Raw genomic sequence first — 56,538 nt, 5'->3', positions numbered from 1 at the left:
TGGTAGTCCCGGGCGATCCGCCGGTCGTAGTCCAGCGGCCGTCCGAACAGCTCGTCGGCGGGCTGCCAGCCGTTCACCTGGCGCACCGCGCCGAGCGCGGCCCGCAGGTCGGCCCGCGGCGGGGCCTCCACCGGATGCCGCTGGAGCGCGGCGACCCGGCCGGCCATCCGCTCGATGACCAGTACGCAGTTCTCGGGGTCGGCGGCGATCAGCCGCGGCACCCGGACCTGCGGGCGGTGCCGGACGAACGTCCGGTACGTCGCTATTTCGTGGCGGTACCGCTCGCGCCACTCGGGCGAGTGATCCAGTAAAACCTTCGCGACGGCCGTCATCCGTCCGGTGGTTCCCACCAGCAGGACCGACCGGCCGCTGCGGCGCAGTACTTGCACCGGCGCGAACTCCGGACAGATGCGCTGCACCGAGGCGAGCGCGGTGCGCAACTGCGCCCCCTGCGGGCCCGAGAGGTCGATTCGCCCGCTGAGCGGCTGAGATCCGGTACCCGGCATCCGCCGTGCTCGTACGGCGCCCTGCGCCGGGGCCGCGGGGCGGCCGGGTTCGAGGTAGGGGCCGCCGCCCGCGGGGAGCGTGCGGTGCGGCCGGACCGGGGCGGACACGGAGGACGTGGCTACGTACATGGCGTTACGGATCCCTTCGTGCGCCGACGAGTTGCGTACGCCGCCCCGCCGGATCCCGTGCATCACCCTGGGGAGTTCCGCCGGTGACCGGGTCGGGGAGGCGCATTCCTACCTGACACCCCGGCGTGGGTGGCGGACCACATTGCGTGCCCTGGCGAACCCTGGCGAATAGTCGCTCGGCATCTGACGGGGGGCTACTGTCAACTCAGCCGAGAACCTGGGGGCTTGACGTGAGCAAAGGTCCAAACACCCGTCTGAACGACCTGTTCGGCCTGGCCGGCTGGTCCAAGGGCGAACTGGCGAGGATGGTCAACCGGCAGGCGGCCTCGATGGGTCACCACCAGCTGGCCACCGACACCTCGCGGGTGCGGCGCTGGATCGACATGGGGGAGACCCCGCGCGAACCGGTGCCCACGGTACTGGCAGCACTGTTCACCGAGCGGCTCGGTCGTGTCGTGACCATCGAGGACCTCGGGTTCGTACGACAACGGCGCACCGCCAAACAGCAGTCGGACGGGGAGCAGGAGAACCCCGACGGAATGCCCTGGGCGCCCGAACGCACAGCCGCGGTCCTCACCGAATTCACGGGAATGGACCTCATGCTCAACCGTCGCGGTCTGATGAGCGCGGGTGCCGTGCTCACCGCCGGCTCCGCCATCGGCAACGCCATGCACGACTGGCTCCACACCGACCCCGCCCGCGCGAAGGAGGTACAGCGACACGGCGACTCCTTCCAGGCCGACTCCGCGGGCTACGACCGCTACGAGGCCGCGCCCATCGGCTCCCAGGAGATCGAGGCGCTGGAGCGCTCGGTGGACGTCTTCCGCGCCTGGGACGCCTCCAGAGGCGGCGGCCTCCAGCGCAAGGCCGTGGTCGGGCAGCTCAACGAGGTGGGCGGGATGCTCGCGTACCACCACCCCGACCACCTCCAGCGCAGGCTGTGGGGGGTCGCCGCCAACCTGGCGGTCCTGGCGGGCTGGATGTCCCACGACGTGGGCCTGGAGCCCACGGCGCAGAAGTACTTCGTCATCGCCGCGCACGCGGCCCGCGAGGGCGGCGACCGGCCGCGCGCGGGCGAGGCGCTCTCCCGCGCGGCCCGCCAGATGGTGCACCTGGGCAAGCCGAACGAGGCCCTCGACCTGATGAAGCTGGCGCAGTCCGGCTCGGGCGAGCAGACCCTGCCCCGGACCCGCGCCATGCTCCACACCATCGAGGCCTGGGCGCAGGCCGCGCTCGGCAAGGGGCAGGCCATGCGCCGCACCCTGGGCGAGGCCGAGGACCTGTTCGTGTCCACCTCGGGGGACGTGCCGCCGCCGTCCTGGATGCAGCACTTCGACGAGGCCGATCTGCACGGCATGCAGGCGCTCGCCTTCCGCACCCTCGCCGACCACGACCCCTCGGCGGCGACCATCGCGCAGCAGCACGCCAAGGAGGCCCTGCGGCTGCGGGCCGACGGCCACCAGCGCTCGAAGATCTTCGACTACATCTCGATGGCCTCCGCCTGCTTCATCGCCGACGACCCGGAACAGGCCGACCGCTACGCCCGGTTGGCGCTGGTCTCGATGAACGAGACCTCCTCGCACCGGACGTGGGACCGGCTGCGCGAGATGTACCGGCTCAGCGGCCACTACTCCGGATTCGCCGGCATCGAGGAGCTCCGCGAGGAGATCAAGCTGGCCCTCCCGAACAGCCCCGTGGCGCGGTCGGTCTGAGTACGGTGGCCGCCCGGGCCGGACGAAGAGAAAGGCCGCGCCTTCCGGCGCGGCCCTGAGTCCCGCGAACCGCCCGCCGCCCGCTAGGAGCCGATCCGGGCCACCAGCACGCAGGCGTCGTCCTCGCGCTCCCCCTCGCCGAACTCCCCGATCACCAGGCGCACACAGTCCTGGGCGGACCGGGCGGCGGAGAAGTGCGGTGCCAGCGCCAGCAGTCGGTCGGTCCCGTCGGCCTTGCTGAACTCGATGCTGCGCGGAGTCAGTCCGTCGGTGTGCAGGACGAGTACGTCGCCCACCTCCAGCCGCTCCTCGGCCTGGCCGTACGTGGCTCCGGAGGTCGCTCCCAGCAGGACGCCCTCGGGCGGAAGCAGGGAACGGCCCTGGCCGCGCCGGAACAGGAGCGGGGCGGGGTGGCCGGCCTGCGCCCAGGACAGCACCCGGCGCGCGGGATCGTAGCGGCAGCACACCGCGGACCCGAGCGCGGGCTGTACGGAGGTCTCCAGGAGCTGGTTCAGCCAGCCCATCAGCGGGCCCGGCTCGATGCCCGCCATGGCCATCCCGCGCAGGGCGCCGAGCATCATCGCCATGCCGGAGGTCGCGGTCACCCCGTGCCCGGTGAGGTCACCCACCGTCAGCATCGAATCCCCGTGCGGGAGTTCGAGCGCGTCGTACCAGTCTCCGCCGATCAGTGCGCTGGTCGCGGAGGGCAGGTAGTGCGCCGCGACGTCCAGCGCCCCGGTGTTGTCGTGCGGGAACCGCAGGGAGCCGCGCCACGGGGGGAGCACGGCCTCCTGCAGCTCGACCGCCAGCCGGCGCTCGGTCTGCGCGATCTCCTGCCGGCGCTGCAGCGAGTCCCTGGACTCGCGCACCGCCCGCTGGCTCCGGCGCAGTTCACTCACGTCGCGCAGCACGGCCCACATGGAGGCCGTGCAACCGTCGGAGTCGAGTACCGGCTCGCCCCTCATGTGCAGCGTCCGGACCCGGCCGTCGGCCCGGACGATGCGGAACTCGCCGTCTATCGGCTTGCCGTCCACCAGGCAGGCCGTCACCATCGCGGTCAGCAGCGGCTGGTCCTCGGAGAACAGGGTGGAGCCCAGTTCGTCGAGGGGCAGCGCGCCGGCCTCGGGGGAGCGGCCGAAGATCTGGAAGAGTTCCTCGGACCAACTGACTTCGTCCGTCAGCAGGTTCCACTCGGCACTGCCGACCCTGGTCTGCTGGGCCTCGGCCCCCGTCTCGGGGGCGGCCTGCGGCAGCGCGGCCGACTCGGGCGCGGTGGGCGGCAGTCCCTCCTTGAGCTGGCCCAAGTGCGCACGGAGGTCGTCGAGGTGGTGGACCGCGAGATCGCACAGCGCGCGCTGCCAGCGGCCCTGCGCATCGTCGTCGTCGACCACGGTGTCACGGCGGACGGCGTCGACTTCTCCTCGCAGCTGTCGGGTCTGCGAGATCAGCGCGTCCACCGACCCTGGCTCGGGGGGTTGCGCGGGGCGATCCGCGTACAGGTGGGACGGCATCTGAACTCCGATACAGGCGCGGCACGGCCAAGTCTGAGGAGGACCGGTTCTGAAGGAAGGGCCGGTAACGACTGTGGCACAGCCCGCGACGGGCTGTAAGGCGTTTGGCAACATCCGGGGCAGACTTGTCTCGGGCATATGCCCGAGGCCTTCCGGTCCCACGGGACCGTGCGAACGAATCCGGTCAGTCCTTGTCGAAGGGCCGGCGGGGACCGCCGCCGGCCCTTGTCGTTCCCGGGGCGTACCGGGGCTGGCCCGAAGGGTGCGGTGCGCCGCAGCCGTGGTCCCCGCCCCTGCCGCCCGCGGCCGGAAACCGGCCCTGCGGACGAGGGGGATCGATCGTACGGCCGAGGTGTACGAGGCCCGTCCGCTGCCGCATCGACCCAGGGCGACGCAGGATCCGGATCAACACGGCAGGGCCGTAGCCCCCCGAACGGAGGACCCCGCGCTCCGTTTGCCGCCGTCCGTCCTGGTCGCAGCCGCGCGTGACGGCTCGTCCGGTGTTCCGCCCGGGATGTGATCCAGACTTCCCCCCGTACCGCCGAATGGCTACTCTACGTGCCGGTAACGAGCCGGGGGAGGCCCGCCGAGGCGGGCCCGCGCGCAGGGTTGGGGACACAACGACATGACCGGGCAGAGCCATGCGCCGACCGACGGGCAGAGCCGTGTGCCGACCGACGGGCCGAGCCATGCGCCGACCCAAGGGCCGAGCCGGCGGTCCTTCCTCACCTACCTGATCGCCGCGCCGACCCTCGCCCTCGTCACGCGCACCGGAGCCGACCTCCTCGCCCCGCAGCCCGCGCACGCCGTGGTCCCGACCCTGCCCGCCCCCGCCGACCTGGTGGACCTCGGCGACCTGTTCATCCTGGCCGGCGCCGCCACCTCGGCCCTGCTGGCGCTCGTCGTGGAGGCCGACGGAAGCATCCGCTTCAGGCTGCCTCGCGAGGAGGTCGGCCAGGGCCTCACCACCGCCGTGGCCATGCTCGTCGCCGAGGAACTGGACGCCCCGCTGGCCGCCGTACGGGTCGAACTGGACGACGCGCGCCCCGAGCTGCTCTTCAACCAGCTCACCGGATCCTCCAACTCCATCCGCTCCCTCTACGGTCCGGTCCGCCAGTGCGCCGCCACCGCCCGGGCCCGGCTGGTCGCGGCCGCCGCCGTGCGCTGGAGCCTCCCGGCCTCGGCCCTGACCACGGCGAACGGCGCCGTCCGGGCCCCCGACGGCCGCACCGCGGGCTACGGCTCCCTCGCCGCGGCCGCCGCCGATCCCGCCCTGATCGTCCTCGGCGCCACCCCCAAGCCGGCGGCGAAGCACGCCCTGGTCGGCAAACCCACGAGCCGGATCGACGCCCGCGCCATGGTCACCGGGGCCCAGCGCTACACCCTCGACCTGGACGTGCCCGGGGCCAAGCCCTGCGTGGTGCGCCGCCCGCCCACGCTCGGCGGCAGCGTCCGCTCCGTCGCCAACCTCGCAGCCGTCCGGGCCATGCCCGGCGTCCTGCACGTGGTCACCGTCGCCACCGGGGTCGCCGTCGTCGCCGAGACCTTCGGGCAGGCCCTCGACGCCAAGGCCGCCCTCCAGGTCACCTGGGGCCCGGGCCCGGCCGACCAGCTCTCGGACGCGGCCGTCCGTACGAAGCTGCGCGCCGCCACCCCGCCACTGCTCGTGCCGCCGCTGCTCACCGCGCACGTGGACGCCGAGTTCGACTTCGCCTTCGTCAGCCACGCCCCGATGGAGACCAACTCGGCCGTCGCCGACGTGCGCGAGGACCGGGCGGAGATCTGGTCCGGGCTCAAGTCGCCGATCGTGGCCCGCGAAACGATCGCCGCCGACCTGGGCCTGCCCCTCGACAAGGTCACCGTCCACGTGGTGCAGGCGGGCGGCTCCTTCGGCCGCCGGCTGTTCTTCGACGCCGCCCTGGAGGCGGCCCGGATCTCCAAGGCCTGCCGCCGCCCGGTCCGGCTGATGTGGACCCGGGTGGACGACACCCGGCACGGCCGGATGCGCCCGGCCACCCACCACAAGATCCGGGCGACGCACCTGCTGGGCGAGGTGCTCAGCTTCGAGCACCGCGTCGCCGCCGCGGAGACCGACTTCCGGCACGGCCTCGGCGAGATCATCACCGCCACCGCCGCGAGCCTCCCGCTGGGCATCGGCAACGCCACCCTCGCCCAGACCCTGTTCCTCACCACGATCAAGTCCCCGTACCACTTCGGGCTGACCACCCAGGCGCTCACCGAGGTCCCGACCGGAGTCCCCACCGGGTCCTGGCGCTCGGTGTACTCGGCCAACACCCGGGGGGCCGAGGAGATCGTGGTGGACGAGCTGGCCGCCGCCACGGGCCGGGACCCGTACCAGTTCCGCCGGACCTTCCTGAAGACGGCCGCCCAGCGCGCCGTGCTCGACAAGGCGGCCACCGAAGGGGGCTGGGGCCGGGCCATGCCCGCCGGGTGCGCCCAGGGCATCGCCTTCCACGAGGAGTACAAGTCCCGGACGGCCTGCCTCGTCGAGATCGACACCAGGGATCCGGAGCACGTACGCGTCACGAAGGCGGTCATCGCCGTCGACGTGGGCCTGCCCGTCAACCCGCGCGGTCTGGAGGCCCAGATGATCGGCGGCCTGACCGACGCGATCTCCACCACGCTGAAGGCGGGCCTGCACCTGGACAAGGGGCTTCCGCTGGAAGGCAGTTACAGCCAGTTCCACTGGGCGCAGCAGCGCGACACCCCGAAGGACGTACGGGTCTTCGTGCTCCCGGCGACCGGAACCGAGCCCGGCGGGGCCGGCGAGCTGGGCCTGCCCGCCGCCGTGGGAGCCATCGCCAACGCCTACGCCCGGGCCACCGGCACCAAGCCGCGCAGCTTCCCCCTCGACTTCGACGTCGACTTCACCCCCTACCCGCGCTAGCCAGCCAGGAGCCGAGCCGTGCCCTCGCACACCTTCACCGTCAACGGGCAGAGCGTCACCGTGGACGCGCCCGACGATCTGCCCCTGCTGTGGGTGCTCCGCGACATGCTGAACGTGCGCGGCCCCAAATACGGCTGCGGAGTGGACGTCTGCAAGGCCTGCACCAGCCACCTCGACGGGGTGGACGTCCGCCCGTGCGTGGTGCCGGTGTCGGCGTGCGCGGGGAAGGCGGTGACGACGATCGAGGGACTGGCCGACGGCGAGGACCTGCACCCGGTGCAGGAGGCCTGGCTCGAACAGGACGTGGCCCAGTGCGGCTTCTGCCAGCCCGGCCAGATCATGGCGGCCGTCGCCCTGCTGAAGCGGACGAGCACGCCCACGGACGAGGACATCGACGCGATCGCCAACATCTGCCGTTGTGGAACGTACTTCCGGATCCGGGAGGCGATCCGCAGCGCGGCGGCGAAGATGTAGGCGGTTCACCCCATGACACAGGGGCTATATCGGGCAAATCCGTAGGTTTCTAGCCGATCATGCCTCAATGAGGCGTATCAATGCGAAACGTGTGCTGGTCGGCGAACCGCTCGACACCGCGCGCCTGGGCGAGACCCTGCTGCCCAAACGGCTCGCGCTCCCGATCTTCTGCAGCGACCCGCTCTCCTCCGTGGCCTACGCCACCGAGGAGATCCTGCTGATCCTCGCCCTCGGCGGGGTCGCGCTGCTCCACCTCGCCTGGTACGCGGCCGCGGCCATCGTGTTCCTGCTCGTGGTCGTCGTCGCCTCCTACCGGCAGACCTGCCACGCCTACCCGGGCGGCGGCGGCGCCTACATCGTCAGTTCCAAGAACCTCGGCGAGACCGCCGCCCTCACCGCCGCGAGCGCCCTGCTCGTCGACTACGTCATGACGGTCGCCGTCTCCGTGGTCTCCGGCGTCTCCGCCATCACCTCGGCGATCCCCTCCCTCTCCGACCACGAAGTCCCCCTGTCGGTGGGCTTCGTCGTGCTGCTGACCCTGATGAACCTGCGCGGGGTGAGGGAGTCGGGCCGCGTCTTCGCCGTCCCCACCTACGGGTTCGTCCTCGTCATCTACCTGATGTTCGCGGTGGCCGCCTACCGGCTCGCCACCGGAGACGTCATCCGGGCCGAGTCCTCGGAGCTGCCGATCACCGCCGAGGGCAGCTACGCCGGTCTCGCGGTGGTGCTCCTCGCCCTGCGGGCCTTCGCCTCCGGCTGTACCGCGCTCACGGGCGTCGAGGCCATCAGCAACGGCGTCCCGGCGTTCCAGAAGCCGAAGAGCAAGAACGCGGCGACCACCCTCGCCTGGATGGGCGCGCTCGCCGTGACCATGTTCGCCGGGATCACCGTCCTCGCCATGAACTACCGGGTCCACGTCGCGGCGGACCCGACCGAACTGGGCCTCGCGCCCGGAACCCCGATGTCCACCGCGCTCGCCCAGATCGGCCGGGCCACCTTCGGCAGCTGGGACATCCTCTTCTACCTGCTCCAGGCCGTCACGGCCGGCGTCCTGGTCCTCGCCGCGAACACCGCCTTCAACGGCTTCCCGATGCTCGCCTCGATCCTCGCCAAGGACCGGTTCGTACCGCGCCAGCTCTTCAACCGCGGCGACCGGCTCGTCTACTCCAACGGCGTCGTCCTGCTGGCCCTGGCCGCCATCGGTCTGATCATCGCCTTCGACGCCCAGCTGACCCGCCTCATCCAGCTCTACATCATCGGCGTCTTCGTCTCCTTCACCCTCTCCCAGGCGGGCATGGTCAAGCACTGGAAGCAGGAACTCGCCTCCCCGGAGACCCGCAAGGAGGAGCGGATCCACATCCACCGCCGGCTCGCCATCAACGCCGTCGGCGCCGTCATGACCTCCGTGGTCCTGGTCATCGTCCTGCTCACCAAGTTCACCCACGGAGCCTGGCTCGTGGTCATCGCGATGCCGCTGCTCTTCATCGGAATGAAGGGCGTGCGCCGCCACTACGACACCGTGGCCCGGGAAGTCGCCGTCGCCCCCGGGGTCAAACCCCGCAAGCCCGCCCGCCACCACGTGGTCGTCCTCGTCGCCTCCGTGCACGCGCCCACGCTCAAGGCCCTCGGCTTCGCCATGGGGCTGCGCCCCGACACCCTGACGGCCGTCTCGGTGGCCGCCGACGAGGAGGACGCGAGCCGGCTGCGCGCGGCCTGGGCGGACCACGACCCCGGCATCCCGCTCAAGGTGCTGCACTCCCCGTACCGCGAGGTGGTCGGGCCCGTCTTGGCCTACGTGCAGGAACAGGCGGCCGCCGAGGGCACGGACATGCTCTCCGTGGTCATTCCGGAGTACGTGGTCGGGCACTGGTGGGAACAGCCCCTGCACAACCAGAACGCGCTGCGCCTCAAGGCCCGCCTGCTGTTCACGCCCGGGGTCGCGGTGATCGACGTGCCGTTCCTGCTGGAGTCCGCGCGGCCGTCGGAGAAGGGGGATCCGGGGGAGCGGCAGGAGGAGGCGGGGACCCGGCCGGGCGCTGGGTGACCGCCGTATGGGCCAGCGCCAGCTCCACGACGTGGGCGGGATCGGCCAGCGAGCGGCCGGTGAGCTGCTCCAGGCGGCGCAGCCGGTTCGAGACGGTGTTGCGGTGGCAGTACAGCCGCTGGGCGGCGTACGTGGTCGAGCCCCGGCAGGCCAGCCAGGTGCCCAGGGTGGTCAGCAGCACCCTGCGGTCCTCCGGAGCCAGCGCCAGCACCGGACCCAGCACCACCTGACGCAGCCGCCCAGCCAGTTCGGGCTGGGCCGCCACCAGCGCCGCCGGGAGCCGTTCGTCCAGCAGCGCGGTGTGGGGTCCCTCGGCTCCCCGCGCCGCGCGCAGCGCGAGGACGGCCAGCCGGCGGGCCCCGGCCAGCTCGCCCGGGGTCTCCACCACCGGGCTCACCCCGGCCCGTAAGCCGAGGGGCGCGAGCAGATCGGTCACCGAGGCGAGCGGCAGCCCGCCCAGCTCCACCAGGCCGGTCTCCCCGTCGGCGCGGATCCGCCACAGCACGCGCGGGCCGCCGGCCGGGGCGGCCACCCGGACGTCCTCCCCGGGATCGAGCACCACCACGGCGAACCGGCCGCGCTCCGCCAGCCCGAGCCGCCGCGCCGACTCGGCGGACCGGCCCGCCGGACCGCCGCCGTCGAACAGGGCGTCGAGCAGGGCGCCCCGCAGCTCCCGCTCGCGGTCCCCGTGCACCGCCTCGGCCCGGCGGTAGGACTCGGCCGCCGCGTCCGCCATCCGGTCGACCACGTCCCACAGTGCGGGCGCTCCGGGCAGCAGCCGGGGCAGCGCCGCCCGGTCGTGGGCGGCGACGGCCTCGGTCAGGACCTGCCACAGCAGCCTGCCCGTGAGCCGGTGGACCCGCAGCAGGGAATCGAGCGGCAGCCCCTGCCGGGCGCGGAGCTCGCCGTCGGCGCGGACCTCGCCGAGCTCGGGCGGCAGTCCGCGGGCCGCCCGGAGCAGGCCGTCGACGGTCTGGCGGAGCAGGTGATGGACCCGCTCGCGCAGGGCGGCCCGGCCGAGCAGGGCGACGTAGACGGCGCAGGCCGGGTCCTCGGCCGGCGACCGGTCGGCCAGCCGCTCGGCGGCCACGGCGATCCGGCGGTCCAGGTCCTCGCGTATCTCCCCGATGATCCGCTCCATGACGGGCAGGGTGGCACGTCCGAGGGGGCGCTGGGGAGGGCCTCGACGAGGCGGTGTCCGCTAGCGTGTCCGAAGCACTGCACGTGCAGTGCATATGCGGCGGTCATACCGGCGGCCGCGCCCACACGGTCAGGGATCCACCCATGCGCCAGAACCCGGAGCGCCGCGCCGCGCTGCTCGACGCCGCCATCGAAGTCCTCGCCCGCGAGGGCTCACGGGGGCTGACCCTGCGCGCAGTGGACGCGGAGGCCGGGGTGCCGACCGGCACCGCCTCCAACTACTTCGCCCACCGCGCCCAGCTCCTCGTCCAGATCCTGCACCGCACCCGGGAACGGCTGACCCCCGATCCGGCGGACCTCACGGGCCCGCTCGACACCAAGGTGCTGCTGCGCCGGCTCCTGGAGCGCATGCGCCGCGAGCGCAGCGTCCACACCGCGATGCTGGAGCTGCGCCTGGAGGCCACCCGGCGGCCCGAACTCCGGGAGGCGCTGGCCGGGTTCCAGGGCGCCGAACTGGAGGCGAACGTCGCCTGGCACCTGGAGGCGGGACTGCCGGGGGACCGGCAGGGCGTGGTCCTGATCTACCTGGCCATGCTCGGGCTGATCGTCGACGACCTGACCGTGCCCGGACTGCTGGAGCCCCGGTCCGCCGACGGGATCGAGGGGCTCATCGACACCATGGTCGAGCGCCTCCTCCCGGAGGGACCCGCCGACTGACTATCGTGCCGGTAGGGCTGGTTCCGGCAGGACCGGCCCGCATCGCGGGGATCGTGGACATCGCGGGAGGCAACCGTGGCAATGGCGGACATCACGGGGCAGGGCGCGGACGAGGGTGCCCGCGACTGGGACGACGGCATCCAGTGGCTGGCGGACTGGAGCGCCTGGTACGTCAGCCTCACCTTCGCCCGGGGCATCGGCCCCGAGGAACTCGCCGCCCGGCTCGGCGCCCTGCCGGACCTGCACCCCGGTCCGCTCGGAGCCATCGACGCGTGGAGCATGGTCACCGAGACGGTGGACGGGGACGGCGTGGCCCGGGTCGGCAGCTGGGGCGGCTGGTCCTTCGCCGTGGAACACGGAGTGCCCGCCGGGGCGCAGCGCCTCGCGGAGGTCTCCCGCTCCGGGGTCGAGGCCGTCCACCTCGACCCGCAGCCCGATCACCCGCCCAAGCAGTTCGCGTACGCCCGGGACGGAGAGCTGGTCTGCTGCTTCGGCATCGGCGAGGAGCACTGGCGCGGCGGCCACCGGCCCGACTTCCTCCTGCCGGAGCTGGTCGAGGCCAAGATCCTCACCCCGGACGGCTGCTACGCCCGCCCCGACGAGGAACCGGACCAGGAGCGCGACCGCCTCACCCTCGCCGTCCTGGAACACCGCTTCGCGCTGTCCCTTCCCCGGCGCCTCGTCGAGGAGACCCCGCTCCCGGCCTTCGTGACCTGCACGCAGTAGGGGCAGGTCCGAGGAAGGCATACGTCCCTTCAGCCGGCGTGGTCCCGGATCACCCGGCGGGCCAGCACGGCGCGGGCCGGAGCCAGCTCGGCCGCGACCGCCTGCTCCCGGGAGCCGTCAAAGACGACCCGGGCGGGCTGCGGGTCGGCCGAGGCCAGGCAGCGGCGCCGCAGGTGGGTCGGCGGATGGGTGTCGTCGACGCTGTGCCCGCGCCGCGCGGAAACCCGGCGCAGCCGCTCGTACTCGTTCTCGGGGACGACGGAGATCCGCGCGGCCAGCCGTTCCCACAGCTCCCGTTCGGCGGCCTCGCGCTCCTCGCGCACCTCGCGTCCCGCGTCGCGTCCCGCGGATCGGTGGCCGGCCCGGGCCGCCGCCATCGACTCGCGGCGCAGGTGGGCCTCGACGCCGTCGCCGACCAGCAGCCGGTCGAGCAGCGTGATGGCCGCCGCGCTGGAACCGGCCCGGGCCGCGCCGGTGTCGGCCAGGTACTCCGCACGCTGCGAGGCCCGCAGGGTCAGGCCGTCGAGCAGGTGGATCAGCCCGTAGACCGTCCAGCGCGGCAGGAACGTCAGGGCGTTCAGGAACCAGTCCACGATGCTGTCGTGGTTCACCGAGCGCAGGACGAAGTGCCATTCGACGAGGGACCGCAGGGCCCCGTGCATCAGGAACGAGGAGCGGACGTCGCCGTTCGCGAAGTGCCCGAGCTCGTGCCCCAGGAGGGCCACGCGCTCCTGCGGCGTGAGGATCTCCCACAGCCCGAGGCCCAGGACCAGCACGCGGCGGCCGCGGTACCCGTAGGTGCTGACCGCGGCGTTGAAGGAGGCGTCCACCACCACCGCGTGCACCCCGGTGGTCCCCACGGCCGCGCCCACCTCGTCGATCAGCCCGAAGAGTCCGGGGGCGTCCGCCCGGTACAGCACCGCGGGACCGCTCGGGCTCCGGCCCGGCCGGGGCAGCAGCACCGCCACGCCCACCAGGAGCAGGACGCCGAGCACCGGCTGGATACCGGTGTGCCACCCGCCGACGATCAGTGCGACCGCGGCCAGGAACAGGCCCGCGGTGACCCCGTGCACCAGCAGGGCGAGACCGAAGGCCAGGACGGTCGAGCCGTCCGGCCCGCCCCGGCCGTCCCCGCTCGCGCCCCGCCCGATCTCCTCCGCCAGCTGCTCCCCGTGCCGCCGGGCCAGCCGCCGCCGGACCTGCGCGAGGCGCCCCCGGTCCGGATCCGGGGCGCCCGGGTCCACGTTCCAGTCACAGGCCGCGCACCAGGTGACGTACCAGGCGTGCGCGCTCACCTCGGTCCCGCACTCCGGGCACGGCCGTACCCCCGGTGCCTCCGGCGCCCCGACACCCTGTCTCACGGTTTCCACGTCCGCTGATCCCCTCCCCGCCGCCGACCAGCCGTGATCCGCGGTCCGCGCAGGATAGAGGGGCCCCGGCCGGCCCCCGCGGCCGCCCGGGGATGGACGGTTTTGGCCGGGGAGGGTGCGTCTTGTGACACTACGAGGGTGAACGCGACCGACTTGTTCCACCAGACGCTGCGCGAGCGGATCGCCCCGGCCCTGCGCGATGCGGGTTTCACCGGCACGGGGCTGGAGTACCGGCTCCGTGACGCCGAACCCGACCACGCGCTGCTCGGCTTCCAGCGGAGCGCCTCGTCGGGGGCCGCCGAGTGCCGGTTCACCGTCAACCTGCGCGTCGTCCCGTACGAGGAACACGAGGCCCTGCGGCGGCTGCGGCCGGCCCTCGGGACCCGGCTCAGCGCCAACCGCGTCGGCCCCGTCGGCTGGCACGCCAGGATCGGCCGCCTCCTCGGCCATCCGCACGACCACTGGTGGAGCATCACCGACGAGCGCAGCGCCGCCCGCGTCGCGGACGAGGTCACGGACGCGGTGCTGCGCCGCGCCGTCCCCGCGCTCTGGGGAGAGGTCACCGACCGGCCCCCGCTGCCGGGGCCCGTGGTGGATCCGGTGGCCGACTGCCTGGACCCGGTGTGCCTGCGCGCGGACGGCGATCCGTTCCCCGTCACGAGCGGGGTGGCCCCGCTGCCCGTGGACCTGGAGGGCACCCTCGTCCTGGAGACCGGGGAGCGCCGCCGGGCCTCGCCCTTCCTCACCGTCCACGACGAGCTGACCGACGCGGAGGCCCGCATCGTCATCGACGCCCCCTGGCGGCTGGAGCAGCCGCTCTTCGGCTCGGTCCGGGTCGGGATCGCCGCCGACGGCGACGTCCGGGTCTCCGCCAGCCCCGGCAGCATGCTCCCCGGCCATCCCCTGGCGCTCCTCGGCGAACTGGCCCTGTGCCGGATCAACACGGCCGAGGTCACCGGCAACGGCTCCCTGCGGCTCACCTTCGAACGGGGCACCCCGCGCGAGGCCTGCCTCACCGTCTCCGGCGCTCCGCACGCGCTGACCGTGGGTGCGCCCTGGCACATCGAGGGCTGGACGGCGGCCCGCATCTGACGGCCTGGCGTGCGAGGGGCTTCAGTTTCCGGGGATCGGGCCTGAGTTGATCTTATGCTCAGGTTTACGCGAGTCCGCTGGTTTTGCGGCCCGTGAGCGACTTTGATGGGTTTGCCAGGCCTCGTACCGGAGCAGGGGGAGCACTCATGGGCACCGAACACAGCCAAAAGGACAGCGCGGACGCCGCGGACGGCGGCAGCGCCACCACCACCGCACCCACTCTCATCGGTTCCGTACAGCGGGCGTTGCGGCTCGTGGAAGCGATGTACGCGGAGGGCGGGGCGACCGCCAAGCGGCTGGCCCGGGTCACCGGAATCCCGCTGCCCACCGTGTACCACCTGCTGCGGACCCTGAGCCACGAGGGCTACGTACAGCGCGAGGGCGGGGCCTTCCGGCTCGCGGACGATCTGCCGCTCGCCTCCTGATCCACAGTAATGATCAAAAGAGGTGGGGTTCCGGCCAAGCTGTCACGTGCCATCGCGCATGTTCCAGCGGAAAATGCCAGAACGCCCTTCCGTACTGTGGAAGTTGAGTAAGTTCCCTTCTGTCGCGCCGTACGACCGTGCACCACGCACGGTCCGGCCGGGAGGGGAGCCCGCGTGCCCGGGATCGACGAATGCCTGCTCGAAGCCATGGCCCTGCCTGGTGCCAGGGGGGCCGCGCTGGTCGACTGGAGCAGCGGACTGGCCCTCGGTACCGCCGGGGAATCACCGGTGGGGGACCACGAGACCACTGCGGCGGAGACCGCCGAACTGGCCCGGGCCGCCGCCGAATACGAGTCCTTCGCCCCGGACGGAAACGAGGAGCAGGACGGCGCGGGGCCGCCCGTGGAGGACCTGATCGTCACCACCCGGACCGGCTACCACGTGCTGCGCTTCGTCGAGACCAGCTTCGACAGCAGCGTGTTCCTGCACCTGTGGCTCGACCGGACCGACGGAAACCTCGCCCTCGCCCGGCACAGACTCCGGGCCCTGGCCGAGGAGCTGGTGCTGAAGTGACCGCCGTCGCCACGGTAGCCGTCTCCCCGCTGCTCACCCGGCTCGCCGCCGAACGGGCGACCGGCGCCCTGTTCCGCGAGCGCGGCACCCTCTTCCTGGAGAACGGCCGCGTGGTCCACGCGGAGAGCCCGGCCACCCCCGGACTCGAGGTCCTGCTCACCACGGGCGGGGGCCTCACCCCCGAGCGCTGGACCGAAGCGGTGAACGAGGCCGGCGCCCGCCGCCAGGTCGCCCGCTTCCTCGTCGACAGCGGCGGGCTCGCGGGCGGCGAACTGGAGATATGCCACCTCGCCGCCATCTTCGACGCCGCCTTCTTCGCACTCTCCCCGGGCAGCGGCCCCTCCCGCTTCCGCCGCGGGGCCACCCACTGGATCGGCTCCGTCCGCTCCGTACCGGCCGCCGCCGTCGAGCGGGAGACCTGCCGCCGCCGCGAACTGCTCGACGCGGTCTGGCCCTACCCGCTGCTGGACACCGCCCCGGTCGTGCCCCGGGCCGCCGCCCCCGGACAGACCGTCACCGCCCGCCAGCGGATCCTGCTCGACCGCGCCGACGGGGTCCGCACACCGGCGGACCTCGCCTGGGTACTGGGCCGGCCGGCCTTCCACACCCTGCTCGACGTACGACGCCTCGCGGCGGCCGGGCTGGTCGAGACCCCGCACGCGCCGGCACCCGCCGCCGCGGCGGAGGCACCGCTGCCCGACTGGATGACGCAGGCCCAGTCCCCGGACGTGGCGTTGCTGCGCCGGTTACGCGACGCACTGGAGGCAAGCCTGTGAGGCTCCCGCTGCGAGCCGCCCAGCGCGGCGACCGTTCCGAGCGGCGGCAGTCCGAAAGGAGAAGGTCCGACATGAGTACGGTGCCCGCCGAAGCCGAGGCCGAGATACTCGCCGAGCTCCGACGGCTGCGGGCCCGCGTCCCGCAGCTGGGCGGGGCCCTCGCCGCGAGCGTCGACGGCCTGGTCCTGGCCCACGACAGCGCCGCCACCGAGGCGGAATCCGTCGCGGCCCTGACCGCCGCGGCCCTGGGCGTGGCCCAGCGGCTGAGCGACTGCACCGGGCAGGGCGGTTTCCGCGAGCTCCTCGTGCGCGGGGAGGACGGCTACGTCGCCACCTACGCGGCGGGCGACGCGGCCGTACTGACCCTGATCGCGGAGCCGCGCGTCAACGTCGGCCGGCTCCACCTGGAGGCCCGCCGTTCCAGCCTGCGCATAGCGGAGCTCATCGACCACAGCCTCGGCCGCCGCGGACCGTCTCCGGGCCCGGTTCCGGGTGCGGGCCCCGGCACCGACCAGGGCTCCTGATCCCCCTCGATCCACTCCCCTCGATCCACGCCCCCCGGCTCACGCCCCTCGACCACGTACATCCGTACCGACCGAACGAACGAAACGCCCAGGACACCGAAGAGAAAGAGGAACCCCCATGGCCAACGTGGAGACATCGCTCAAGGAAGCCACCACCAGCATCGAAGGCGTGCTCGGCGTCGCCCTGGTCGACTGCGGCAGCGGCATGGCCCTCGGCACCATCGGCGGCGGAAAGGACCTCGACCTCACGGTCGCCGCCGCGGGCAACACCGACGTGGTGCGGGCCAAGCTCCGCACGATGGAGATGCTCGGGCTGAAGGACGAGATCGAGGACATCCTCATCACCCTGGGAAGCCAGTACCACCTGATCCGGCTGCTGAAGGGCCGGGGCTCCGCGGGACTCTTCCTCTACCTGGCGCTCGACAAGACGCGGGCCAACCTCGCGATGGCCCGGCACCAGCTGAAGAAGATCGAGGCAGAGCTGGAAGTCTGATCCGATGACGGCGAGGCGGCGGGCGGCTGAACTCATTGCCGCCCGCCCCGGCAGCTTCTCACTTATGTCCGAGACGACCGGATTTTATCATCTCGTTACAGAGTAAGATGCTGTAATCGGCTGATCATCAATAATGTTATTAAGCTGGAGAACTCGCCGCCCATGCCCCCGCGCCTGAGTATCGTCGTCCCCGTCTACAACGTCGAGCTTTACCTCGACGAGTGCCTGGAGTCCATCGCAGCACAGACATTCGACGACTTCGAAGTCGTGCTCGTCGACGACGGATCCACCGACGGCAGCGCGGCACTCGCCCAGGCGTTCGTCGACCGCGACGACCGGTTCCGGCTGGTCCTCCAGAAGAACGCGGGGCTCGGCGCGGCCCGCAACGTGGGCGCCCGCCACATCAGCCCGGGCAGCGAGTACCTGGCCTTCGTCGACAGCGACGACACCATGCCGACCTACGCCTACCAGCGCATGGTCGACGCCCTCGACGAGACCGGCTCCGACTTCGCCGCCGGCAACGTCAAGCGCTTCCGCTCCGTCGGCATGCAGCAGTCCTGGGGCCACCGCGTCGCCTTCGCCGCGACCCGGCTGAAGACCCACATCTCCAAGTTCCCGGCGCTGGTCACCGACCGCACCGCGTGGAACAAGGTCTACCGCCGCAGCTTCTGGGACGAGCACGCCTTCCAGTACCCGGAAGGCATCCTCTACGAGGACGCCCCCGTCTCCATCCCCGCGCACTACTTCGCCAAGAGCGTCGACGTCATCGGCGAGTGCGTCTACCACTGGCGCGTCCGCGAAACCGGCGAGCGCTCCATCACCCAGCGCTCCACCGACCCGGTCTCGGTCATCGACCGCGTGACCTCCGTCCGCCTGGTCCGCGAGGCCCTCAAGGGCAAGCAGGGCGCCGCCTACACCCGCTACCTGCGCGACTACGACCGCAACGTGCTGAGCGAGGAACTCCCGCTCATCTACAAGTACGTCCCCGAAGCGGGCGACGATTTCCGTGCCGCCTTCGCCAAGGAGGCCGGCGGCCTCGTCCGGGAGATCGGCCCCGGGCTGTGGCCCGACCTGACGGTCGCCGACCGGCTCAAGGCCTACCTCGCCGGGGAGGGCCGGATCGAGGAGTTCGTGGCCCTCGTCCAGCACCAGCGGGACTTCACCTACAGCGTCCCGGTCAAGGGACTGGCCCGCCCCCAGGCCGACTACCCGTTCCTCAAGGCACCGGTCCCCGCCAAGGTCCTCACCCTCGGCCCGCGCGAACGCCGCGTCGTCAGCCGCGTGGAGCAGGCCCACTGGGCCGACGGCAAACTGCTGCTGCGCGGCTACGCCCTGCCCGGACACCTGGGCGCCGAGAGCCGCCTCGGCTCCCGCAAGATGCTGGTCTTCCGCGAGAACGGCAAGCGCCGCCGGACCGTCGTCACCACCCGTACGGTCGCCTCCCCGATGGCCACCGTGAACTCCCCGCACCTCGCCCTGCGCCACGCCGACTGGGCCGGCTTCACCGCCGTGATCGACCCCACCGCCTTCCAGACGGGCGGGAAGTGGAACGAAGGCGTGTGGAGCACCTCCGTCGCCGTCACCGGAGCCGGCGGTCTGCACCGCGCCCGGCTCAAGGGCGGCGAGCACGACAGCGGCCAGAACCCGCCCGCGCACTGGGTCGCCCCCGACGTGCGGATCGTCCCGAGCACCGCCACCGGAACCTTCGGCGTCCAGGTGGAGATCGTCCGCGCCCGCGCCCTGGACGTCCGCCCGGCCGGTGACGACGCCGTCGAGGTGACCGGCGAGCTCGCCGCCGAGCTCGGCGCCGACGCCGCCCTGCGCGCGGTGCACGTCTCCACCGGAACCGTGGTCGAGGTGCCGCTCGGCACCGCCCCCGCCGTCACCGGCGGCCGGATCCCCTTCACCGCGCGCGTACCGCTGGCCGCCCTGGCCGCCGTCCCGGACGCCCCGGCCGCGCCCGGCGAGTGGACCCCGGAGCCGTGGCGGCTGTCCGTCACCGCAGCCGGCGGCGCCGAGCACCGCCTCGCGCACGACGAGCGCGCCGGCTTCGCCGGACTGGTCCTCGCGCTGCCCGGGGAGGAGCCCGGCCGGACCCTCTTCGCCAAGCGCGGCACCACCGGACACCTGACCCTCTCGGTCCAGGTCTCCCCGCCGCTGGTCGACACCGTCGAGGCCAAGGACGGCGCCCTCACCCTCCGGGGCCGCTTCCTCGCGCCCGTGGACGAGCCCTACGAGCTGGTCCTGCACGACCCGACCGGCCTGGAGTTCAGCTACCCCGTCACCCGCGACGGCGACACCTTCGAAGCCTCCTTCGAGCCGGTGCTCCCCGAGAGCCGGGCCGGCCGCACCCCGCTGCCGCAGGGCCGCTGGTGGCCCACGCTGCGCCCGGTCTCCCGGGGCGGAGCCACCGCCGGCCTGCTCGGCGTCGACCGCGGCGCCCCGCTGCAGTTCGCCCCGACCGCCCTGCACGAGGGGCCCCACGCCGTCACGGCCCGGGGCCGCCGGATACGGGTCGAAGCCCGCCTCTTCGACCGCGTCGCACTGGTCGCCGACCCGATGATCAGCCCGCACGACCGCTCGCGCCACGCGCAGCGGATCGCGCGCGATGTGACGTACCCGGCCCAGAGCGCCCTCCCGGTCAAGGACATCGTGGTCTACGACGCCTTCCAGGGGCACAGCGCCGGAGACTCCCCGCGCGCCATCCACGAGGAGCTCCTGCGGCGCGACGCGAAGCTGGAACACGTCTGGCTCGTGCGCGACGGCCGGGCCGAGGTCCCGGAGACCGCCCGTGCGGTCCAGTACGACAGCCTCGAATCCTGGGACGTGCTCGCGCGGGCCCGGTACTACGTGGTCAACGACAGCGTGCCGCGCGCCTTCCGCCGCCGTGCCGGTCAGACCGTCGTGCAGACGTGGCACGGTACGCCGCTGAAGCAGATCGGCCATGACTTCATGCACGACTACTACACCAGCCCCGAGGTGCTGGACGCGCTGGAGCACGACAGCGCGCAGTGGTCGCTGCTCGCCTCCCCGGGCTCGTACGCCACCCCGGTCCTCCAGCGGGCGCTCGGCTACGCCGGCGAGGTCATCGAGTCGGGCAGCCCGCGCACGGACGCGCTGGTGCGGCCCGACGCGGAACGGATCGCGGAGGTCCGCCGGCGGCTCGGCCTGCCGGAGGGCAAGAAGGTCGTCCTCTACATGCCCACCTGGCGGGAGAACCGCCTGGGCTGGACGCTCGCCTCCGGCTACAAGCTCGACCTCAAGATCGACCTGGACGCGGCCCGCCGCGAGCTCGGCGAGGACCACGTCCTGCTGATCCGCGGCCACCACAAGGTCACCGAGCAGGTGCGCGAAGGCGTCCGCGACGGGTTCGTCGTCGACGTGTCGCGCTGGCCCGACGCCACCGACCTGTTGCTCGTCGCCGACGTGCTGATCTCGGACTACTCCTCCGCGATCTTCGACTTCGTACACACCGACCGCCCGGTCCTGCTCTTCACCCACGACCTGGAGCACTACCGGGACACGCTGCGCGGGTTCACCTTCGACCTGGAGAAGAAGGCCCCGGGCCCGCTGCTCAGGGACTCGGAGAGCTTGATCGAGGCCGTGCGGAACGCGGACGCGGTGGGCGCGGATTACGCGCAGGCGCGTGCGGCGTTCCGGGAGGAGTTCTGCGACCTGGACGACGGTCAGGCGACCCGGCGGATCGTCGATCGCATGCTCGAAATGTAGCCCGAAGGAGTGCATTCCGGACGGGATGCGGACCGGCCCCGGCCCCACCGATGAGTTTCGGGGCCGGGGCCGGTCTGTATGTGCGGGACGGGATCCTCCCGCCCCCACACACTCCGGAGGCAGTCATGGCGAGCAACCCCTTCACCACGTGTCTGTGGTTCGACGGCGCGGCGGAGGCCGCCGCCGACTACTACGTGTCGGTCTTCAAGGACGGCAAGATCGGCCGCGTGGGCCTCTTCCCCGAGAACGGCGGCGGCGTGACGGGCGAGGTCATGGTCGTCGAGTTCGAGGTCAACGGCCAGAAGTTCGTCGGCCTCAACGGCGGCCCCCAGTTCCCCTTCACCGAGGCCGTCTCCTTCCAGATCAACTGCGCCGACGACGCCGAGGCGGACTACTACTACGAGGCGCTGACCGCCGACGGCGGCGCGGAATCCGCCTGCGGCTGGGTCAAGGACAAGTTCGGGCTGTCCTGGCAGGTCATCCCGGCCGGGACCATCGAGCTGATCTCCGACCCGGACCCGGGGCGGGCCGGCCGGGCGACGGCCGCGATGATGAAGATGCAGAAGCTCGACGTGGCGGAGATGCGGCGGGCGGCCGACGCGGGCTGAGACGGTCCGCCACCGGCGGCCGGGGCCCGGCGTGCGGGCTCCGGCAGGCGGGCCTCGGCCAGGCGGGCCCCGCCGGGTCAGCGGAGTGCGCCGCCGGAGGCGATCCGCGCCAGCAGGGCGGGCAGGGCCGTCCCGATGGGCTCGCGGATCACCTCGTCGGCCAGGGAGTCGTACGGGGTCTCCTCCGCGTTCACGATGATCAGCCGGGCCCCGGCCTCCGCGGCCATCCCGGCCAGCGAGGCCGCGGGCTGCACCTGGAGCGTCGAGCCCACGGCCACGAAGACCTGACACCCCTTGGCGACCGCCACGGCCCGGGCCAGCACCTCGGGATCCAGCCGCTCCCCGAACATCACGGTCGCCGCCTTCAGGATCCCGCCGCACGCGAGGCAGGCCGGATCCGGCTCCCCGGCGGCGACCCGGGCCAGCGCCTCGTCCATACCGGTCCGCGCACGACAGACCGTGCACACCACGGCCCGCGCCGTGCCGTGCAGCTCGAACACCTTCCGCGCGGAGGTCCCGGCGAGCTGGTGCAGCCCGTCCACGTTCTGCGTGATCACCCGCAGCGGAACCCCGGCACGCTCCAGCTCGGCGACGGCGAGGTGAGCAGCGTTCGGCCGCGCCCCCAGGGCCCCGATCTCGGCACGCATCAGCCAGGACCGGCGCCGGATCTCCGGATCGGCCATGTAGGGCGCGTAGGTCACGAGCTCCTCGGCACCGGGCTCCCGCCGCCACAACCCCTGCGGCCCCCGGTAGTCGGGAATCCCCGAATCGGTGGACATCCCGGCCCCACTGAACACTGCGACGAGCGGCTTTCCCATGGGGCCGACTCTAGGCAGCCCGGACGGCGTTCTCCACGGGGTTTCGGCGGGGCGGCCGGCCGGCCCCGGTCCACGTGCTGCGGGTCGGGACCTCCCAGGGGGCCCGGCTCCGCGCGGGGATCCGTAGGGTGGCGGTATGCCGATCACCGTTCTGTACTGCTGCGATCCGCTGAACGGGCGCAGGCCCGACGCCCACTTCGCCGAGGAGGCCCGTGCGGTGCGGTCCGCCGGAGGCGGTGTGGGGCTCGTCGACCACGACGCGCTGCTCGCCGGAGAGGCCGGCCGGGCCGTGGCCGGGGTGGCCGCCGGGGCGGGGCCGCTCTGGTACCGGGGCTGGATGATTCCGGCGGGCCGGTACGCCGACCTCGACGCGGCCCTGCGCGAGCGCGGCGGGGAACTCCGCGTCACCCCGGACGCGTACCGGCGCGCCCACGAACTCCCGGGCTGGTACGAGGCGTTCGCCGGGCTGACCCCGCCCAGCCGCTGGCTGGCGACACCCCCGGGGAAGACCCCGGAGCCGGCCCGGCTCGCGGACGCCGCCGCGGCCCTGCCGTCCCGCGCGGGCATCGTCAAGGACTACGTCAAGTCCCGCAAGCACGAGTGGGCCGAGGCCTGTCACCTCCCCGACCTCGCGGACCGGGCCGCCGTCCACCGCGTGGTGAACCGGTTCGTGGAGCTCCAGGGCGCGGACCTGGCCGGCGGGGTGGTGCTGCGCGCCTTCGAAACGTTCACGGCGGCCGAGGGCGTGGCCACCGAGGTGCGGGTCTGGTGGCGCGACGGCGAACCCCGGCTGGTCACCGCCCACCCCGACAGCCCGTACGCCGAGGCCGCGGCGCCGGACCTCGGACCGGTACGGGCCGCCGTCGCGGAGCTCGGCTGCGCCTTCGTCACCACGGACCTCGCGCTGCGCGCGGACGGGGTCTGGCGGGTCGTGGAGGTGGGCGACGGGCAGGTGAGCGATCTGCACCGGGACGCCGATCGCGCGGCGTTCGTCCGCCTCCTGACGGGTGGTTGAGCCGCCCGGGCGGCCGGGGCGGATCTGGTACAACAGCGGGCATGACGGGACTCACGGGATTCGAGATCAACGGTGCGAGCGCCGCCGACATGGCGCTCCTCCGGGACTGGGCCGACGCGGAGGGGTGGAACCCCGGGGACTCCGACCGGTTCGCGTTCGCCGTCGCCGATCCGGGCGGATTCCTCGTCGGGCGGCTCCGCGGGGAGCCCGTCGCCTGCATCTCGGCCGTCCGGTACGGCGCCGGATTCGGTTTCATCGGCTTCTACATCGCCCGCCCCGACCTCCGCGGCCAGGGGTACGGGTTCCGGCTGTGGAAGGCCGGAATGGAGCGGCTCGACGGGCGGCTCGTCGGGCTGGACGGGGTGGTCGAGCAGCAGCACAACTACCGCAAGTCCGGATTCCGTTCGGCCTGGAACAACGTCCGCCACGAGGGGGTTCCGCAGCCGGCCGGCGAGCTCCCGGAGGAGCCGGCGTCCGGGGTGCGGATCGTGGACGCGGCCACCCTGCCCTTCGGGCAACTCGCCGCGTACGACCGGAGGTTCTTCCCGGCACCCCGTGACGCCTTCCTCGCCGCCTGGATCGGCATGCCCGGCCGTACCGCCCTCGCCGCGCTGCGGGACGGCCGGATCGAGGGGCTCGGAGCCGTCCGGCCGTCGAGCGGCGCCTCCCGCATCGGCCCGCTCTACGCCGCCGACCCGGCCGTCGCCGCCGCCCTCCTGCTCCGGCTCGCGGAACGGACCCCCGACGGGAAGGTCGCCGTGGACGTGCCGGACGCCCATCCGCGAGCCGCCGCCCTGATGGGCGGACTGGGCCTGACCCCGGCGTTCGAGACCGCCCGGATGTACACGGGCCAGGAGCCGGACCTGGACCTGACGGGCATGTACGGGGTCACGAGCCTGGAGCTGGGCTGATCTCAGATGGCGAAGGCCGTGCCGGTGCTGTTCCACAGCGCGCACGGGTTCGCGTAGGTGTAGGAGTAGGTCATCCGGCGGCCCTGCCACACGCCTTCCGCGGTGACGGTCACCGGGCTCCACTCCCGGGTACACGCCGCGTCGGGACGCGGCTCGGCGAGCGCGTCAAGGTCGGGGGCGTGGACGCGTAACTCGGCGCAGGCGGTCGCGGGGTCCGGGTGGGTTCCGCCGGGCCGGGGCGCGCAGACCAGGGTGACCGCGCGCAGCACCGTACCGCTCACCGCGTCCTCGCCGTCGGTGACGCTCAGGACGAGCACGGACGGGGCGTACAGGCTTTCGCCGCCGGCGGGCGCGGCTCCGGCGGCGCCCGAGCCGGCCAGGGCGGTGAGGGCGGTGAGCCCCATGGCGGCGGACGACAGTCCCAGGGTCCTGGTGACGGATCGCATGTCGAACACTCCTCGCGTCGTTGCGTCGGATAACGGACGCGAGTCTTGCCCATGCGGAACCGGAACACCCGTTCGCACCGCTACTTCTCGTCACGCAGCGCGCACGCATGACCGCAGACCGCAGCGGTCCGGGGGTGGCTGACCTGTGGGGGAGCGGTCCGCGGAATCGGCCCGAACCGCCCGGGTCAGCTCGCGGCGAGGCGGGGGGCGTACAGGTCCATCAGGCGGGTCCGGGTCTGGTGCAGCCGCAGCGCGAGCACCCGTCCGACCCAGTGGCCGAGGGCGGACCCGAAGGCCGGATCGGCGTCCATGAGCATCCGTACGGTCGTGGCGTCGAACTCGTACCCCCGCACCGGTGTCATGGCCGAGGCGCCCAGCTGCCACACGTACGGGGGGAACAGCCAGGACCAGCCGACCAGCTCGCCGGGTCCCAGGCTCTCGATGGCGGTGGGCCGGCGGCCCGGAACCGGGATCTCCAGGGTCACCGTGCCGGAGCGCACGATCCAGAAGGAATCCGCCCGGGTGCCCTCGTCGAAGATCCGCGCGCCCTCGTGGAAATTGACCTCACGGGCGTGCGACATCAGCCGTCCGCGATGCTCGGTCGACAGGACGGCAGCGATCCGGATGGGGGAAGGTGTGCTCACGACGGCCTCCGATCGGGACCCCCCGCTTCACCCAGTGTCGCCGACGCCGGGCCGAATCAGAGGTGTCCGACCCCGGCGGATTGTCCGATTTTCGGCGACGCGCGCCCCGAGGGCCGCAAACGCGGGCCCGAAGGGGCCCGGCTCCGCTCTCGGCGCTCCCGTCCGCTGCTTTCGGCTACCGTCCGCTCACTCCTCGGCGCCGGCCTCCAGGCAGGCCAGCTCCATGGCGTCGAGGACGGCCTCGTGGCTGCGCCCGCTCAGTTCGGAGACGTTCTCGATCTGCGCCGTCGCCCAGGCCGCCAGGGTCATCACCAGCACGCGGAGCCCGTCGGTCCCGTACTCCGCGAGGACCTCGTCGGCGGTGATCATCGCCTCCTCGGGCACCTGTTCCGGCGGCTCCAGCCCGGCCAGGCCGCGGAGCAGGGTCAGGGTGCGGCGGGAAATCTCGGGGGTCATCCTCGCCAGCCGCGTGTCTTCTTCGTCGCTCATCCCGCTCCGCCCCTCCGGTCCCGCGCCCGCGTACGTCCCCGGGCGTGCGCTCCTGCCCGTGCCTGTGCCGTCCCCCCAGGGCACCGTAGAGGGGCGCGGGCCCGGGTGGGGCGGCAATCGCCAGAACGGGCCGGGCGTCCCAGGGTGCGGACGGGCGGTACGGGTGCGATTCGGCATCCGATGGGTCAAGTGCGGTGAACGGAGCGGGGATTCCCCCTAGGGTGCCCGAGGCCGGAGGCGTGGACGTCCGTACGATAGTTTCTGGCCATTCCGTTTTTCATACTCCGTCATTCCGCATTCCGCATTCCGTAGAACTGGGGGGTTCATGCGTAGATCCAGAGGGCTGGCCACAGCCCTCACCCTGGCCCTGGCCGGCACCTGCACGGCCATGGGCCTCGGCCTCGTAGAACAGGCCGCGGCCATCACCCCGCCGGTGGCCTTCACCGCCGACGAGCTGCCCACCTGGCAGGCCAACGGCGTCGTCTGGGCCCTTGCCCAGGCGGGTGACCAGGTCTTCGTCGGCGGCACCTTCTCCGCGCTGCGCCCGCCGGACGGCGCCGCCGGAACCGAGCAGGAAGCGGTGAACTTCGCGACGCTCGACGCCGCGACGGGCGCCCCGACCTCCTGCAAGCTGTCCTTCACCGTGGGCTCGGGCTCCGCCACCGTCCGCGCGCTCGTCCTCTCGCCGGACAAGTCGACCCTGTACGCGGGCGGCTACTTCGGGGCCGTCAACGGCACCGCGGTTTCCAGCCTCGCCGCCATCGACGTGGCGACCTGCACCGTCAAGACCGGCTTCCGGCCCGCCTTCGCGGCCACCGTGCGCGCCCTCGCCGTCTCCGGCGACACCGTGTACGCGGGCGGCGACTTCCTCACCGTCGCGGGCCAGCCCCGCGAGCGGTTCGCCGCCGTCGACGCGGCCGACGGCACGCTGAAGCCGTTCACCGCGAACGCCGACGAGCCGGGCCGGGCCGTCGAGCTCACCCCGGACGGCCAGCACGTGATCCTGGGCGGTGACTTCTTCACCGTCGGCGGTACGAACAGCCACGCCCTCGCCGTCGTCGACGCGACGAGCGGCGCCGTCACCAAGGCCTACCCGGGCTTCATCGAGAACAACTCGGTGGTCAAGGACATCGCCACCGACGCGACCGGCTTCTACACCGGCAACGAGGGAACCGGCGGAGGCGTCTTCGACGGCCGGATCGCCCTGAACCTGAGCGACTACGGCCAGCGCTGGCGCGACACCTGCCTCGGGGCGACCCAGGCCGTGCTCCCGTACCAGGACGTGCTCTACAGCGCCTCGCACGCGCACGACTGCTCCAGCGTCGGCGAGTACCCGGACGGCCAGCGACACCACCTGCTGGCCCAGCCGACCACCGCGACCGGAAAGCTGGGCTGGGCTCCCGACACCAACGACGGCATCGGCGAGGGCATCGGCCCGCGCGTGATGACGGTCGGCGCCAAGAGCGGCGTCCAGTACCTGTGGGTCGGCGGCGAGTTCACCACCGTCAACGGTGCGGCGCAGCAGAGCCTGACGCGCTTCGCCTCCACCGGGGACACGGGTGCGCCCAGCGTCCCGGTGGCGAGCGCCGTGAGCTTCAAGCCCGGTGAGGTCCAGGTGCGCTGGCGCACCAGCCTCGACCTGGACGACAGCACGCTCACGTACAAGGTCTACCGGGGCGGTTCGGCCACGCCGATCGCCACGGTCGCCGCGGACTCGCTGTTCTTCCGCCGCCCGCAGGCCTCCTGGACCGACACCACCGTCACCGCGGGGCAGTCCTACACCTACCGGGTGACCGCCACCGACGCGGCCGGCAACGCCAGCGCCCTGTCGGCGACGGCGAGCGTGACGGTGCCGACCTCGGCCGACGGCTACCCGAGCGCGGTCCGCGCGGACGGCGCCCAGCTGTTCTGGCGCTACGACGAGTCGGCCCTGCCCTTCGTCGCCGACTCCTCGGACGGCAACCAGAGCGGGGTGCACCTGAACGCCCCCGCCCTGCGCCAGACCCCGGGCGCGGTCTCGGGCGCGAGCACGGCCATCGGCTTCAACGGCACGGACACCCAGGTGTACGGGGACCGCCGCCAGAACGTCGGCTCCACGTACAGCATCGAGACCTGGTTCAAGACGAACACCACCACGGGCGGCAAGCTCGTCGGGTTCGGCAACAACCAGGCCCGCGGCAGCAGTCAGTACGACAAGCACATCTACATGACCAACGACGGCCGCCTCGTCTACGGCGTCTACAGCGGCGGCACCCACACCGTCACGACCGCAGCCGCGTACAACGACAACCAGTGGCACCACGTCGTCGCCACCCAGGGGCCGGGCGGCATGACCCTGTACGTGGACGGGGTCCAGAAGGGCACGCTGGGCTTCACCGCCCACGAGAACTTCACCGGCTACTGGCACGTCGGCGGCGACAGCCTCGGCGGCTGGCCGGACCGTCCGGTCAGCGAGTACTGGGCGGGTCAGCTCGACGAGACCGCCGTCTACCCGACGGTCCTGAGCGCTGCCCAGGTGCAGAACCACCACGCCCTGGCCACCGCCCCGGCCGACTCGGTCGTCGAGGTCCAGGCCGCGGAGGACACGTACGCCAACGCGGGCGCCCCGGGCACCAACTACGGGACCTCCGGCTCGCTCGCGGTCCGCGGCAGCTCGTTCTACGCGAGCTACCTGCGGTTCAACCTGCCCGCCGCGCCTGCCGGCACGGTGCTCAAGTCGGCCACGCTGAGCGTGAAGACCAGCACCATGAGCGGCGCCGGTACGACGGACACGGTCTCCGTGCTCCCGGTCACCGGCTCCTGGACGGAGGCCGGGACCACGTACGCCAACCGCCCGGCCCTCGGCAGCCCGGCGCTCGGCAGCTTCGCGGGCCTCGCGGAGGGGTCGGCCGTGCAGACGACCGGCCTCGACAAGGCCACGGTCGCCGGTGCGCTCGGCAGCGCCTACAGCCTGGCGCTGAGCAGCGCCGGTACGGACGCGCTGTGGCTGTGGTCCTCGGAGGCCGCGGCCAACGAGGGCTCGCCGAAGCTGACGCTCACCTTCGGCGCCCCGTAGCCGGAGCGGGTCCTGCGTGCGGCGGCCGGTGCGGATACTTCGCCCGGCCGCCGTCGCGGTTTCCCGGGGCGGTTTCCAGGCCCGGCGGACCGAGAGGTTCTTAGGCCCGGCTGCCGTGGTGCACGTGCGCCAGGATCTGCCGGAGCAGGGCGGCGACGTGCGCGTCGTGGAGTTCGTAGATCACGCTGCGCCCGTCGCGGCGGCCGGTCACCAGGTCGAGGTGGCGCATCAGCCGCAGATGGTTCGAGACGGTGGGCTGGCCGAGGTCGAGCGCCTCGGCCAGCTCGCCGACCGAGCAGGGGGCGTGCAGCAGGCGGGCGAGGATGCGGATCCGGGCCGGGGAGGCCAGGCCCTGGAGCACCTCGGCCACGGCGGCGGCGTCCGGTTCGGTGAGCGGTTCCGGTTCCTCGCCCTTGTCCTCTTCGCCCTCCGCGAGGCCCTCGTCGCCGTACGCGGGGGCCGATTCCAGGTCGACTTCCTCATGCTCGGCGCCGCCGCGATCGGACGCTGGGAGGAGGGCGCCGTCCTGCTCGTCCTGTTCAGCCTCGGCCACGCCCTGGAGGGCTACGCCATGGGCCGGGCCCGCCGCTCCATCGAAGCGCTCGGCGAGCTGGCCCCGCGTACCGCCCTGGTGCGCCGGGGCGCGGGGGCGCCGGTGGAGGCCCCGGTCGAGGAGCTGGCCGTCGGCGACACCGTCGTCGTCCGCCCCCACACCCGGGTCCCGGCCGACGGCATTGTCGCCGCAGGCACCAGCAGCGTCGACCAGTCGCCCATCACCGGCGAGAGCGTCCCCGCCGACAAGATCCCCGTAGCCGCGGCCGACCGCGCGGCCGCCCTCGCCGCCCCGGGCGCGGCCGGACCGCAGAGCCGCGTCTACGCGGGCACCGTCAACGGATCCGGCGCCCTCGACATCGCCGTCACCCGCCTCGCCGGGGAGAACACCCTGGCCCGGGTCGTCCAGCTGGTCCGGGACGCCGAGGAGCGCACCTCGCCGACCCAGCGGTTCACCGAGCGGTTCACGAAGTTCTTCGTACCCGGCGTCCTCGTACTCGTCGCCGTGCTGCTCGCCGTCGGCGCGCTCACCGGCGAGCCCTTCGCCGACACCTTCTACCGGGCCATGGCCGTCCTCGTCGCCGCCAGCCCCTGCGCCCTGGCCATCGCCACCCCCGCCGCCGTGCTCAGCGCGGTGGGCCGGGCGGCGCGCGGGGGAGTCCTGGTCAAGGGCGGGGCGCCCCTGGCGGAGTTCGGCCGGCTGCGGACCATCGCCTTCGACAAGACCGGCACCCTGACCGAGGGCCGGCCCCGCCTCACCGAGATCGAGCCCGTCCACGCCGCCGGCCGCGAGGAACTGCTGAGCACCGCCGTCGCCGCGCAGCGCCTCGGCGACCACCCCCTCGCGCAGGCCGTGGTCCGCGACGGCGCCGGACTCCTCCCGCTGACAGCCACTTCCGGGGCCGCGCCCTCCGAGGCCGCGAACCTGCGCGCCCTCGTCGGCCTCGGGATCGTCGCCGAGCTCGACGGGGAGTCCGTCCACATCGGCAGCCTCGCCTACGCCGACACCCTCGCGGGCCCGCCCGTACCGGCCCGGCTCCGCGACCGCACCGAGGAACTCGCCCGCACCGGCCGCACCACCATGCTGGTCCGCCGCGGCGACCGCTGGCTGGGCACGCTCGGCCTGATGGACGCCCCGCGCCCCGAGGCCGCCGCAGCGGTGGCCGCCCTGCGCGGGCTCGGCGTACAGCGCACCGTGATGCTGTCCGGCGACGACCAGCGGGTGGCCGACGCGGTGGGCCGCGCGATCGGCATGGACGAGGTCCGGGGCGGCCTGCTGCCCGAGGGCAAGGTCACCGAGGTGACCCGGCTGCGCCGCACGGCCCGTACGGCGATGATCGGCGACGGGGTGAACGACGCCCCGGCCATGGCGGGCGCCACCGTCGGCGTGGCGATGGGCGCGGCCGGCTCGGCCGTGGCACTGGAGACGGCGGACATCGCCCTGATGTCCGACGACCTGCGCCGGCTCCCCTTCATCACCGGCCTCAGCCGCCGCGCGAGCCGCATCATCCGGCAGAACCTCTGGCTGAGCCTCGGCATCGTCGCCGTGCTCGTCCCGGCCACCGCACTGGGCCTCGGCATCGGCCCGGCGGTCCTGGTCCACGAGGGCTCCACCCTCGTGGTCGTCGCCAACGCGCTGCGGCTGCTGCGCTACGCCGACTGATGGGTGGGCGCGGCGGTGGCCGTGTTCGTGGCCGGGGCCGTGAACGCGTAGTCGAAGGCGTAGTCCACCGAGGTGTCGCCGTAGCGGTGGGCGAAGGAGCCGGAGCCGCCGAGACCGGCCAGACCGCCGGTACCCGAGCCGGGGACCACGGTGAAACGGCAGTCGGTGCCGGTGGCGTCGAAGGTGCCGCGTTCCTCCAGGACGAAGCTGCCCTCGCGGCCGTCGACGGTACCGGTGACCAGCTCCATGCCGCTGAAGGTGCCGGCGGTCTCTCCCGTGTAGGCCACGGTGTAGGCGCAGGTGGTCGCGGGGGCGGTGAGGGCGCCGGTGAAGGCGTTGGTGACCGTGGCGCGGGCCAGGCGGGGGAAGACGCCTTCCGGGGTGACGGGGTGCTCCTCCCAGTCCTTGAAGGTGAAACCGTTGGCGACGGGAGCCGTGGGGGGAGTCGTGGTGGGCGTGGGCACGGGGGCCTCCTGGTGCGGGTTCGGCATGCGCCGTTCGGTGTTCGGCGGCCGTTCGGTGTTCGGCGGGCCGGCGGCCCGTCTGTGCACAGCCTGGTCCGCGTACCTGACATCTCCTGTCAGGTATGCCGGACAATGGCCGCATGCGCGCCGACCGGCTCCTCTCCCTCCTCCTGCTGCTCCAGAACCGCGGCCGGATGACCGCCCCCGAGCTCGCCGCCGAGCTGGAGGTCTCCGTCCGGACCGTGTACCGGGACGTCGAGGCGCTCGGCGCCTCCGGAATCCCGGTGCAAGCCGACCGCGGGCCGGCCGGCGGATTCCGGCTCGTCGACGGCTACCGGACCCGGCTCACCGGTCTCACCGACGTCCAGGCGGGCTCCCTGTTCCTCGCCGGTGCCCCGGGCCCCGCCCGGGACCTCGGCCTCGGATCGGACCTCACCGCCGCCCAGCTGAAACTGGAAGCCGCCCTCCCCGTCGAACTCGCCGACCGGGCCCGCCGGATCCAGCAGCGCTTCCACCTCGACGCGCCCGCCTGGTTCCGGGACGCCGATCCCGTACCGCACCTCGCGCAGATCGCCGAGGCGGTGTGGGAGCAGCGGGTCCTGAAGACCCACTACCGCCGCTGGAGCGGAGCCGTCCACCGGGAGCTGTGGCCGCTCGGGCTCGTCCTCAAGGGCGGCATCTGGTACTTGGTCGCGCGGGCGGCGGAGACGGATGCGGGGGCCGCGTCCCCTTCCGGGCAGGCCGAGGGCGCCGTGCGGACCTACCGGGTGGGGCGCTTCCTCGCCGTGGACACCCCGGGCGAGCGCTTCGAACGCCCCGAGGGCTTCGAACTCGCCGCGTACTGGGAGGAATCCGCCCGCCGCCTGGAGGCGGCCACGCGCCGGCAGACCGCCGTCGTACGGCTCTCCCCGCACGCCCGGCGCCTGCTGCCGATGTGGTTCGGGGCGGCGGGCGTCCGCGCCCTCGCCACCGCCGGGCCGCCGGACGCGGAAGGCCGGGTGGACGTGGAACTCGCCGTCGAGTCCGGCTCCGTGGCCGTGGGCGACCTGCTCCGCCTCGGCGCGGAGGCCGAGGTGCTCGGCCCCCCGGAGCTGCGCCGGGCCCTCGCGGACGCGGTGGCCGAACTGGCCCTGCGCTACCGGTGAGCAGCGCGGGGAAACCGCTTGCGCCCGGCCCGGGGCACGGCGAGGATCCACGGCATGACGATGCGAAAGGGCGTACTGCGCCCGGGGAAGTGACTCCCCGACCGCCGGGTCCCCGGGGCCCGGCCGACCATGTGGACGCCTGGCTGGAAGAGGCCGCGCAGGACCCCGCGGGCCATGCCTACGGGGCGGCCCGCTCCGCGGTCTTCGACGCCGTACGCCGCGACGGCGACGGCCCCGAGGCGAGGCGGCTCGCCGCCCTGGCCGCCGATGCGCGGGGCGACGTACGGCTGCGGGTGATCCGGCTGCTCACGGACCTGGCGTCCGGCGCCGAGGACCGCACGGCCGCGGCCCGTACCGCGCTGCGCCTGCTGGCCGACCCCGCCCCGACCGTGCGCCGGGCGGCCGCCTGGCTGCTCGCCGAGGCGGACCGGGCCCGGGCCGAGGAACTCCTGACGGCCCCCGGGGACGGCCCGGGGGACACCCCCGGCGCGCTCGATCCGGTGGCCCGCCTCGCGTTGGCCGAGGCCTTGCTCGTACGGGGCGGGGAGGGCCTCGCGGAGCGGCTGCGCACCGACACCGATCCGGCGGTCAGGCTGCGTGCCGCCCCGGCCCCCGAGGGCGAAGCCGTGCTCGCGGACCTCGACGCAGCCGGGGCGCGGATCGGCGGCCCCGGCAGCCGGGTGACCTGGCGGATCGGCACCGTGTGGGGGATGAAGGCGAGCCGCACCGCCGATGAGAGCACCTGCTACGCGTGGGTCGCCCGCCTCGCGCTGCGGCCGACGGAGCCGGCCCGGCGCGCGGCCGTGGACCTGGCGGCGGAGGCGATGCACCACTGGCGGGCCGCCCCGGCGGCCCTCGTACCGCACCTGCGGCCGCTGCTGGCGGACCCCCGGACGGGGCCGGCTGCCGTCCGCGTGCTCGGTGCCTCGCTGGAGGCCACCCGGCTGTGCCGCGAGGAACTGGCGGGGCCGGGGCCCGGCCGGCCGGAGGCGGCCACCTTGGCACTCGCCCGGATCGGGGACCTGCGGGCCCTCCCGGAGCTCTGCCGGATCGTCCGCACGGGGGCGTCGGGATGGCAGACCGCGGAGGCCGCCCAGGGGCTGGCCGGAGTGCCCGGCGCGGACCTCGCCCCGCTCGTGGCTGCGGCCGTGACGGCCCTGGACCTGCCCGGGCCGCACGACGCGGGACGGGCCCTGGCCGTCCTGAGCGCCTGCGGAGCGGCCGCGGCCCGCGCGGTGCCGGTACTGGTCCGGCTGCTGGCCGGGCTGTTGCCCGGGCATCCGGGAGGCCCGAGGACGACCCGGTATGCGGGCAGCCTGATCGCCGTGCTCGGAGCCATCGGCCCGGCGGCGGCCGCCGCCCTGCCCCTGCTCGACTCGATCCCCGCGAACGGACCGGGCACCCGGGCCGGGCACACCGCCATGGCCCGGATCCGCATCTCCGGGGACCGCCGCCGCGCGGAAACGGAACTCGGCACACTGGGGGACCGGCCGCGCGACACCGCCCTGGCGGCCCGCATCCTGGAGTGGCTGGCCGACCACGGCGGCCTGGAGCCCCACCACGTGGCCCGGCTCCGCGCCGACGCGGACCGCGCGCACCCGCGACTCCTCGTCACCCTGTGGCTGTACGCCGGTGACGAGCCGACAGGACCGGCGTTCGACGCCTTCCTGGACCACGTGCTCCGCGACGGCTTCGGCCCGTACGTCTGCCGAGTCCTGGCAGCCCTGGGCCCCGCCGCCTCCCCGTCCCTGCCCACCCTGCGGGCAGCGGCGGACCAGCGGCTCCGCATCCCGATGTACCTCGGCGACCCGGACGAGGAGATGCGCGAGGACGAACGCCTGGCCGAAGCGATACGGACCACCCTGCGGCGGATCGAGACCGCCTAGGGCGCGCCGGGTGCTCCCTGCGGCTTCGGGGAGTCGGTCGCGCGGGCCTTGGGAGCTGCCCCGGGGCGGGGTACGCCGTCCACCGCGAGGCAGATGCCGTAGACGCGGTCGTGGCTGGTCCAGCCGTTGATGTGGCCCCGGTTGTTGGAGATCTGGACCCGGCGGCGCGGGGTGTCCACGGCCGTGACCAGGTGCAGGTACATCGTGCCGGACACCCGGGCCAGCACGATGTCTCCGGGCTCCAGCAGGGCGGGGTCGGCGGGGGCGACGCGCACGCGTTGGCGGCTGTGGACGAGCGGGACCATGGACGTGCCGGTGGGCCGGAACTCCACCGTCGCGCCCGCGCGGACACGGTCTGCCTGGACGTCGAGCATTCCCATCGGGCGAGTGTGCCCCGGCAGTGTGCCCGGCGGGTACCGGATTTCGCCGGCGGCCTCAGGCAGGAGGCGGCTCGACCTCCAGGAAGCGGCGGCGGCGGGGGCCGCGGTACAGCAGGCAGACCCAGCCGAGCCGTTCGAGCGCGGCCGCGCAGGCCGTGAGGCGTTCCTGCTCCTCCTCGGCCGCGCCGCTGCCCGGCGGCCCGAGCCAGGTCACCTCGACGCGGCCCTCCCCGGAATCGGCGGGGCCCACCCGGTACCCGGTCCGGGTGCGCGGACCGTCCGGGTCCCGCAGATCCCGCGCCGACGGCGCGATGCCGGCCGCCTCCAGTACGAGGGCCACCGCGCGCGGCATCATCCGGAGCTCCCACGGGGCGGGAACTCCCGCGCCGGCCGGGCCGTTGACGAGCCGGCGGATCTGCAACAGGCCCTCGTAGGCGGTGCGCAGCTCCGCCGCGCGTCCCGCTCCGGAGGGCACGGGGCCGTCGCCGCTCGCCGGTTCGAAGCCCTGCCCGGGTGTGTTCACGTACGGCCGTCCCCTCGTCCGATCCGGTACCTGTGGGTGTGTCCGGTTCCGTCCGGTCCCGGTCGGTCCCGTCCGGTCCGTTTCTGAGTACCTCGCACTCAACGGCCTGAGTATCCGGCCCGATTCCCCGGACGGCCCCCGCTGATCGAATGGGGGCATGACCTCCGAGACCGTCACCGGCACCGTGACCGCCACCGCCACCGCGCCCGCCGCGAGCCGCCCGCGGATGCAGCAGCACGTGACCACCGCCGGCTCGGCCCTGGCCGTGGCCCTGGTTCCGCTCGTGGTCGGGGTCCTGGTGGCCAAGGGGCTCGCCGCGGACCCGCACGCGCCGGTCAACGCCCTGATCACCGGCGGTGGCCAGCGTGCCGGTCTGCCGCGGGCGGAGTGGCGCCGCCGCGGGCACGCCACGATGCGCCGGCTGCGCACGGTCCGGCGCGGTGCCGTGCGCGGTGCCGTCCGGGGCCGTGCCTACGTGACGCCCGGCCGCCCGGCGGGTCGCTGAGCCCGCAGCCAGCCCTCGGCGGCCTTCGGGGAGCGCAGCCGCACCACCCGCAGCGGGGCGAACCGGGCCTCACCGGCCAGCCCGCCGATCTCCGCGCGCCGGGCCCCGTACTGGGACCAGGCCCACCACGCGGGATGGTCGGCGAGCAGCCACTCCCGCCACCGCTCCCGGTTGCCGCCGAACAGCCGCTCCCGCAGCAGGCTCCGGCGCAGCGAGCGCACCAGCACCCGGCGCATGACGGTACGGCGCGGCTGGTCCAGCCACACCACGGTGTCGGCCCGCTGCCACAGCACCTCGCGGGCGGCCTCGGGCCCGTGGGAGTCGAGGATCCACCGGTCGTCCTCCGCGATCCGCGCGAGGTCCGCGACGTAGGACGGGCTGACGGCCCACCCCGGCCCGGAGAAGTGGAGCTCGTCCATCTCGTGGTACGGCAGGGCGAGCTGCCGTCCCAACTCCCGGGCCAGGGTCGACTTGCCGGCTCCGCTGATGCCGACCACGAGTACGCGTTGCATCAGCGGAGCCTAACCGGAGGCTCGGGCGCTCAGGCGCCGAGCGGCTCCTGCAGTTCGGTGACCCACTGGTCGCGGTCCTCCGGGCAGGCCAGCGACACCTCGCGGGCGTAGCCGGAGGAACGCTCCCCGTTCGCGTCGATCCACTGGGCCAGGGCCTGCGCGGTCGGCAGGACGGATTCCATGGAACCCCGGTGCACGACCGTCGCCGCCCGCTCGACTGCGGGCAGCACGACGATGCGCACGTCGCCCCCGAGGTCCTCGGCCCGGACGTCGGCCGCCACCGCGACCCCTGCGTGGACCAGGACGGCACCGGGGCGCGACGCGTCACCGGCGTCCTCGTAGTACGCCACGCCGGGGTTCGTCAGCGTGACGCCGGCGGCCTCGACGCGGCTCAGCAGCTCCTCGTAGAGCGGGTTGATGACCGGGCCGATGTCCTGCCCGTCGTAGCTGGCCGCGACCCCGCTCAACTCGGCGAGGCGGACGGGCGGAAGGCTCTTCACGACGATGTCGATGGAAGACATGATTCCCTCGTTCTCGATGATCCGGAGCCTCGTCTCGACCTGGGTCAGCCGGGCCGCCGCAGCGGCCATGGCCGATTCCAGTTCCGCCTGCCGCAGCCGCAGCATGCCGCGCAGCTCGTCCGCGCTCACCAGCTCGTCGAGGATCGACCCCACCTGTTCCAGGCTGAAGCCGAGCTCCTTGAGCGCGATGACACGGTTGAGGCGGGCGAGCTGCCCGGCCTCGTAGTAGCGGTAGCCGCTGGCGGGGTCGACACGGGCCGGGTGCAGCAGTCCGAGGGCGTCGTAGTGACGCAGCATGCGGACCGACACCCGGCCGTGCTTGGCGAAGTCTCCGATGGTGAACATGACGCCTTCCAGTGCAGGCCCTGACACGGTGTGAGAGTCAAGCCCGCCCAGAGTATGCAGCCGTCTGCGCAGCCATCGGGCCAGGTCAGCGGCCGGCTTGGCGGATGCAGAGATCCACGATGGAGGGCGGCAGCGAGCCTTCCGCGGCCGCGCACAGCTCGTCCGTACGGGGCAGCGGGGGTACGGGGTTCCGTACGGGCCGTTCGGGCCGGGCGGCGGCCGACTTGGGCGGGTGGGCGCGGCGCGGCGCGGACGGCTTCGCGCGCCGTTCGGCCGCCGGGCGGGGGGCTTTGGCGGCACGCCGGGCCGCTTCGTGCCCGTCGCCCCGGCCGGCCGAGCCGGATACGTCGGCGCCTTCGGTGCCGTCCCGGCCGGGACCACCGCCCGCCGGGAGTGCGCCGAGGGGCAGGGGCTCGGCGGGCCGCCCGAGCGCACCGGCCGCGGGCGACGCGTCGGCGCCGCTCGCATCCGGCGCACCGGCGGGCGGTACGGGGCCGGGCGCGGGCACGTCGGACACCCGCGGGCCGCCGACGGACACGCAGCCGGCGCTCGCGAGGAGGGCGACGAGGGAGAGGGGGAGGACCCGGCGTAACTGCATCGGACCACCATGCCGCACGGGCGGGCGGACCGGTTCCCGCGCTCCCGCACGCGGGTGGGCCGGGCGGGGGACAGGTGGGCCGGGAAGGGCGCCGTGGGGGCTGCTGAAACGGTTCGCTGAGCTCACTCCGATCGTTTCTGCCGTGTCGGGAGGTTCACCGGCCCGGGAGAACGCGCACGTGGACGAGGGGGGCGAGGGGTGGACCTGACGGAGAAATCCCGACAAGGTTCGGATGGGAACGACAGTGCGGATGCCGGGGGAGGCGCGACCTCCGGTGTTCCGCACCGCCGTGCCGGCTCCCCGGACCGGCTCCCCGGACCGGACACGCCCTAGCGGCGGGCACGCTCCGGTGGGCCGCCCGCCCGCCCATCTGCCTGCCCCGTATGGAGTCTCGACCCATGACCGCAGCCCCCGCGCCCGGCAACGAACCGCAGTCCCCGGAGCCGCAGCATCCGCCCACGCCCACGCCCACCGTCACCCCCGCCCCCGGATCGCCCGAAGGGCCCGCCGTCTCCGCGAAGGGCGCGGCGGTCGCGCCGGACCAGGCCGTCGCGCCGGATCAGGCCGTAGCCGGGTGGCGGGGATGGGGAGCCGTCGGGGCGGTGGCGCTCGGCATCTTCTGTCTCATCACCTCCGAGCTGCTGCCCGTCGGCCTGCTCACCTCCGTGGGCGCCGATCTCGGCGTCTCCGACGGCACCGCCGGACTGATGGTCACCGTGCCCGGGCTGATCGCGGGGTTCTGCGCTCCGCTCGTCACCGTGGGCGCCGGCCGGCTCGACCGGCGCTGGGTCCTGGTCGTGCTGATCGCCCTGATGGCCGTCGCCAACCTGGTCGCGGCCCTCGCGCCGGGCTTCGGGGTGCTGCTGGCCGCCCGGCTGCTCGTAGGGGTCAGCGTCGGCGGGTTCTGGGCCATAGCCGGCGGGCTCGCCGTCCGCCTCGTCCCGGCGCACCACGTCGGCCGGGCCACCGCGCTCGTCTTCGGCGGCGTCCCCACGGCCTCGGTGCTCGGCGTCCCCGCCGGAACCCTGCTCGGCGAACTCGGCGGCTGGCGCTTCGCCTTCGCGGCCGTGGGCGGTCTCGGAGTCCTCACCCTGGCCGCACTGCTCCTGCTGCTCCCCGCGCTGCCGCCGACCCGGACCATCACCTTCGCCCAACTCCCCTCCCTGCTCCGGCGCAACCGCGCGGTCCGGGCCGGGGTGACCGTCACCTTCCTGCTGGTGACGGGGCAGTTCGCCGCCTACACGTTCGTACGGCCCCTCCTGGAGGACGTGTCCGGTGTGGACACCGCCTACGTGAGCACCCTCCTCCTCGGCTACGGAGCGGCGGGCGTCGCCGGCAACTTCCTGGCGGGCGCGCGCGACCCGTACCGTGCGCTGTTCACGGTCGGTGCCTCCCTCGCGGTGATCCTGGCGCTGCTCGCCACGGTGCCGGGAGCGGTCGCCGGGACGGTGCTGCTGCTGGCCTGGGGGCTCGTGTACGGCGGGGTCTCGGTCAGTCTCCAGAGCTGGATGATCAAGGCCGCACCGGACGAGGCGGAGGCCGCCTCCTCGCTGATGGTGGCGATGTTCAACCTGGCCATTGCCGCAGGTGCGCTGGGGGGAGGTCTCGCCGTCGACGGGATCTCGGTGCCGGCGGCCGCCTGGGCCGGAGCCGCCCTGATGGCCCTGGCCGCCGTCACCGTCCGGGTCACCTCGACCTCCCGTACGGCCACGCGCACGGTCGCGGGCGGGGGTGAGGCGTCCACCTCTGGCGGCCTCGCCGGCACCCGCGACGCTTCACCGGCCGACCAGCGATAGACCCTGGCGATAGACCCCAGCGGCAGAGCCCAGCGGTAAGCCGCGGAACAGGAGTTGACCGTCCGCAATCCGGACGGCCGACCTCCCAGACTGGCAGAGGAACCGCTCCCGACGGGGTGATTCCGGTGAAGAGGTCATGCCAGGACGGGGCGGATGGGGCAGATCGGACATCCGGCTTGACCTGGGGCATCTCCTGGAGAAAGAGTGCGCCGGTCGAACACCACCAGCCGGACCGGCCGCGCCCGCGCATCCGCACGTCCGGCGTCACCGCACGACCCGCACCTCGGAGATCCCCCGCATGCTCATGTCCGCCCGCTCTCCCCTGGCTTCGGCAGCGGTCGGCTGCCCCGTCGCGGGCATGCCCGCGCCCCCGGCGACCGGCGGCGGCCGCGTCGCGCCCGTCGGTGCCGGGTCCGGTGCCGGTGCCTGCACCAGCGCCGGACCCGGGGCGGTCCTGGTCGCCCGGCGGCGCAGGACCTGACGGGCCGGGTACGGGGGCCGACACCGCACCGCCGCGCCGGCCCCCGTATCCCCTCCCGCGAAACCACCGTGTCCACCGACCCCTATGAGAGGGGGATCGTGCCCGACGACGATCGCTTGCTCGTACGCCCCTACGTGGCCCCCTCGGGCCCGCTGCCCGGCTCCTCCGCGCCCGCCTGGCCCGAGGAGTCCGGGCGGATCCACGTACCGACGCGCTTCGGGGCTTCCGGTGCGGCGCCCGGGCCCTCGCGCACGCCGGGTCCGGACCCCGCGCCCGCGGACCGGACCGACTCCGCGGCGGCCTCGCGGACTTCGGGCGCCGCTGCCGCTGAGACGGCCGACCGGCGGGGCAGCCGGCTCCCGTTCGTGGGGCTCGCGCTGCTCGCGCTCGGGGCCGCGGGGGCCCTCGCGTTCCTCCTGCGCAGCCCCGACCGGGAGCCGCCGCGCGCCGTTGTTCCGCCGCAGCTGTCGGTTCCGATCCTCCCCGCGCGCAGCCCGGGGGCGGGCGAGGAGCCCGCGCCGGGCGGGGAGTCCGTGAGCCCGCCCGCGCCGGGCGGCCCGTCCGCGACGGCTCCGCCGGTCACGGGGCGGCCCTCTTCGGGCCCGTCGCCGAGTACGAGCCGGGACCCGAAGCCCACGGGCCCGACGGGCACGCGCCCGGCGCCGGGCGGCGGCGGGACCCTGGGTCCGGGGGACCGCGGGGCCGAGGTGCGCGCCCTGCAGGAGAGGCTCCACGCGCAGGGGTTCACGTACGTCTCCCTCACCGGCGTCTACGACGAGCAGACCCGGCGCGGTGTCCAGCAGCTCCAGCAGAACAGGAGCATCAAGGGCGACCCGCCGGGCATCTACGGTCCGGCGACCCGCGCGGCCTTCGGAGACGAAGGCTGACCCGGCCCGTGACACGGCTCGCCCGGTCAGCGCCCGCCGGCGACGCGCAGGATCGTACCGGTCGTGTACGCGGCGTCCGCGGACAGCAGCCAGGCGATGGCCGCGGCGACCTCCGCCGGCTGACCGGCCCGCCCGAGCGGGATCTCGGCGGCCGCGAGCGCCGGGCGGTCGGGGTCGCCCATGGCGGCGTGCATGTCGGTGTCGATGATGCCGGGAGCCACGGCGTTGACCCGGATCCCGTCCGGGCCCAGCTCCTTGGCGAGGCCCAGGGTCAGGGTGTCGGTGGCGGCCTTCGTCGCGGCGTAGTGCACGTAGCGGCCGGGACTGCCCAGGGTGGCGGCCGCGGAGGAGACGTTGACGATCGCGCCGCCGCCCGACTCGGCCATGTCCCGGGCGGCCCGGCGGCAGCAGAGCAGGTACCCGAACAGGTTCACGTCGAGCACGCGGCGCAGGTCCTCGGTCCGGATGTCGGCGAGCCGGCCCGGGGTGCCGGTCACTCCGGCGTTGTTGACCAGCCCGGTCACGGCGCCGAACTCGGCTCCGGCTATGTCGAAGAGCCGCTCCACGCCGCACTCCTCGGAGGTGTCGCCGCGCACGGTCACGCACCGCCCGCCGGCCTCCCGCACCCGGTCGGCGGTGGTCTTGGCGGCGGCGTCGTCGTGCAGGTAGCCGAGGACGAGATCGTGCCCGTCGGCGGCGAGCCGGACGCATGTGGCGGCGCCGATACCCCGACTGCCGCCGGTGACGATCGTGACCGGACGACGTGACATATGAGCCTCCTGTGTGACGCATTACCCCGTGTCGTGCCCACACCTGGGATCGCCGCAGGCTACACCGCGACCACCTGCCGGACGAGCACGAACGGACTCCCGCAGCACGCTGCCGAGCGGATGGCGGCGCATGTACGGATCCACGCGCGCACCCGTGCGTACGGGTCCTCCGGGCCGGGGGTCCGCCGGTGCGGCCGGGGCCCGGGAGGGGCGTGAGCGCGGGCGACTACAGTGCCGACATGGACGCAGCGAACACGGCCACCGGCACGGCCACCGGCACCGGAACGGCCACCGGCACCGGCCCGGCCCCGACCCTGGAGGACGTGGCACGGGCCGCCGGGGTGTCCCGGGCCACGGTGTCCCGCGTGGTGAACGGGGTCCGCAACGTGGACCCCGCCATCCAGCAGGCCGTCCAGCAGGCCGTCGCCGCGACCGGATACGTACCGAACCGCGCGGCCCGCTCGCTGGTGACCCGGCGCTCGGGCGCGGTGGCGCTGGTGGTCTCGGGCGCGGGAGCCGACACCGGCCGGGTGTTCCAGGACCCCTTCTTCGGGCGGGTGGTGAGCGGGGTCGTACGGGCCCTGCGCCCGCGCGGGGTGCATCCGGTGCTGCTGTTCGCCGACGGGGAGGCGGACCGCGCGCAGGTGGTCGCGTACCTCGCCCAGGGCGGTGCGGACGGGGCGCTGCTCGTCACCACCGACGGCCGGGACCCGCTGCCCGAGCTGCTCGCCCGCGCCGGTCTGCCCGCGGTGCTCTTCGCCCGGCCGGCGCCCGGGGTTCCGCTGGACTGGGTCGACCTGCGCCACCGCGAGGGCGGGGCGCTGGCCGCCCGGCACCTCCTCGCCCGGGGCTGCCGGCGGCTCGCCGCGATCGGCGGCCCGGCGGACGTCCCGGCGAGCCGGGACCGGGTGGCGGGCTTCAGGGAGGCCCTGGACGGAACGGCGGTACGGGTGGCCGAGGCGGACTTCACGCTGGACGGCGGCGAGCAGGCGATGCGCGCACTGCTGGCCGAACGCCCGGACCTGGACGGGGTGTTCGCGGCGAACGACCTGATGGCCCAGGGCGCCTGCCTGGTGCTGCGCGAACACGGCCGCCGGATCCCCGAGGACGTGGCGGTGGTCGGCTTCGACGACTCCGGCGCGGCGGTGGCGGCCAGACCCCGCCTGACGACGGTTCGCCAGCCGGTCGAGGAGATGGCGGCGGAAATGGTCCGCCTCCTCCTGGACCGGATCACCGGCACGGCCCCGGCGGACCCGGCGGCAGTGCTCTTCGACCCGGAACTGGTCGTCCGCGACTCGGCGTGAGCCTGCCGGTTCCTCCGTACGGTCGGCCGCAGGCTGCGTAGGCCCGTGGTGCTGGATTCGGAGGGGGACAAGGAGGGCAGCCGCCCGCTCATCGGCTTCGACGTCGGCCGCGACCGGGTGCTGGTGCGGCCCAACGGGTAGACGGCGTGCGGGAGATCAGGGCCGCCGCGCGGCCCGGAGCGGGATGCTCAGCAGTCGAAGGCCGACCAGCAGATGTCGTTCCGCAGCCGCTGGTCGTCCAGGACGAGGGCGCGGATCGGCTCCGGGAGCTGCTCGCGCTGCCACCGGCATTCCCGGCGGCCCGCCGCCTCGCCCTCGCCTTCCGGTGCTGCGGCGCGGGCGGCCTTGACCGCGTAGGCGGCGGCGCCGAGCTCGTGTGCGGCTACGTGGGCGACCGCGCCGGCCTGGCCCGCGGCGTACGCGGCGTGCCGGGCCGCCCCGCGCAAGTCCCTGGCCGCGCCCATCGCATGGCCGCCCGCCGCGCGCGAGGCGGTCATCGTGACCTCGCCGCGCACCCAGGCGCGAGCGTGCTCGATCGCCCGGCGCGGCCGCGGGTCCTCGGGCCGGGCCGACTCGAACAGGCCGAGGACGTGTTCCGCGCAGGACGCCGCCCACAGGGCGAGGAGGTGATGGTCCGGGTCGGTGAGGGTCCCGCCGCGGCGGATCGTCACGAAACGGGGGTCCCGGATCTTCGGGAGGATCATCGGGCTCTCAGCTCCGCTCAGTTGGCTTTCATTGTGTTCCCTGGCCGGGTGGACGCCGGAGTAGCGCCCCGGTACCGCCCGCCCCGGCCGGGCCCCGCCGCCTACCCCCCGGCCGGCGTCGGGCCGCCGCGGGTCTGGAGCGAGGTCTGCCAGCCCGGCGCCTCCGTCGCGGGCTCCGGCGGGGTGCGCCGGCCGCCCGCGGCGAAGAAGGCCGCCAGGGGGAGGGTCGCCGCGCCCACCGTGACCGCGTCCGGGCCCAGGGAGCCCATCTCGATGGTGACCCGCGCCGCCGGATGGCGCAGCGAGTAGCGCATCGCGTGTTCCCGTACCGCCGGGAGGATGTGCGGGCCCAGCATCAGGCCCGCCCAGCCGCCGATCAGGATCCGCTCCGGCTGGAAGAGGTTGATCACGTCCGACAGGCCCGCACCCAGGTACTCCGCGGTCTCGTCCAGGAGGTCGAGCGCGACCTTGTCCCCGCCGCCGGCCGCCGCCAGCAGCGCGGCCAGGGCGTCCTCCTCGCCCCCGGGGACGACGTCTCCGGCGACGGCGTCTCCGGCAGCCGAGCCCCCGGCGGCCGAGTCCCCGATGGAAGCGTCCCCGACGGAAGCGTCCCCGCCGACCGCCGCCGTCACCCCGCCGCCGCCCCGCTCCGCCCACCGCGCCAGGAGCGACTCCGCCCCCGTGTAGGCCTCCAGGCAGCCCAGTGCCCCGCAGCGGCAGCGCCGGCCGCGGACCTGCACCGTGAGGTGGCCCCACTCCAGTGGCGCGCCCCCGGTGGCGTCGTAGTCCGGGGAACCGTCGGTGATCAGGCTCGCTCCGACGCCGGAGCCGAAGAGCACGACCACGGCGTCCCGGGCCCCGCGCCCCGCGCCGAACCACATTTCCGCCTGGCCGAGCGTGCGCGCACCGTTGTCGATGATGTACGGGACCTCGGGCGGTACGGCTCCCGTCGCGCGCAGCAGTGCCTCCAGCGGGACGGCGTCCCAGCCGATGGTCTGCCCGTGGACGACGGTTCCGCCCGGTGCGTCGCGGTCGACGATGCCGGGTACTCCGACTCCGACCCCCAGGAGCCGGTCCGGCCCGATCCCGGCCCGCTCCAGGACGGTGGCGATCCCGCTGCGGATGTGGTCGACGATCGGGCCGACGTCGTAGCAGCCGCGCGGCTGCAACGGCAGCTCGGTGCGGGCCAGTTCCGTGAGCGTCAGGTCGAACAGCTCGACCCTGACCCGGGTTTCGCCGACGTCGATGCCGATCATGTGCGCGCTGCCGGGCGCGACGCGCAGCAGCGTACGCGGGCGGCCGCCGTCCGAGTCGACGATGCCGGCCTCCTCCAGCAGTCCGTCCGCGACGAGTTCGCCGACCACGTTGCTGACGGATCCCGAGCTCAGCCCGGTCGCGGGTCCCAGTTCCTGCCGGCTCAGGGGCCCTCCGAAGTACAACTGCTGCAGCACGGCGCTGCGGTTGCCCCTGCGTAGGTCCCGCACCGTACGTCCACTGCGCCCCGTCGTCATCTGACTCCTTCCGCCCCTGACATCGATCGCAACATACCGTGCGGAACCGCCGGGCGCGATCCTTCGCCGCCGCTTATTTCACGTCCTAAATTAATTCCCCGGGTCCACCGGCCCCCCTCCTGCGCGCCGCGCCGCACCCGCCCCTCCTCCCGGGACGGGCACGGTGCTTCGTGGTGGGATGGGGGGCGGGGGCAGGTGAACGGCTCACGGAGAGGCGAGAGGTATGTCCGAGGACGAAGAGGGCACCATGCGGGCGATGACGTACGACACGTACGGCGGAGTGGAGGTGCTCTCCGAGACCCGGATCCCGGTACCCAAGGTCGGGCCCGGCGAGGTCCTCGTCCGGGTCCGGTACGCCTCCGTCAACCCCGTCGACTGGAAGATCATGGCGGGCGGTCTCGACGGCCTGATGGACGTCGTGTACCCCGTCGTCCCCGGCTGGGACGTGGCCGGGACGGTCGAGTACGTGGGCATCGACACCCCGGAGTTCACCGCCGGCGACGAGGTGGTCGCCTACGCCCGCAAGGACTACGTGCACGGCGGGACCTTCGCCGAGTTCGTCACCGTTCCCGTACGGGCCCTCGCGCCCAAGCCCGCCTCCCTGACCTGGCAGCAGGCCGCCGGGCTGCCCCTGGCCGGCCTCACCGCCTACCAGCTGCTGACGCGTCTGGACACCGGCAAGGAGGACACCGTCCTGGTCCACGGGGCCGCGGGCGGCGTCGGCTCCCTGGGCGTGCAGATCGCCCGGGCGCTCGGCGCGCGCGTCATCGGCACCGCCTCCGCGCGCAACCACGACCGGCTGCGCGAGCTGGGCTGCGAACCCGTCGAGTACGGCGACGGCCTCGCCGAGCGGGTCCGCGCCCTCGCACCCGACGGGGTCACCGTCGTCGCCGACTTCGTCGGGGGAGTCCTCGACACCACCCTGGCGGTACTGGCCGAAGGCGGCCGGCACGCCTCCATCGCCGACCACACCGTGCTGGGCTCCGGCGGCCAGTGGATGTGGGTGCGCCCCGTCGGCACCGACCTCGCCGAGCTGGGCCGGCTGGCCGACGCCGGGCAGCTCACCGTCACCGTCGCCGAGACCTTCCCGCTCGCGGAGCTGGCGGCCGCGTTCGAGCTCAGCCGGGAGGGACACACCGCCGGGAAGATCGTCCTGGAGGTCTGAGCCCGGCGCCGCGGACGCGGCTGCGCCGTAGGCGTGCGAACGCACAACCGCGCGCCGCCCGGGTTGGTTCGGGGCGGCGCGCGGAACGTGCGGGAGCGTCGTGCCGGGGATCAGGCGCAGGCCCGAACCGGAACAGGCAGTAGCCGGTGCCCCGTTGGGTCGGGCCGGGGCGTGCGCACCGGCCCAACGGGTGAGCGGGCGCCTACGGGAGGCGGCCGTCGGGGCCCAGTACGGTACCGGCCTCCGGGTGGAACTGGTCGTAGCCGCGGTTGTTGCACTGCAGACCGCCCTTGATGCAGTGCTCCACCATGGCGTTCAGGGTGCGCTCGTCCCACGCGTTGAAGAAGTCGTAGTGGAAGGTGTGGCCGGACCCGCTGGACAGCCTCACTTGCGACATGTCACCGCTGACCGGGAAGGCCATCTTGAACTCGACCATCGGGACCGCGACCGGGTGGGAGGCGGGGCAGACGTTGTCGTTGTTGCCCGGCTTGGTGACCGGGTAGGCCATGTGCGCCTTGTGGTCCGGGACGTCGAGGTTCTTGCCGTCCCAGCAACTCGGGGACTGCATACGGATGTTGAGCTGGGATCCGGCCGGGCAGTTGGCCGGGAACTCGGTGTTCTTGAAGCTCTCGCCGCACTCCCAGCCCTCGACCCAGCCCTTGTGCGCGCGGAACTCCGCCGCGGTCTGGGTCGGGCTGCCGACGACGAAGCGCAGACCCTTGGGGAACGGGCGCACGCTCGTGTAGTCGGTGACCCCGGTCTTGTAGTAGATGGTCTGGGGGCCGGTGGGCAGGACCTTCTGGGTGCCGTTGAGGAGCGTCGGCATCCAGTAGCCGGACAGGTCGCCGACCGCGGTGCAGGCCGTGCTGCCGGCACTCAGGGAGGCGGTGGTGCTGTTGGCGTCCGTGGCGGTGTTGCCCATGAAGGTGTGGTCGTGCGAGGCGCCGGGCCGGCCCGCGTACACGATCGGGTCGTCGGGCGCGGTCTTGGTGACCGAACAGTTCGCCTGGAACTCGTGGAAGTAGCGGTCCGGCGGGTTGTTCCAGGACGGGGTCACGCCGGTGACCTGCGGAACGGCCGGGATGTAGCCGTCGCCGTCGGGGTCGTCGCCCCCGGCGACCGCCGCCACGGCGGAGTGGTCCATGTTCATGTGGACGGCGCCGGAGTCGGGGGAGGCCTGTGCGGTGAGCGTGGTGGCGCCGAGGCCGGCGGCCGCGGTCACGGCGATGGCCGCCGAGACCAGGAGCGCGGACAGGGTCCGCGGTCGGAGATGCATCGTTCGTTCAGCTCCTTGTGGAGGGAGGGGGAGGGGAGGGCGCGGGGTGGGAGAGCGCTCTCTCACGTGCCCCGGAAAACGCGGGGCGGCCGGTGGCCGCCCCGCGAACCGGGCGTCAGGGGGTGATCAGGGGAAGGAGACGACGGTGGAGGGGGTGGTCGAGGTGCCCGAGGTCGGGGCACCCGTGTTGTTGATGACGTGCTCGTACTGGCCGTTGCCGCCGAGCGAGACCACGAGGATGTCGTGGAACTTCACGCCGGGCTTCACCGGGACCTGGAAGCCGTGGTCCTGACGGATCGTCGGGTCCACGTTGTAGTAGCAGTAGCTGCCCAGGCCCCAGCCCTCGTGGGTGTTGACCGAGTCGGCGACCTTGTAGGCGGCGTACCCCTTGACCGAACCGTTTTGGATCGCGGCCTGGTTGGGGGCGTCGTACGCCTTCTCGTTCTGGAAGAAGATGGTGCGGCCGCGCTCGCCGTTCCACTCCACGTCGTACTTGTTGAAGTGCTCGACGAACAGGCCGGTGGCCAGGACGTCGTCGCCGTTGACGCGGAACCCGTAGTCGGAGCGGTTGGTCTCCCAGCCCACCCCGTCGCCGTGGTCGGCGCGCCAGATCCAGGTGTGGTCGACGATCGTGTCGTGGTTGTTGATCACCATGCCGACCGTGGCCTTGCCGGCGCCCGCGCCGCCGACGCGGATGAACACGTCCTGCACGGTGGTCGGGTTCGCCGCGTGGTCCGTGGTGGTGCCGGCCGGGCCGACCTCCAGCAGGCTCGGAGAGTTGACCTGGCCCGCGTCGACCAGGAAACCGGCGAGCTTGACCCCGTCGACGTCGCCGACCTTCATCGCCGTCACCCCGTTGTCCGGGATGATGGTGGCGAGGCCGAGGCCCAGGACGACCGTGTCCGCACGGTTGACCTGGATGGTCTGGTTGACGTGGTAGACGCCCGGGGTGAAGAGCAGGTGCAGGCCCTGGGCCAGCGCCTGGTTCATCGTGGCGGCGGTGGTGCCCGGCTTGACCACGTAGAACTGGCTCAGCGGGATCGAGGAGCCCTGCGGGGCTCCGTTGCCCCAGGAAGTGCCGCGGGCGTTGGTGCGCTTGGCCGGGACGAACACCTTGTACTCGGAGCCGTCCAGGTAGAGGAACGGCTTCTCCCGCGAGACCGGGGTGGTCTCCAGGGTGGTGTAGCGCGGCTCCGGGAAGCTCTGCGCGGGTGCGCCCTGGGTGCCGGAGAAGACCTGGTTCCAGACGCCGTTGGACCAGCCGCCGATGGAGCTGTCACGGGTGTACCACTGCTGCTGCGAGTAGTTGCCGACCTGGCCGTCGATCTTGGAGTCGGCGATGAAGCCGCCCGAGGACCAACCGTAGCCGGACGGGGCGAGGTTGAGGCCGCCCTTGACGTGCATCCGGCGGAACGGCGCGGCCTGGGAGACGGCCCAGCGGTCGGTGCCGTTGACCGGGTTGAGCGCGAGGTTCTCGGCCGAACGCCAGAAGTTCTGGGTGGCGTTGCCGCCGAACCAGCCCGCGTCCACGGTCACGTCGCCGTTGATGTTGGTGTCGTCCGGGCTCAGCCCGAGGCCGGAGATCGAGGTGTAGAAGCCGATCTGGGCGTTGAGGCCGTTGTAGGTGCCCGGCTTGAAGAGGAACTGGTAGCGCCCGGAGCCGAACTGCGCCGACTCCTGCTGCGCGAAGACCTCGTCCAGCTTGGCCTGGATGTTCGGCGTGGACGGGTCGAAGACGATCACGTTGGGGCCGAGGTCGCCGCCACCGGGGAGCTGCGGGCCGGTGCCGCCGGTGGTCCCGTAGACCTGGAACTCCCAGAGGGAGTAGCCGTATCCGGTGGTCCGCTGGGTGCCGTACACGCGGACGTAGCGGGCCGTGCCGGTGATGTCGTGGGTCTGCACGCCGCCCGTGCCGTTGGCCGTGGAGTAGGCCGTGGACCAGTTCGCGCCGTCCGTGGACAGCTCGACGCGGTACGCCTTCGCGGCGGCGGTCTCCCAGCGCAGGACGACCTGGCTCAGCTGGGCGGCCGCACCGAGGTCGACCTGTATCCATTGCGGGTCGGAGAACTGGCTCGACCAGCGCGTCCCGTTGTTGCCGTCGACGGCCGCGGAGGCGGGGGTGCCGGCGCCCTCGGAGGAGGAGGCGGTGGCGGGCTTGCCCTGGGAGAGGAGCGTGGGGGCGGCGGTTGCCGCGGTGCTCGGCAGGAGCGCGAGGAGGGCCGCGACCAGGACGCCGGCGAGGGAAGCCACGGTCAGCCGGGACGGACGCGAGACACGATGCGCCCGGTGCGGTGGGTGGGCGGAGAGGAGGGGCATGCGGGGCTACTCCTGACGTTGTGGATCCGGGGGGATCGAAGCGTGAGTGAACTGCCCGGCGCCGGGGCCGTCAAGGGTTTGAGCGTTCATGAACTGAAGATCCAATGACGTGTCAAACGCGCATCAGGCCTGTGAACTTGGAGTTTCTTCAATCCTTGTGAAAAGTATTGACGAAAAAACTTCACGGGACTCTACTGAGGCTCTGACCGCTCCGTCTCGCCGTGCCCGTCAGGGCGTGCCGTTCGGGTCGGGGAGGACCGGCCCGCGGTGCCCGCCACCACGGTCCGGTCTGATCCGTACGGCACGCCCTGGGCGAGGCGGAGCTCTGGTCGGGGCTGCTCGCGACGTTCGGAGGGTGGGGTCCGATGGCTGGCCCGCAGCCTTCGTGCGTTCGTTACTTGTCGTCAGGGAAGGTCGGGGACGGTCCCGCAGTCAGCCCACGTCACCTCGGTGCCGGGGAGCGTCGCCGACCAGGGTGCGGCCAGGGCCGCCAGGGTGCGTGCGTCCGGCGGCGTGTGGCCGAGGCCGATCGCGTAGCGGGCCAGGACCGGGGTCCGCTCGAAGGGCCGGGGCCAGGCGTGGGCGTCCGTGCACCCCGCCTCGGCCAGGGCGCCGAGCAGGGCGCGCAGCCGCCCTCGGGTGCGGCCCAGGTTGTCCTCGAAGTCGTGGGTCCGCGAACCCGTCACGGTGACCACGGCCCAGGCGGCGTTCCGTCGATGCGGGGGAGCGGCGACGGCGTCGGCGAGCCGCACGGTGGGGCTCTCCTCCAGTGCCTCCCATGCGGTGAACAGCTCGCGCGTGAGCAATTCGGCTACTCCGGCGGTGACTTGGGCGGTACAGCTACGGACCGGGGCGGAGGGAGTCAGCACGGTGACGGGGTCACCGGCGGCGCCCTGCAAGGCCGTTGCTGCCGTTGCCGCTGCCGTTGTGGTCGCGGTCGCGGTCTCCGGTGCGGGCGCGGCCTGCGGCCGGTCCAGGGTCACCGGGGTGCGCCAGTCCCACGCGGCCCAGGTGGCGAAGAAGGTGCGCAGCAGGGGCCCGGGGGAGAGGTCGGGGGCGGAGCGGACCGTGCGGGCGGCCAGCACCGACCAGGCGAGTCCCGGCAGTCCGCCGAAGGGCGCCGAGTCCAGACCCCGGGACCTGGCCCAGGCCTTGACCTCGCGCGCCAGCCGGGCGAACGCCGCGTGCTCCGGGCCCACGAACTCCCGTACCGCCTCGGCGTCGCTCACCGCACTCAGCGCCACCGCCGCGGCCTCGCCCAGCTCCGCCCGCCGGGCGACGGCCCGCTCCGGCGGCACCGACCCGGTGGCGACCACCACGAGGTCCACGTCCAGTCCGGCGACGCCGAACCGCAGTCCCGGTACCCGGGCGCCGGTCACCTCGCGCAGCCGCACCGCCTCGGGAACCGCCGCCGCGACCCGCGCCCGCACCCCCGCCAGGTCGACGGCCCCGGGCAGCGCCACGACCAGGTCCAGATCGGCCCCGGCCGGCGCACACCCCATCTGCCGCGACCCGACCACGTGCACCACCCCCTCGGGCAGCGCCGCGCCAACCCGCTCAACGAGGGCGGCGGCGAGATCCGACCCATCGCCTCCGGCGCCGCGGGGTGTCGTGGGATGGGGTGGTTCGGGGAGCCAGTGGGTTCTTCCGGTGCCGAGTTCCACTGTGGCGCGGATCTGCATCGGGCCGTCTCCGCGTCGGGACAGGACGGCGAGTGTGGTGACGCGGGCCGGCCGGGCGGCCCCGAGGCGGGCTGCGAACTCGCGTTCCGCGCGGTGGGGATCGGGGCTGCGGCCCAGGGTCAGGTGGGGGGTGAAGCCCTCGGCCCGGGTCGGGCAGCCGGGGAAACGGGTGGCCAGGGCGCGGCGGAGCTCCTGCCACGGGGCGTCACCGGCCGCGGCCGGGTCGAGCCACAGGGTCGGGCCGAAGGCGTGCACGCCCTCCAGTCGCGCCGTGAACGCGGGCGTTTCCGCGGCCGCTTCGGCCAGCAGGGGCAGGGCCGCGTCGAAGGAGGATTCCGGTACGAAGCCGAAGAGCAGGTTCACGTGCGCGGGCCAGCGTTCCGCCTGCGGGTCGTGTGCGCGGCGCAGCGCCTCCACGGCCTCGTCGGGCGGCGGCAGCCAGGCCACCGCCGTCCGTGCGGTGGGCTGGACGTCCAGGACCGCGTGCCCGGAGACCGCGGCCCCGTCGGCGGCCGGGGTGAGGTCCAGAGTGGCCTCGACCCCGTAGTGGTCCGAGATGAAGAGGTCTTCCGGGGAAGGGGAGTTGCCGCGTAGTGCGGCCTCCGTCACGCGGATTTCCGCCGACCGCAGCAGGATCCGGTCCAGACGGGCGGCCCGGCCCGTCAACGACCCTACGGCCGCCAGGGGATTGGCGACCGGATCGAAGGTCGGGGTGTCGTCCCGCGGGCCGTGCGCCTCGGTCCACGCGTCCCGGAGTCCCAGTGTCACGGCCGGTCCCGCGGCTCCCGATCGGCCGTCGTTGAAGTCTCCGAGGAGAATCACGTCGGCCGCCTCGATACCCGCCAACCCCTCGGAAAGGCGAGTGAGTTCGGCCGTGCGCCGGTCCTCGCCCCGCTCCGTGTGGTCGCTCGTCAGATGCGTGGCCGCGACCACCAGCGGGCCGCCCGCCGTCTCCACGGTCACGGCGACGACCGCCTTGTGCGGACCCAGTACGTGAACGCCGGCCTCCCGCACCGGCAGCCGGCTCAGCACCAGCAGCCCGCTCTCCGCCACGTCCCGGCCGCCCGGGTCCGCGGCCACCGTGTAGCCGGCCCGGACCCACGGCTCGGCGAGCAGCATGCGGAGCAGCTCCCGCTCCACCTCCTGGAGGGCGATCACATCGGCGTCGGCGGCCGCCAGGTCGGCCAGGAGCAGCGGCCTGCGCCGTGCCGTGGCAATGCGCGGAGCGTCGTACCGGTCCCAGAGCGTGTTCCATGTCAACAGGCGGACGACTGAAGGGCGTTGAGTTCCGGAGGTCGCCCCCTCGGGTGCGGCCCGCCACGCGCCGTCGCCGGACGCGTCCCAGGCGTACGGCGTCCGTGCGGTGAAGAACGGCGCCCGCAGCAGCCTCGGGTCGCGGACCCGACCGGCCACCGTGCTGTCGATGATGTCGACGCCCGTCGCCCGGTCCCACACCAGCTCGCCGTCGGCTTCCACGAACAGCACCCGGTGCCAGGGGATGTCGCCGCCGGGCACGAAGGACGGCATGGGCACCCGCTTCGGCGCGGCCCCGCGCTGCAGCAGCCCCAGCGTGAAGCGGGCGGGATCGAAGCGGGGGTCCCAGCGGACCTGGTGGTAGAGCTCCTCGCTGGTACGCATCAGCCCTCCCCACGGGTCGCAGTGCCGATGGCCGTGCCGGTTGCCGTACCGGTTGTCGTACCGGTTGCCTTACCGATCGTGCCCGCCGTGTCCTCGACGGTTCCACTCGCCCCGATGTACCAGGTGCGGTGCGCCTCACCGGGATACGGCGGGACGAACCGGCGCAGCTGGGAGACCAGCACCTGCTCCGGCACCGGGTGGGTGCGCGCGGAGTTGCGGCGCATCAGCTCCGCCTCCTCGACCAGCAGTACGGCGTGGGTGACGAGCGCGTCACGCCGCCGGGCGACCGCACCGGCCAGCCCGCGCTGCTGGGCCGTGAGCGAGGTCGCGTCCCACACCACCGTGCCCCCTCGCCGTGCGGCCGAGGCGAGTGCGGAGTCCAGCCGGTCGAGGCCCTCGCGGAGCACGTCCGCGTTGTCCCGCTGGTCCGCGCGGGAACCCCGGGCACCGCGCAGGTCGTCGAGGCTGATGTAGGCCTCCACCCCGGTCAGGTTCCGTGCGTACGTGCTCTTCCCGCTGCCCGAGGGCCCGCAGAGCTGCACCAGCCGGGGGAAGGAAGCGCCGTCCCGCCACCGCCAGGTCGCCGCGACCGCCTCCTCGGCGCCGGTCAGTCGGCCCCGGCCGTAGGCGAGGCGCGCCTCGGCCCAGCAGCGGTCGGCGGCGTCACCGCCCGTACCGCCGCCGCCGTTTCCGTCCCCACTGCCGGTCGCATCCCCACGGCCGTCCCCGGCCCCGACCCCGTCGCCTATGCCGGCTCCGGCGAGGGCCTCACGCAGTCCGGTCCGCAGCGGCTCCAGCGGTGCGGGCCCGAGCAGCCCCGCCTCCTCGGCGTGCAGCGCGGACCACTCCACGCACTCGCGGGCCCCGTCGCCCCGTTCGCCGCCACCGCCGGACCCGGGGAGCGCCCCGGCCAGCGCGTGCAGCACCCCCAGATCGGCCGCCTCCGCCATCCGTACGAGCCCCGCCCGCCGTTCCGCGTCCGGGTAGGGGAAGGGCCGGCGCAGCGCCGGGTAGAGCCCGACCAGGTCCGCGACCCGCCGTGCGGTGGCCATCCCGAGCGGGCCCGCCGCCAGCCGGGCCGCGAGCACGGCCCGCGGTACGCCGTGCAGGGCCGCGGCCAGGATCCCGGCCAGCCGCGCCTCGCCGGACCTGCGCACGCCCAGCCCGTCGATGCGGTCCGCCACTTCGGCGACCGCCCGCTCGACTCCCGCGGCCGCGACCGCCAGGGCCGCCGTGTCCGCGGTGTCAGACATGTCCGCCCCCACCGCGCGGAGCAGCCCCGCCGGGTCCGGATCCGCGCCCGACCGGGCGTCCCAGAGGGCGGCCGCCGGACCGAGCCCGTTCGGCACGACCTGGGCGTACATCCAGTGCGTGTCCGTCTGTACGTGCCCGCCCCGCACCCACTTGGCCACGCACCGCCCGAAGTCGGCCCGGTCGAAGCCGGCCGCGGTGCGGACGACGTACCCCTCCTGCCGCGCCGTATCGAGCCGGAGCCGGCGCAGTGCCCGCTCGTCGAAGACCCCGCGCCACAGGACGCGCGGTCCCGGGACCCCGAGACCGCGCAGGAAGAGCACCGTCCGGTCCCAGTCCAGGCAGTGGTCGCCGTCCCACACCGAGAACCCGTAGAACCACGCGTCGAGTTCCTCGTACGCGAGGGAGTGCCGGGCGTAGACGTTCTCCCCGCACACCCGCCAACCGGCCGGGATCCCGGGGCCGATACGGCTCTGCAGGCCCTTCACCCAGGCCCGCGACGGATGGTGGCCCGAGTCGAGCGACCGGGCGTGCAGTCCGTCGGCGTACAGGGTGGTGTTCTCACCGTCGAGCTTCTCGGTGACCACGACCTCGCGCCCGGCGAACCCGGCCAGCATGCCGGGCCCGGTGGTCCGCTCGTCGTCGGACGTCGCACCCGGGGACCAGGGCAGGTGCGGGGTCCGGGGGTAGTGCGTACGCATGATCCGCTCCCTGCGGGCCGAGGCTGGTGCCCGGTCACTCTAGGGAGGCGGAACCCGCCCGGACCAGCGAATATCGGCGGCTCAGTAACCGACCGTGAACCGCTTGCCCGGGTGCGCGTCGCGCTCGATCTCGTCCAGCAGGGCGACCGCGAAGTCCTCCGTGGAGATCAGGCTGTTGCCGCGGTCGTCCACGACCAGGTCGTCGAGCCCCAGCCGGTACGTGCCCGTGCGGGTGCCCGGCTCGATCGTGGCGGCGGGGCTGAGGTTGGTCCAGTGGACCTCCTCCACCGGAACGGTCCGCAGGAAGTCGAGGGCGTCCCCGTGTGCGTGCATGAGGGCCACGATCGGCGCCGGAATCCCGGCCTGGTCCCACACCATCGGTCCGCCGGGGGTGCGCAGGGAGCCCGCACCGCCGACGGTGAGCACGCGCGGCCGGGGGCCGTCCTCGCCGAGTGCCTGGACGCCGCCGATCAGGGCCTTCGCCGCGCCGACGAGCGTGCCGGGATCCCCGGAGCCCGGACCGTACGCGCTGACCACCACGTCCTGACCGGCCGCCGCCCGGCTCACGGACGCGGTGTCGAGTACGTCGCCGCGTACGACGGAGATGTCCGCGGAGCTGGCTTCGGACTCGGCGAAGTGCGCGGGATCGCGCACGACGGCCGTGACCTCGTGTCCGCGCCCGAGTGCTTCGTGCAGTACACGGGATCCGATCGTGCCGGTCGCGCCGAAGAGAGCGATCTTCGCCATGGCCACTCCTGGAGATGGAGGCTGGCGGGTCCCCGGTCGGGGTCCGCCGGGCCCATCCAAGCGAATCCGGCGTCCCGCACCCGGCAGCGCCACGCGGTCAGTGGCAGCACGGTCGGGTGCCGGCGAAGCCTGGGGCGTGGTCCGCAAAGTCCCGCCTGCCTCGCGGTCACGGACGGCGCCGTCAGTGGCACAGCGCCACGATGGCCGGGTCCACCGTCCCCCGGGCCGCCGCGCACAGCGGCGCCATGTCGTACGTACGGTTCGGCGCGGGCCGGGTGCGGCGGGCCTTCGCGGCGGGCGCCGCGGGCTTCTTCGGCGCGGCCCGCCGGGGCCGCTGGGGCCGGTGCCGCGGGGCGGCGGGCTCGACCCGGCTCCGCGCC

The 56,538-nt window shown here is 73.8% G+C and carries 47 protein-coding genes and 2 pseudogenes (1 of these 49 only partly in view); 25 read left to right on the top strand and 24 right to left on the bottom strand.

The features are described from left to right. Nucleotides 1-635: the 5' portion of an aminoglycoside phosphotransferase family protein gene (locus ACFWNV_RS16475; protein ID WP_383946761.1), read on the bottom strand. The gene continues 490 nt to the left of window position 1, outside the view; the window shows 635 of its 1,125 coding nt (coding positions 1-635); its start codon is at nucleotides 633-635; the stop codon falls past the left edge of the window. Between the two features lie 230 nt (nucleotides 636-865). Here ACFWNV_RS16475 and ACFWNV_RS16470 point away from each other — a divergent pair, with 230 nt between their 5' ends. Next, nucleotides 866-2,347: a hypothetical protein gene (locus ACFWNV_RS16470; protein ID WP_383946758.1), complete on the top strand. Its 1,482-nt coding sequence runs from the start codon at nucleotides 866-868 to the stop codon at nucleotides 2,345-2,347. Between the two features lie 83 nt (nucleotides 2,348-2,430). On the opposite strand, the gene ACFWNV_RS16465 is transcribed toward ACFWNV_RS16470, so the two are convergent. Continuing rightward, a complete protein-coding gene (locus tag ACFWNV_RS16465) occupies nucleotides 2,431-3,858 on the bottom strand; it encodes a PP2C family protein-serine/threonine phosphatase (protein WP_383946755.1) in 1,428 nt (475 codons plus the stop codon). Nucleotides 3,859-4,483: 625 nt separating this feature from the next. Here ACFWNV_RS16465 and ACFWNV_RS16460 point away from each other — a divergent pair. The 3 genes from ACFWNV_RS16460 to ACFWNV_RS16450 all read left to right on the top strand — a co-directional run bounded on the left by ACFWNV_RS16460 (nucleotide 4,484) and on the right by ACFWNV_RS16450 (nucleotide 9,284). Further along, on the top strand, nucleotides 4,484-6,766 hold the full coding sequence (locus ACFWNV_RS16460; protein ID WP_383946752.1) for a molybdopterin cofactor-binding domain-containing protein: 2,283 nt from the start codon (nucleotides 4,484-4,486) through the stop codon (nucleotides 6,764-6,766). Between the two features lie 18 nt (nucleotides 6,767-6,784). Further along, entirely contained in the window at nucleotides 6,785-7,240 is a 456-nt protein-coding gene (locus tag ACFWNV_RS16455; protein WP_266959941.1) for a (2Fe-2S)-binding protein, read from the top strand. A gap of 67 nt (nucleotides 7,241-7,307) precedes the next feature. Next, the gene (locus tag ACFWNV_RS16450) at nucleotides 7,308-9,284 is read left to right on the top strand and encodes an APC family permease (protein WP_383946750.1); all 1,977 of its coding nucleotides are present in this window, start codon (nucleotides 7,308-7,310) and stop codon (nucleotides 9,282-9,284) included. Here the strand turns inward: ACFWNV_RS16450 and ACFWNV_RS16445 are convergent. Then, entirely contained in the window at nucleotides 9,166-10,425 is a 1,260-nt protein-coding gene (locus ACFWNV_RS16445; RefSeq protein ID WP_383946747.1) for a PucR family transcriptional regulator, read from the bottom strand. The two genes, ACFWNV_RS16450 and ACFWNV_RS16445, sit on opposite strands and share 119 nt — an antisense overlap. Before the next feature lie 143 nt (nucleotides 10,426-10,568). On the opposite strand from ACFWNV_RS16445, the gene ACFWNV_RS16440 reads away from it, so the two are divergent. After that, on the top strand, nucleotides 10,569-11,141 hold the full coding sequence (locus tag ACFWNV_RS16440; RefSeq protein ID WP_383946744.1) for a TetR/AcrR family transcriptional regulator: 573 nt from the start codon (nucleotides 10,569-10,571) through the stop codon (nucleotides 11,139-11,141). 81 nt (nucleotides 11,142-11,222) lie between these two features. Continuing rightward, nucleotides 11,223-11,867, top strand: a complete 645-nt coding sequence (locus ACFWNV_RS16435) for a DUF6461 domain-containing protein (RefSeq protein ID WP_383946741.1) — start codon at nucleotides 11,223-11,225, stop codon at nucleotides 11,865-11,867. Nucleotides 11,868-11,896: 29 nt separating this feature from the next. On the opposite strand, the gene ACFWNV_RS16430 is transcribed toward ACFWNV_RS16435, so the two are convergent. Further along, nucleotides 11,897-13,162 carry a M48 family metallopeptidase gene (locus ACFWNV_RS16430; RefSeq protein WP_383946738.1) on the bottom strand — a complete coding sequence of 422 codons (1,266 nt, stop codon included), beginning with the start codon at nucleotides 13,160-13,162 and terminating at the stop codon, nucleotides 11,897-11,899. A gap of 213 nt (nucleotides 13,163-13,375) precedes the next feature. Here ACFWNV_RS16430 and ACFWNV_RS16425 point away from each other — a divergent pair, with 213 nt between their 5' ends. The 8 genes and pseudogenes from ACFWNV_RS16425 (at nucleotide 13,376) to ACFWNV_RS16390 (ending at nucleotide 21,457) form a co-directional block, all read left to right on the top strand. Continuing rightward, nucleotides 13,376-14,329: a DUF4304 domain-containing protein gene (locus ACFWNV_RS16425; protein ID WP_383946735.1), complete on the top strand. Its 954-nt coding sequence runs from the start codon at nucleotides 13,376-13,378 to the stop codon at nucleotides 14,327-14,329. A gap of 146 nt (nucleotides 14,330-14,475) precedes the next feature. Next, a pseudogene (locus ACFWNV_RS16420) lies at nucleotides 14,476-14,721 on the top strand (helix-turn-helix domain-containing protein); the annotation flags it as partial. 207 nt (nucleotides 14,722-14,928) lie between these two features. Beyond that, complete coding sequence (locus ACFWNV_RS16415; RefSeq protein ID WP_383946732.1) at nucleotides 14,929-15,327, top strand: hypothetical protein; 399 nt, start codon at nucleotides 14,929-14,931, stop codon at nucleotides 15,325-15,327. Continuing rightward, nucleotides 15,324-16,103 carry a transcriptional regulator gene (locus ACFWNV_RS16410; protein ID WP_383946729.1) on the top strand — a complete coding sequence of 260 codons (780 nt, stop codon included), beginning with the start codon at nucleotides 15,324-15,326 and terminating at the stop codon, nucleotides 16,101-16,103. Before ACFWNV_RS16415 ends, ACFWNV_RS16410 begins: the two co-directional genes overlap by 4 nt. A gap of 71 nt (nucleotides 16,104-16,174) precedes the next feature. Further along, the gene (locus ACFWNV_RS16405) at nucleotides 16,175-16,627 is read left to right on the top strand and encodes a roadblock/LC7 domain-containing protein (RefSeq protein ID WP_383946726.1); all 453 of its coding nucleotides are present in this window, start codon (nucleotides 16,175-16,177) and stop codon (nucleotides 16,625-16,627) included. A gap of 118 nt (nucleotides 16,628-16,745) precedes the next feature. Then, on the top strand, nucleotides 16,746-17,120 hold the full coding sequence (locus tag ACFWNV_RS16400) for a hypothetical protein (protein ID WP_383946723.1): 375 nt from the start codon (nucleotides 16,746-16,748) through the stop codon (nucleotides 17,118-17,120). A 162-nt stretch (nucleotides 17,121-17,282) separates the two neighbouring features. After that, nucleotides 17,283-20,849, top strand: a complete 3,567-nt coding sequence (locus ACFWNV_RS16395; RefSeq protein WP_383946720.1) for a CDP-glycerol glycerophosphotransferase family protein — start codon at nucleotides 17,283-17,285, stop codon at nucleotides 20,847-20,849. A gap of 125 nt (nucleotides 20,850-20,974) precedes the next feature. Then, nucleotides 20,975-21,457: a VOC family protein gene (locus ACFWNV_RS16390; protein ID WP_383946717.1), complete on the top strand. Its 483-nt coding sequence runs from the start codon at nucleotides 20,975-20,977 to the stop codon at nucleotides 21,455-21,457. A 77-nt stretch (nucleotides 21,458-21,534) separates the two neighbouring features. Here ACFWNV_RS16390 and ACFWNV_RS16385 read toward each other — a convergent pair whose 3' ends face one another. Further along, nucleotides 21,535-22,275 (bottom strand): NAD-dependent deacetylase, encoded by a 741-nt coding sequence (locus tag ACFWNV_RS16385; protein WP_383946714.1) that lies wholly within the window; start codon nucleotides 22,273-22,275, stop codon nucleotides 21,535-21,537. 136 nt (nucleotides 22,276-22,411) lie between these two features. Between ACFWNV_RS16385 and ACFWNV_RS16380 the strand changes: the two genes are divergently transcribed. Then, complete coding sequence (locus ACFWNV_RS16380; RefSeq protein ID WP_383946711.1) at nucleotides 22,412-23,290, top strand: ATP-grasp domain-containing protein; 879 nt, start codon at nucleotides 22,412-22,414, stop codon at nucleotides 23,288-23,290. 41 nt (nucleotides 23,291-23,331) lie between these two features. Continuing rightward, nucleotides 23,332-24,201: a GNAT family N-acetyltransferase gene (locus tag ACFWNV_RS16375; protein WP_383946708.1), complete on the top strand. Its 870-nt coding sequence runs from the start codon at nucleotides 23,332-23,334 to the stop codon at nucleotides 24,199-24,201. A gap of 2 nt (nucleotides 24,202-24,203) precedes the next feature. Here ACFWNV_RS16375 and ACFWNV_RS16370 read toward each other — a convergent pair whose 3' ends face one another. The 3 genes from ACFWNV_RS16370 to ACFWNV_RS16360 form a co-directional block, all read right to left on the bottom strand. After that, complete coding sequence (locus tag ACFWNV_RS16370) at nucleotides 24,204-24,647, bottom strand: subtilase-type protease inhibitor (protein ID WP_383946706.1); 444 nt, start codon at nucleotides 24,645-24,647, stop codon at nucleotides 24,204-24,206. Between the two features lie 185 nt (nucleotides 24,648-24,832). Continuing rightward, complete coding sequence (locus tag ACFWNV_RS16365) at nucleotides 24,833-25,291, bottom strand: cyclic nucleotide-binding domain-containing protein (protein ID WP_383946703.1); 459 nt, start codon at nucleotides 25,289-25,291, stop codon at nucleotides 24,833-24,835. A 186-nt stretch (nucleotides 25,292-25,477) separates the two neighbouring features. After that, entirely contained in the window at nucleotides 25,478-25,780 is a 303-nt protein-coding gene (locus tag ACFWNV_RS16360) for a hypothetical protein (RefSeq protein WP_383946700.1), read from the bottom strand. A gap of 325 nt (nucleotides 25,781-26,105) precedes the next feature. Here ACFWNV_RS16360 and ACFWNV_RS16355 point away from each other — a divergent pair, with 325 nt between their 5' ends. After that, nucleotides 26,106-28,835 carry a DNRLRE domain-containing protein gene (locus tag ACFWNV_RS16355; protein WP_383946697.1) on the top strand — a complete coding sequence of 910 codons (2,730 nt, stop codon included), beginning with the start codon at nucleotides 26,106-26,108 and terminating at the stop codon, nucleotides 28,833-28,835. A 100-nt stretch (nucleotides 28,836-28,935) separates the two neighbouring features. Here the strand turns inward: ACFWNV_RS16355 and ACFWNV_RS16350 are convergent, their stop codons facing one another. Next, the gene (locus tag ACFWNV_RS16350; RefSeq protein WP_383946694.1) at nucleotides 28,936-29,388 is read right to left on the bottom strand and encodes an ArsR/SmtB family transcription factor; all 453 of its coding nucleotides are present in this window, start codon (nucleotides 29,386-29,388) and stop codon (nucleotides 28,936-28,938) included. Between ACFWNV_RS16350 and ACFWNV_RS16345 the strand changes: the two genes are divergently transcribed. After that, entirely contained in the window at nucleotides 29,317-31,050 is a 1,734-nt protein-coding gene (locus tag ACFWNV_RS16345) for a heavy metal translocating P-type ATPase (protein ID WP_383946690.1), read from the top strand. The two genes, ACFWNV_RS16350 and ACFWNV_RS16345, sit on opposite strands and share 72 nt — an antisense overlap. Here ACFWNV_RS16345 and ACFWNV_RS16340 read toward each other — a convergent pair. Further along, nucleotides 31,038-31,514: a DUF3224 domain-containing protein gene (locus ACFWNV_RS16340; RefSeq protein WP_383946687.1), complete on the bottom strand. Its 477-nt coding sequence runs from the start codon at nucleotides 31,512-31,514 to the stop codon at nucleotides 31,038-31,040. The two genes, ACFWNV_RS16345 and ACFWNV_RS16340, sit on opposite strands and share 13 nt — an antisense overlap. A gap of 140 nt (nucleotides 31,515-31,654) precedes the next feature. On the opposite strand from ACFWNV_RS16340, the gene ACFWNV_RS16335 reads away from it, so the two are divergent. Next, nucleotides 31,655-32,659, top strand: a complete 1,005-nt coding sequence (locus ACFWNV_RS16335) for a helix-turn-helix transcriptional regulator (RefSeq protein ID WP_383946683.1) — start codon at nucleotides 31,655-31,657, stop codon at nucleotides 32,657-32,659. Nucleotides 32,660-32,748: 89 nt separating this feature from the next. Continuing rightward, entirely contained in the window at nucleotides 32,749-34,545 is a 1,797-nt protein-coding gene (locus tag ACFWNV_RS16330; protein ID WP_383946680.1) for a hypothetical protein, read from the top strand. Here the strand turns inward: ACFWNV_RS16330 and ACFWNV_RS16325 are convergent. Beyond that, nucleotides 34,542-34,925 (bottom strand): S26 family signal peptidase, encoded by a 384-nt coding sequence (locus ACFWNV_RS16325; RefSeq protein ID WP_383946678.1) that lies wholly within the window; start codon nucleotides 34,923-34,925, stop codon nucleotides 34,542-34,544. The genes ACFWNV_RS16330 and ACFWNV_RS16325 overlap by 4 nt on opposite strands. A gap of 55 nt (nucleotides 34,926-34,980) precedes the next feature. Continuing rightward, nucleotides 34,981-35,448, bottom strand: a complete 468-nt coding sequence (locus ACFWNV_RS16320) for a hypothetical protein (protein WP_383946675.1) — start codon at nucleotides 35,446-35,448, stop codon at nucleotides 34,981-34,983. Nucleotides 35,449-35,605: 157 nt separating this feature from the next. Here ACFWNV_RS16320 and ACFWNV_RS16315 point away from each other — a divergent pair, with 157 nt between their 5' ends. After that, complete coding sequence (locus ACFWNV_RS16315; protein ID WP_383946672.1) at nucleotides 35,606-35,953, top strand: hypothetical protein; 348 nt, start codon at nucleotides 35,606-35,608, stop codon at nucleotides 35,951-35,953. On the opposite strand, the gene ACFWNV_RS16310 is transcribed toward ACFWNV_RS16315, so the two are convergent. The 3 genes from ACFWNV_RS16310 to ACFWNV_RS16300 all read right to left on the bottom strand — a co-directional run bounded on the left by ACFWNV_RS16310 (nucleotide 35,920) and on the right by ACFWNV_RS16300 (nucleotide 37,929). Beyond that, nucleotides 35,920-36,465 carry an adenylate kinase gene (locus ACFWNV_RS16310; protein ID WP_383946669.1) on the bottom strand — a complete coding sequence of 182 codons (546 nt, stop codon included), beginning with the start codon at nucleotides 36,463-36,465 and terminating at the stop codon, nucleotides 35,920-35,922. The genes ACFWNV_RS16315 and ACFWNV_RS16310 overlap by 34 nt on opposite strands. A 29-nt stretch (nucleotides 36,466-36,494) precedes the next feature. Beyond that, nucleotides 36,495-37,331: a MerR family transcriptional regulator gene (locus ACFWNV_RS16305; RefSeq protein ID WP_383946666.1), complete on the bottom strand. Its 837-nt coding sequence runs from the start codon at nucleotides 37,329-37,331 to the stop codon at nucleotides 36,495-36,497. A gap of 85 nt (nucleotides 37,332-37,416) precedes the next feature. After that, complete coding sequence (locus ACFWNV_RS16300) at nucleotides 37,417-37,929, bottom strand: hypothetical protein (protein WP_383946663.1); 513 nt, start codon at nucleotides 37,927-37,929, stop codon at nucleotides 37,417-37,419. Nucleotides 37,930-38,327: 398 nt separating this feature from the next. Between ACFWNV_RS16300 and ACFWNV_RS16295 the strand changes: the two genes are divergently transcribed. Then, nucleotides 38,328-39,725: an MFS transporter gene (locus ACFWNV_RS16295; RefSeq protein WP_383946661.1), complete on the top strand. Its 1,398-nt coding sequence runs from the start codon at nucleotides 38,328-38,330 to the stop codon at nucleotides 39,723-39,725. Nucleotides 39,726-40,304: 579 nt separating this feature from the next. Further along, the gene (locus ACFWNV_RS16290) at nucleotides 40,305-41,093 is read left to right on the top strand and encodes a peptidoglycan-binding protein (protein ID WP_383946658.1); all 789 of its coding nucleotides are present in this window, start codon (nucleotides 40,305-40,307) and stop codon (nucleotides 41,091-41,093) included. Nucleotides 41,094-41,119: 26 nt separating this feature from the next. Here ACFWNV_RS16290 and ACFWNV_RS16285 read toward each other — a convergent pair whose 3' ends face one another. Further along, complete coding sequence (locus ACFWNV_RS16285; protein WP_383946655.1) at nucleotides 41,120-41,863, bottom strand: SDR family NAD(P)-dependent oxidoreductase; 744 nt, start codon at nucleotides 41,861-41,863, stop codon at nucleotides 41,120-41,122. 239 nt (nucleotides 41,864-42,102) lie between these two features. On the opposite strand from ACFWNV_RS16285, the gene ACFWNV_RS16280 reads away from it, so the two are divergent. After that, nucleotides 42,103-43,167, top strand: coding sequence for a LacI family DNA-binding transcriptional regulator (locus ACFWNV_RS16280; RefSeq protein WP_383946652.1), 1,065 nt, complete (start codon nucleotides 42,103-42,105; stop codon nucleotides 43,165-43,167). Nucleotides 43,168-43,355: 188 nt separating this feature from the next. On the opposite strand, the gene ACFWNV_RS16275 is transcribed toward ACFWNV_RS16280, so the two are convergent. Both ACFWNV_RS16275 and ACFWNV_RS16270 read right to left on the bottom strand, forming a co-directional pair. Further along, nucleotides 43,356-43,871, bottom strand: a complete 516-nt coding sequence (locus ACFWNV_RS16275) for a putative immunity protein (RefSeq protein WP_383946649.1) — start codon at nucleotides 43,869-43,871, stop codon at nucleotides 43,356-43,358. 101 nt (nucleotides 43,872-43,972) lie between these two features. Continuing rightward, the gene (locus ACFWNV_RS16270) at nucleotides 43,973-45,382 is read right to left on the bottom strand and encodes an ROK family protein (RefSeq protein WP_383946646.1); all 1,410 of its coding nucleotides are present in this window, start codon (nucleotides 45,380-45,382) and stop codon (nucleotides 43,973-43,975) included. 247 nt (nucleotides 45,383-45,629) lie between these two features. On the opposite strand from ACFWNV_RS16270, the gene ACFWNV_RS16265 reads away from it, so the two are divergent. After that, the gene (locus tag ACFWNV_RS16265; protein WP_383946784.1) at nucleotides 45,630-46,547 is read left to right on the top strand and encodes an NADP-dependent oxidoreductase; all 918 of its coding nucleotides are present in this window, start codon (nucleotides 45,630-45,632) and stop codon (nucleotides 46,545-46,547) included. A 202-nt stretch (nucleotides 46,548-46,749) separates the two neighbouring features. Here the strand turns inward: ACFWNV_RS16265 and ACFWNV_RS16260 are convergent, their stop codons facing one another. The 6 genes and pseudogenes from ACFWNV_RS16260 to ACFWNV_RS16235 all read right to left on the bottom strand — a co-directional run. Then, complete coding sequence (locus ACFWNV_RS16260) at nucleotides 46,750-47,823, bottom strand: DUF1996 domain-containing protein (protein WP_383946643.1); 1,074 nt, start codon at nucleotides 47,821-47,823, stop codon at nucleotides 46,750-46,752. A gap of 126 nt (nucleotides 47,824-47,949) precedes the next feature. After that, the gene (locus ACFWNV_RS16255; protein WP_383946641.1) at nucleotides 47,950-50,139 is read right to left on the bottom strand and encodes a discoidin domain-containing protein; all 2,190 of its coding nucleotides are present in this window, start codon (nucleotides 50,137-50,139) and stop codon (nucleotides 47,950-47,952) included. Nucleotides 50,140-50,543: 404 nt separating this feature from the next. Further along, on the bottom strand, nucleotides 50,544-53,459 hold the full coding sequence (locus ACFWNV_RS16250) for a poly(A) polymerase (RefSeq protein ID WP_383946638.1): 2,916 nt from the start codon (nucleotides 53,457-53,459) through the stop codon (nucleotides 50,544-50,546). Further along, nucleotides 53,459-55,411: an RNA ligase family protein gene (locus ACFWNV_RS16245; protein WP_383946635.1), complete on the bottom strand. Its 1,953-nt coding sequence runs from the start codon at nucleotides 55,409-55,411 to the stop codon at nucleotides 53,459-53,461. Before ACFWNV_RS16245 ends, ACFWNV_RS16250 begins: the two co-directional genes overlap by 1 nt. A gap of 81 nt (nucleotides 55,412-55,492) precedes the next feature. Continuing rightward, nucleotides 55,493-56,158 carry an NAD(P)-dependent oxidoreductase gene (locus ACFWNV_RS16240; RefSeq protein WP_383946632.1) on the bottom strand — a complete coding sequence of 222 codons (666 nt, stop codon included), beginning with the start codon at nucleotides 56,156-56,158 and terminating at the stop codon, nucleotides 55,493-55,495. A gap of 181 nt (nucleotides 56,159-56,339) precedes the next feature. Then, a pseudogene (locus tag ACFWNV_RS16235) lies at nucleotides 56,340-56,538 on the bottom strand (hypothetical protein); the annotation flags it as partial.

Origin of the sequence: Streptomyces sp. NPDC058401 (assembly GCF_042722885.1) — a bacterium.
Lineage (GTDB): Bacteria > Actinomycetota > Actinomycetes > Streptomycetales > Streptomycetaceae > Streptomyces.
The sequence above is the reverse complement of the archived record's forward strand: the minus strand, read 5'-3'. Positions and strand labels throughout refer to the sequence as shown.

Coding starts and splice junctions, on each gene's coding strand:
- ACFWNV_RS16465 (WP_383946755.1), bottom strand. CDS start 3,858: ATGCCGTCCCACCTGTACGCGGATCGCCCCGCGCAACCCCCCGAGCCA.
- ACFWNV_RS16460 (WP_383946752.1), top strand. CDS start 4,484: ATGACCGGGCAGAGCCATGCGCCGACCGACGGGCAGAGCCGTGTGCCG.
- ACFWNV_RS16450 (WP_383946750.1), top strand. CDS start 7,308: ATGAGGCGTATCAATGCGAAACGTGTGCTGGTCGGCGAACCGCTCGAC.
- ACFWNV_RS16445 (WP_383946747.1), bottom strand. CDS start 10,425: ATGGAGCGGATCATCGGGGAGATACGCGAGGACCTGGACCGCCGGATC.
- ACFWNV_RS16440 (WP_383946744.1), top strand. CDS start 10,569: ATGCGCCAGAACCCGGAGCGCCGCGCCGCGCTGCTCGACGCCGCCATC.
- ACFWNV_RS16435 (WP_383946741.1), top strand. CDS start 11,223: ATGGCGGACATCACGGGGCAGGGCGCGGACGAGGGTGCCCGCGACTGG.
- ACFWNV_RS16405 (WP_383946726.1), top strand. CDS start 16,175: ATGAGTACGGTGCCCGCCGAAGCCGAGGCCGAGATACTCGCCGAGCTC.
- ACFWNV_RS16400 (WP_383946723.1), top strand. CDS start 16,746: ATGGCCAACGTGGAGACATCGCTCAAGGAAGCCACCACCAGCATCGAA.
- ACFWNV_RS16395 (WP_383946720.1), top strand. CDS start 17,283: ATGCCCCCGCGCCTGAGTATCGTCGTCCCCGTCTACAACGTCGAGCTT.
- ACFWNV_RS16390 (WP_383946717.1), top strand. CDS start 20,975: ATGGCGAGCAACCCCTTCACCACGTGTCTGTGGTTCGACGGCGCGGCG.
- ACFWNV_RS16385 (WP_383946714.1), bottom strand. CDS start 22,275: ATGGGAAAGCCGCTCGTCGCAGTGTTCAGTGGGGCCGGGATGTCCACC.
- ACFWNV_RS16380 (WP_383946711.1), top strand. CDS start 22,412: ATGCCGATCACCGTTCTGTACTGCTGCGATCCGCTGAACGGGCGCAGG.
- ACFWNV_RS16375 (WP_383946708.1), top strand. CDS start 23,332: ATGACGGGACTCACGGGATTCGAGATCAACGGTGCGAGCGCCGCCGAC.
- ACFWNV_RS16370 (WP_383946706.1), bottom strand. CDS start 24,647: ATGCGATCCGTCACCAGGACCCTGGGACTGTCGTCCGCCGCCATGGGG.
- ACFWNV_RS16360 (WP_383946700.1), bottom strand. CDS start 25,780: ATGAGCGACGAAGAAGACACGCGGCTGGCGAGGATGACCCCCGAGATT.
- ACFWNV_RS16355 (WP_383946697.1), top strand. CDS start 26,106: ATGCGTAGATCCAGAGGGCTGGCCACAGCCCTCACCCTGGCCCTGGCC.
- ACFWNV_RS16345 (WP_383946690.1), top strand. CDS start 29,317: ATGCTCGGCGCCGCCGCGATCGGACGCTGGGAGGAGGGCGCCGTCCTG.
- ACFWNV_RS16335 (WP_383946683.1), top strand. CDS start 31,655: ATGCGCGCCGACCGGCTCCTCTCCCTCCTCCTGCTGCTCCAGAACCGC.
- ACFWNV_RS16325 (WP_383946678.1), bottom strand. CDS start 34,925: ATGGGAATGCTCGACGTCCAGGCAGACCGTGTCCGCGCGGGCGCGACG.
- ACFWNV_RS16315 (WP_383946672.1), top strand. CDS start 35,606: ATGACCTCCGAGACCGTCACCGGCACCGTGACCGCCACCGCCACCGCG.
- ACFWNV_RS16310 (WP_383946669.1), bottom strand. CDS start 36,465: ATGCAACGCGTACTCGTGGTCGGCATCAGCGGAGCCGGCAAGTCGACC.
- ACFWNV_RS16305 (WP_383946666.1), bottom strand. CDS start 37,331: ATGTTCACCATCGGAGACTTCGCCAAGCACGGCCGGGTGTCGGTCCGC.
- ACFWNV_RS16300 (WP_383946663.1), bottom strand. CDS start 37,929: ATGCAGTTACGCCGGGTCCTCCCCCTCTCCCTCGTCGCCCTCCTCGCG.
- ACFWNV_RS16295 (WP_383946661.1), top strand. CDS start 38,328: ATGACCGCAGCCCCCGCGCCCGGCAACGAACCGCAGTCCCCGGAGCCG.
- ACFWNV_RS16285 (WP_383946655.1), bottom strand. CDS start 41,863: ATGTCACGTCGTCCGGTCACGATCGTCACCGGCGGCAGTCGGGGTATC.
- ACFWNV_RS16280 (WP_383946652.1), top strand. CDS start 42,103: ATGGACGCAGCGAACACGGCCACCGGCACGGCCACCGGCACCGGAACG.
- ACFWNV_RS16275 (WP_383946649.1), bottom strand. CDS start 43,871: ATGATCCTCCCGAAGATCCGGGACCCCCGTTTCGTGACGATCCGCCGC.
- ACFWNV_RS16270 (WP_383946646.1), bottom strand. CDS start 45,382: ATGACGACGGGGCGCAGTGGACGTACGGTGCGGGACCTACGCAGGGGC.
- ACFWNV_RS16265 (WP_383946784.1), top strand. CDS start 45,630: ATGCGGGCGATGACGTACGACACGTACGGCGGAGTGGAGGTGCTCTCC.
- ACFWNV_RS16260 (WP_383946643.1), bottom strand. CDS start 47,823: ATGCATCTCCGACCGCGGACCCTGTCCGCGCTCCTGGTCTCGGCGGCC.
- ACFWNV_RS16255 (WP_383946641.1), bottom strand. CDS start 50,139: ATGCCCCTCCTCTCCGCCCACCCACCGCACCGGGCGCATCGTGTCTCG.
- ACFWNV_RS16250 (WP_383946638.1), bottom strand. CDS start 53,459: ATGCGTACCAGCGAGGAGCTCTACCACCAGGTCCGCTGGGACCCCCGC.
- ACFWNV_RS16245 (WP_383946635.1), bottom strand. CDS start 55,411: ATGCGTACGCACTACCCCCGGACCCCGCACCTGCCCTGGTCCCCGGGT.
- ACFWNV_RS16240 (WP_383946632.1), bottom strand. CDS start 56,158: ATGGCGAAGATCGCTCTCTTCGGCGCGACCGGCACGATCGGATCCCGT.